56 protein-coding genes and 1 tRNA gene (2 of these 57 cut by a window edge) are annotated in these 55,412 nt (G+C 68.3%); 24 read left to right on the top strand and 33 right to left on the bottom strand.

What is annotated here, in order from left to right; genetic code table 11:
- The 3 genes from ACZ45C_RS05885 to ACZ45C_RS05875 all read left to right on the top strand — a co-directional run.
- Positions 1-210, top strand: partial view of a halocyanin domain-containing protein gene (locus ACZ45C_RS05885; protein ID WP_460560244.1) — the 3' end only. It extends 354 nt beyond the left edge of the window; only the last 210 of its 564 coding nucleotides appear in the window; the start codon falls outside the window, past its left edge; it ends in the stop codon at positions 208-210.
- A gap of 116 nt (positions 211-326) precedes the next feature.
- On the top strand, positions 327-1,082 hold the full coding sequence (locus ACZ45C_RS05880; protein WP_460560246.1) for a helix-turn-helix domain-containing protein: 756 nt from the start codon (positions 327-329) through the stop codon (positions 1,080-1,082).
- Positions 1,083-1,104: 22 nt separating this feature from the next.
- Positions 1,105-1,416, top strand: a complete 312-nt coding sequence (locus ACZ45C_RS05875; protein WP_460560248.1) for a CGCGG family putative rSAM-modified RiPP protein — start codon at positions 1,105-1,107, stop codon at positions 1,414-1,416.
- A gap of 45 nt (positions 1,417-1,461) precedes the next feature.
- Here the strand turns inward: ACZ45C_RS05875 and ACZ45C_RS05870 are convergent, their stop codons facing one another.
- Positions 1,462-2,982: an aldehyde dehydrogenase family protein gene (locus tag ACZ45C_RS05870; protein WP_460560250.1), complete on the bottom strand. Its 1,521-nt coding sequence runs from the start codon at positions 2,980-2,982 to the stop codon at positions 1,462-1,464.
- 74 nt (positions 2,983-3,056) lie between these two features.
- On the bottom strand, positions 3,057-3,893 hold the full coding sequence (locus ACZ45C_RS05865) for an RIO1 family regulatory kinase/ATPase domain-containing protein (protein ID WP_460560252.1): 837 nt from the start codon (positions 3,891-3,893) through the stop codon (positions 3,057-3,059).
- 148 nt (positions 3,894-4,041) lie between these two features.
- On the opposite strand from ACZ45C_RS05865, the gene ACZ45C_RS05860 reads away from it, so the two are divergent.
- Positions 4,042-5,190 (top strand): acyl-CoA dehydrogenase family protein, encoded by a 1,149-nt coding sequence (locus tag ACZ45C_RS05860; RefSeq protein WP_460560254.1) that lies wholly within the window; start codon positions 4,042-4,044, stop codon positions 5,188-5,190.
- 141 nt (positions 5,191-5,331) lie between these two features.
- Here ACZ45C_RS05860 and ACZ45C_RS05855 read toward each other — a convergent pair.
- Together ACZ45C_RS05855 and ACZ45C_RS05850 are read right to left on the bottom strand one after the other, a co-directional pair.
- Positions 5,332-5,404: transfer RNA gene (locus ACZ45C_RS05855), tRNA-Arg, on the bottom strand.
- Positions 5,405-5,458: 54 nt separating this feature from the next.
- Positions 5,459-5,728: a Sec-independent protein translocase subunit TatA/TatB gene (locus ACZ45C_RS05850; RefSeq protein WP_460560256.1), complete on the bottom strand. Its 270-nt coding sequence runs from the start codon at positions 5,726-5,728 to the stop codon at positions 5,459-5,461.
- Between the two features lie 164 nt (positions 5,729-5,892).
- Here ACZ45C_RS05850 and ACZ45C_RS05845 point away from each other — a divergent pair, with 164 nt between their 5' ends.
- Positions 5,893-6,360, top strand: a complete 468-nt coding sequence (locus ACZ45C_RS05845) for a redoxin domain-containing protein (protein WP_460560258.1) — start codon at positions 5,893-5,895, stop codon at positions 6,358-6,360.
- Between the two features lie 27 nt (positions 6,361-6,387).
- Here the strand turns inward: ACZ45C_RS05845 and ACZ45C_RS05840 are convergent, their stop codons facing one another.
- The 5 genes from ACZ45C_RS05840 to ACZ45C_RS05820 all read right to left on the bottom strand — a co-directional run bounded on the left by ACZ45C_RS05840 (position 6,388) and on the right by ACZ45C_RS05820 (position 15,698).
- Positions 6,388-8,472: an AMP-binding protein gene (locus tag ACZ45C_RS05840; protein ID WP_460560260.1), complete on the bottom strand. Its 2,085-nt coding sequence runs from the start codon at positions 8,470-8,472 to the stop codon at positions 6,388-6,390.
- A gap of 51 nt (positions 8,473-8,523) precedes the next feature.
- Positions 8,524-8,907 carry a hypothetical protein gene (locus tag ACZ45C_RS05835; RefSeq protein WP_460560262.1) on the bottom strand — a complete coding sequence of 128 codons (384 nt, stop codon included), beginning with the start codon at positions 8,905-8,907 and terminating at the stop codon, positions 8,524-8,526.
- A 96-nt stretch (positions 8,908-9,003) separates the two neighbouring features.
- Positions 9,004-11,511, bottom strand: a complete 2,508-nt coding sequence (gyrA, locus tag ACZ45C_RS05830) for a DNA gyrase subunit A (RefSeq protein WP_460560264.1) — start codon at positions 11,509-11,511, stop codon at positions 9,004-9,006.
- Positions 11,508-14,645 carry a DNA topoisomerase (ATP-hydrolyzing) subunit B gene (gyrB, locus tag ACZ45C_RS05825; protein ID WP_464374338.1) on the bottom strand — a complete coding sequence of 1,046 codons (3,138 nt, stop codon included), beginning with the start codon at positions 14,643-14,645 and terminating at the stop codon, positions 11,508-11,510. Before gyrB ends, gyrA begins: the two co-directional genes overlap by 4 nt.
- Positions 14,646-14,828: 183 nt before the next feature.
- Complete coding sequence (locus ACZ45C_RS05820; protein ID WP_460560268.1) at positions 14,829-15,698, bottom strand: hypothetical protein; 870 nt, start codon at positions 15,696-15,698, stop codon at positions 14,829-14,831.
- Between the two features lie 144 nt (positions 15,699-15,842).
- Here ACZ45C_RS05820 and ACZ45C_RS05815 point away from each other — a divergent pair, with 144 nt between their 5' ends.
- Positions 15,843-17,060, top strand: coding sequence for an iron-containing alcohol dehydrogenase family protein (locus ACZ45C_RS05815; RefSeq protein ID WP_460560270.1), 1,218 nt, complete (start codon positions 15,843-15,845; stop codon positions 17,058-17,060).
- Between the two features lie 40 nt (positions 17,061-17,100).
- Here ACZ45C_RS05815 and ACZ45C_RS05810 read toward each other — a convergent pair whose 3' ends face one another.
- Positions 17,101-18,603 (bottom strand): MATE family efflux transporter, encoded by a 1,503-nt coding sequence (locus ACZ45C_RS05810; protein WP_460560272.1) that lies wholly within the window; start codon positions 18,601-18,603, stop codon positions 17,101-17,103.
- A gap of 131 nt (positions 18,604-18,734) precedes the next feature.
- Positions 18,735-19,166, bottom strand: a complete 432-nt coding sequence (locus ACZ45C_RS05805; RefSeq protein ID WP_460560274.1) for an EamA family transporter — start codon at positions 19,164-19,166, stop codon at positions 18,735-18,737.
- A gap of 129 nt (positions 19,167-19,295) precedes the next feature.
- On the opposite strand from ACZ45C_RS05805, the gene ACZ45C_RS05800 reads away from it, so the two are divergent.
- Together ACZ45C_RS05800 and ACZ45C_RS05795 are read left to right on the top strand one after the other, a co-directional pair.
- Complete coding sequence (locus ACZ45C_RS05800; protein WP_460560276.1) at positions 19,296-22,268, top strand: hypothetical protein; 2,973 nt, start codon at positions 19,296-19,298, stop codon at positions 22,266-22,268.
- 77 nt (positions 22,269-22,345) lie between these two features.
- Positions 22,346-23,113 carry a VOC family protein gene (locus ACZ45C_RS05795; RefSeq protein ID WP_460560278.1) on the top strand — a complete coding sequence of 256 codons (768 nt, stop codon included), beginning with the start codon at positions 22,346-22,348 and terminating at the stop codon, positions 23,111-23,113.
- Between the two features lie 24 nt (positions 23,114-23,137).
- Here the strand turns inward: ACZ45C_RS05795 and ACZ45C_RS05790 are convergent, their stop codons facing one another.
- The 9 genes from ACZ45C_RS05790 to mce form a co-directional block, all read right to left on the bottom strand.
- Positions 23,138-23,554, bottom strand: a complete 417-nt coding sequence (locus ACZ45C_RS05790) for a Zn-ribbon domain-containing OB-fold protein (RefSeq protein ID WP_460560280.1) — start codon at positions 23,552-23,554, stop codon at positions 23,138-23,140.
- Positions 23,551-24,717, bottom strand: coding sequence for a thiolase domain-containing protein (locus ACZ45C_RS05785; protein ID WP_460560282.1), 1,167 nt, complete (start codon positions 24,715-24,717; stop codon positions 23,551-23,553). The genes ACZ45C_RS05790 and ACZ45C_RS05785 overlap by 4 nt, the downstream gene beginning before the upstream one ends.
- Positions 24,718-24,798: 81 nt before the next feature.
- Entirely contained in the window at positions 24,799-25,551 is a 753-nt protein-coding gene (locus ACZ45C_RS05780) for a proteasome assembly chaperone family protein (protein ID WP_460560284.1), read from the bottom strand.
- Positions 25,552-25,658: 107 nt separating this feature from the next.
- The gene (locus tag ACZ45C_RS05775) at positions 25,659-25,841 is read right to left on the bottom strand and encodes an RNA-protein complex protein Nop10 (RefSeq protein ID WP_460560286.1); all 183 of its coding nucleotides are present in this window, start codon (positions 25,839-25,841) and stop codon (positions 25,659-25,661) included.
- A gap of 16 nt (positions 25,842-25,857) precedes the next feature.
- On the bottom strand, positions 25,858-26,658 hold the full coding sequence (locus ACZ45C_RS05770; protein ID WP_460560288.1) for a translation initiation factor IF-2 subunit alpha: 801 nt from the start codon (positions 26,656-26,658) through the stop codon (positions 25,858-25,860).
- An 18-nt stretch (positions 26,659-26,676) separates the two neighbouring features.
- Positions 26,677-26,850, bottom strand: a complete 174-nt coding sequence (locus ACZ45C_RS05765) for a 30S ribosomal protein S27e (protein ID WP_137784620.1) — start codon at positions 26,848-26,850, stop codon at positions 26,677-26,679.
- 2 nt (positions 26,851-26,852) lie between these two features.
- On the bottom strand, positions 26,853-27,134 hold the full coding sequence (locus ACZ45C_RS05760) for a 50S ribosomal protein L44e (protein ID WP_008004085.1): 282 nt from the start codon (positions 27,132-27,134) through the stop codon (positions 26,853-26,855).
- Positions 27,135-27,251: 117 nt separating this feature from the next.
- Positions 27,252-27,941: a cyclase family protein gene (locus ACZ45C_RS05755; protein ID WP_460560291.1), complete on the bottom strand. Its 690-nt coding sequence runs from the start codon at positions 27,939-27,941 to the stop codon at positions 27,252-27,254.
- A gap of 51 nt (positions 27,942-27,992) precedes the next feature.
- A complete protein-coding gene (gene mce, locus ACZ45C_RS05750) occupies positions 27,993-28,379 on the bottom strand; it encodes a methylmalonyl-CoA epimerase (protein WP_460560293.1) in 387 nt (128 codons plus the stop codon).
- Positions 28,380-28,520: 141 nt separating this feature from the next.
- Between mce and ACZ45C_RS05745 the strand changes: the two genes are divergently transcribed.
- Positions 28,521-29,288 (top strand): formate/nitrite transporter family protein, encoded by a 768-nt coding sequence (locus ACZ45C_RS05745; protein WP_460560679.1) that lies wholly within the window; start codon positions 28,521-28,523, stop codon positions 29,286-29,288.
- Positions 29,289-29,342: 54 nt separating this feature from the next.
- On the opposite strand, the gene ACZ45C_RS05740 is transcribed toward ACZ45C_RS05745, so the two are convergent.
- Positions 29,343-31,019: an acyl-CoA mutase large subunit family protein gene (locus ACZ45C_RS05740; RefSeq protein ID WP_460560295.1), complete on the bottom strand. Its 1,677-nt coding sequence runs from the start codon at positions 31,017-31,019 to the stop codon at positions 29,343-29,345.
- Positions 31,020-31,234: 215 nt separating this feature from the next.
- On the opposite strand from ACZ45C_RS05740, the gene ACZ45C_RS05735 reads away from it, so the two are divergent.
- Together ACZ45C_RS05735 and ACZ45C_RS05730 are read left to right on the top strand one after the other, a co-directional pair.
- Positions 31,235-31,900 (top strand): O-methyltransferase, encoded by a 666-nt coding sequence (locus ACZ45C_RS05735; protein WP_460560297.1) that lies wholly within the window; start codon positions 31,235-31,237, stop codon positions 31,898-31,900.
- A 69-nt stretch (positions 31,901-31,969) separates the two neighbouring features.
- Positions 31,970-32,641: a metallophosphoesterase family protein gene (locus tag ACZ45C_RS05730; RefSeq protein WP_460560299.1), complete on the top strand. Its 672-nt coding sequence runs from the start codon at positions 31,970-31,972 to the stop codon at positions 32,639-32,641.
- 29 nt (positions 32,642-32,670) lie between these two features.
- Here the strand turns inward: ACZ45C_RS05730 and ACZ45C_RS05725 are convergent, their stop codons facing one another.
- On the bottom strand, positions 32,671-32,985 hold the full coding sequence (locus ACZ45C_RS05725) for a hypothetical protein (protein ID WP_460560301.1): 315 nt from the start codon (positions 32,983-32,985) through the stop codon (positions 32,671-32,673).
- A 263-nt stretch (positions 32,986-33,248) separates the two neighbouring features.
- Between ACZ45C_RS05725 and ACZ45C_RS05720 the strand changes: the two genes are divergently transcribed.
- From ACZ45C_RS05720 to ACZ45C_RS05705, 4 genes are all read left to right on the top strand, one after another.
- On the top strand, positions 33,249-34,328 hold the full coding sequence (locus ACZ45C_RS05720) for an NAD(P)/FAD-dependent oxidoreductase (RefSeq protein WP_460560303.1): 1,080 nt from the start codon (positions 33,249-33,251) through the stop codon (positions 34,326-34,328).
- Positions 34,329-34,392: 64 nt separating this feature from the next.
- Entirely contained in the window at positions 34,393-34,650 is a 258-nt protein-coding gene (locus tag ACZ45C_RS05715; RefSeq protein ID WP_460560304.1) for an MTH865 family protein, read from the top strand.
- Between the two features lie 168 nt (positions 34,651-34,818).
- Positions 34,819-35,565, top strand: coding sequence for a J domain-containing protein (locus ACZ45C_RS05710; RefSeq protein WP_460560306.1), 747 nt, complete (start codon positions 34,819-34,821; stop codon positions 35,563-35,565).
- Between the two features lie 79 nt (positions 35,566-35,644).
- On the top strand, positions 35,645-35,848 hold the full coding sequence (locus ACZ45C_RS05705) for a hypothetical protein (RefSeq protein ID WP_460560307.1): 204 nt from the start codon (positions 35,645-35,647) through the stop codon (positions 35,846-35,848).
- A 24-nt stretch (positions 35,849-35,872) separates the two neighbouring features.
- On the opposite strand, the gene ACZ45C_RS05700 is transcribed toward ACZ45C_RS05705, so the two are convergent.
- The gene (locus ACZ45C_RS05700) at positions 35,873-36,655 is read right to left on the bottom strand and encodes an iron-sulfur cluster assembly protein (RefSeq protein ID WP_460560309.1); all 783 of its coding nucleotides are present in this window, start codon (positions 36,653-36,655) and stop codon (positions 35,873-35,875) included.
- Positions 36,655-37,716: an amidohydrolase family protein gene (locus ACZ45C_RS05695; RefSeq protein ID WP_460560311.1), complete on the bottom strand. Its 1,062-nt coding sequence runs from the start codon at positions 37,714-37,716 to the stop codon at positions 36,655-36,657. Before ACZ45C_RS05695 ends, ACZ45C_RS05700 begins: the two co-directional genes overlap by 1 nt.
- A 105-nt stretch (positions 37,717-37,821) precedes the next feature.
- Between ACZ45C_RS05695 and ACZ45C_RS05690 the strand changes: the two genes are divergently transcribed.
- A complete protein-coding gene (locus ACZ45C_RS05690; RefSeq protein WP_460560313.1) occupies positions 37,822-38,862 on the top strand; it encodes an NAD(P)-dependent alcohol dehydrogenase in 1,041 nt (346 codons plus the stop codon).
- A gap of 62 nt (positions 38,863-38,924) precedes the next feature.
- Here the strand turns inward: ACZ45C_RS05690 and ACZ45C_RS05685 are convergent, their stop codons facing one another.
- The 4 genes from ACZ45C_RS05685 to dacZ form a co-directional block, all read right to left on the bottom strand.
- Positions 38,925-39,602, bottom strand: a complete 678-nt coding sequence (locus ACZ45C_RS05685; RefSeq protein ID WP_460560314.1) for a metal-dependent hydrolase — start codon at positions 39,600-39,602, stop codon at positions 38,925-38,927.
- Positions 39,603-40,277 carry a hypothetical protein gene (locus ACZ45C_RS05680; RefSeq protein ID WP_460560316.1) on the bottom strand — a complete coding sequence of 225 codons (675 nt, stop codon included), beginning with the start codon at positions 40,275-40,277 and terminating at the stop codon, positions 39,603-39,605.
- Positions 40,278-40,449: 172 nt separating this feature from the next.
- On the bottom strand, positions 40,450-41,238 hold the full coding sequence (locus ACZ45C_RS05675; protein WP_460560318.1) for a mechanosensitive ion channel family protein: 789 nt from the start codon (positions 41,236-41,238) through the stop codon (positions 40,450-40,452).
- A gap of 4 nt (positions 41,239-41,242) precedes the next feature.
- The gene (gene dacZ, locus ACZ45C_RS05670; protein WP_256402720.1) at positions 41,243-42,064 is read right to left on the bottom strand and encodes a diadenylate cyclase DacZ; all 822 of its coding nucleotides are present in this window, start codon (positions 42,062-42,064) and stop codon (positions 41,243-41,245) included.
- Positions 42,065-42,204: 140 nt separating this feature from the next.
- Between dacZ and ACZ45C_RS05665 the strand changes: the two genes are divergently transcribed.
- On the top strand, positions 42,205-43,317 hold the full coding sequence (locus tag ACZ45C_RS05665; RefSeq protein WP_460560320.1) for an aldo/keto reductase: 1,113 nt from the start codon (positions 42,205-42,207) through the stop codon (positions 43,315-43,317).
- 131 nt (positions 43,318-43,448) lie between these two features.
- On the opposite strand, the gene ACZ45C_RS05660 is transcribed toward ACZ45C_RS05665, so the two are convergent.
- The gene (locus ACZ45C_RS05660) at positions 43,449-43,619 is read right to left on the bottom strand and encodes an HVO_0758 family zinc finger protein (protein WP_460560322.1); all 171 of its coding nucleotides are present in this window, start codon (positions 43,617-43,619) and stop codon (positions 43,449-43,451) included.
- A 169-nt stretch (positions 43,620-43,788) separates the two neighbouring features.
- Here ACZ45C_RS05660 and ACZ45C_RS05655 point away from each other — a divergent pair, with 169 nt between their 5' ends.
- From ACZ45C_RS05655 to ACZ45C_RS05630, 6 genes are all read left to right on the top strand, one after another.
- Positions 43,789-44,970 (top strand): MFS transporter, encoded by a 1,182-nt coding sequence (locus ACZ45C_RS05655; protein WP_460560323.1) that lies wholly within the window; start codon positions 43,789-43,791, stop codon positions 44,968-44,970.
- 117 nt (positions 44,971-45,087) lie between these two features.
- Entirely contained in the window at positions 45,088-46,344 is a 1,257-nt protein-coding gene (locus ACZ45C_RS05650) for a glycosyltransferase family protein (RefSeq protein ID WP_460560325.1), read from the top strand.
- Positions 46,341-46,910: a DUF7109 family protein gene (locus ACZ45C_RS05645; RefSeq protein WP_460560327.1), complete on the top strand. Its 570-nt coding sequence runs from the start codon at positions 46,341-46,343 to the stop codon at positions 46,908-46,910. The genes ACZ45C_RS05650 and ACZ45C_RS05645 overlap by 4 nt, the downstream gene beginning before the upstream one ends.
- A 77-nt stretch (positions 46,911-46,987) precedes the next feature.
- A complete protein-coding gene (locus ACZ45C_RS05640) occupies positions 46,988-47,686 on the top strand; it encodes a hypothetical protein (protein ID WP_464374332.1) in 699 nt (232 codons plus the stop codon).
- 24 nt (positions 47,687-47,710) lie between these two features.
- A complete protein-coding gene (locus ACZ45C_RS05635) occupies positions 47,711-48,127 on the top strand; it encodes an MPN domain-containing protein (protein ID WP_460560331.1) in 417 nt (138 codons plus the stop codon).
- A 47-nt stretch (positions 48,128-48,174) separates the two neighbouring features.
- The gene (locus ACZ45C_RS05630; RefSeq protein WP_460560332.1) at positions 48,175-48,501 is read left to right on the top strand and encodes a hypothetical protein; all 327 of its coding nucleotides are present in this window, start codon (positions 48,175-48,177) and stop codon (positions 48,499-48,501) included.
- An 18-nt stretch (positions 48,502-48,519) separates the two neighbouring features.
- On the opposite strand, the gene ACZ45C_RS05625 is transcribed toward ACZ45C_RS05630, so the two are convergent.
- From ACZ45C_RS05625 to ACZ45C_RS05615, 3 genes are all read right to left on the bottom strand, one after another.
- On the bottom strand, positions 48,520-48,819 hold the full coding sequence (locus ACZ45C_RS05625; RefSeq protein WP_460560334.1) for a PRC-barrel domain-containing protein: 300 nt from the start codon (positions 48,817-48,819) through the stop codon (positions 48,520-48,522).
- Positions 48,820-48,969: 150 nt separating this feature from the next.
- Positions 48,970-51,225 (bottom strand): LUD domain-containing protein, encoded by a 2,256-nt coding sequence (locus ACZ45C_RS05620; RefSeq protein ID WP_460560336.1) that lies wholly within the window; start codon positions 51,223-51,225, stop codon positions 48,970-48,972.
- Positions 51,218-51,745 carry an LUD domain-containing protein gene (locus tag ACZ45C_RS05615; RefSeq protein WP_460560338.1) on the bottom strand — a complete coding sequence of 176 codons (528 nt, stop codon included), beginning with the start codon at positions 51,743-51,745 and terminating at the stop codon, positions 51,218-51,220. The genes ACZ45C_RS05620 and ACZ45C_RS05615 overlap by 8 nt, the downstream gene beginning before the upstream one ends.
- A 144-nt stretch (positions 51,746-51,889) precedes the next feature.
- Here ACZ45C_RS05615 and ACZ45C_RS05610 point away from each other — a divergent pair, with 144 nt between their 5' ends.
- Complete coding sequence (locus ACZ45C_RS05610; protein WP_460560340.1) at positions 51,890-54,952, top strand: FAD-binding and (Fe-S)-binding domain-containing protein; 3,063 nt, start codon at positions 51,890-51,892, stop codon at positions 54,950-54,952.
- An 11-nt stretch (positions 54,953-54,963) separates the two neighbouring features.
- Here the strand turns inward: ACZ45C_RS05610 and ACZ45C_RS05605 are convergent, their stop codons facing one another.
- Positions 54,964-55,412 carry the end of a DUF5787 family protein gene (locus tag ACZ45C_RS05605; protein ID WP_460560342.1) on the bottom strand. It continues 550 nt past the right edge of the window, so 449 of the gene's 999 nt are visible here — the last part of the coding sequence; its start codon lies off the right edge, out of view; the stop codon is at positions 54,964-54,966.

Below are 55,412 nucleotides of genomic sequence, written 5' to 3'. Positions count from 1 at the left end.
GCGATCTCGTCGGGGACGACCGTCGTCTGGGAGTGGACCGGCCAGGGCGGCGATCACAATGTCGCGGCCGACTCCGGGAACTTCGAGAGCGAGACCGTCGGGGAGGAGGGACACACCTTCGAACACACCTTCGAGGAGTCCGGGATCCACGAGTACGTTTGCACGCCGCACGAGGCGGTCGGGATGAAAGGTGCGATCTACGTCGAGTGATCGACCTCGGCGGCCGCGACAGTCGATCTGACCGTTGACCACCGGTCGTCGCCAACCGACTGCCGACCACCGGTTACCAACCACCGACTACCGACCACAGACCACTGACCCATCACATGCCACAGGCACGACTTCTCGTCCACTTGCCCGACGGACCGTGGATAGCAGACATCTCCCGTCGGTTCCCGGACACCGGATTCCGGGTTCTCACCGCGGTTCCCGACGACGACGCCGGGTTCGCGCTCCTCAGAATCACCTCGCGAACCCCCGACGACGTCATCGCGGCGATGCGATCCCACCCGGCGCTCGCGAAGGCGTCCGTGATGGCGCGAGACGGCGGTGTCGCGACAGTACGGATCGAGACCGACGCGCCGCTGCTGTTACTCGCCGCGAAGCGGTCCGGACTTCCGATGGAGATGCCCCTCGATATCGAGGACGGCGTCGCGGAGGTCGAGGTGACGGGGGAGCACGAACGCGTCGCGGAACTCGGTCGCTCGCTGAGAGAGCTCGGACTGGAGTTCGACGTCGAGCGTGTTCGCCAACACGTCACCCCGGGCCGAACGCTGACCGACCGACAGCGAGAACTCCTATTCACCGCCGTCGATCTGGGGTACTACGAGGTCCCCCGTCGCACCACGCTGACTGAGGTGGCCGACCACGTCGGAATCGCGAAGTCGACGTGCAGCGAGACGCTTCAACGCGTCGAGCGAACGGTGATCGGCGAGTTCGTCGATGGACTTCCGCGGCGACCGGAGGCGGCGGGCGACGCGGAGAGCGCTGACGCCGGGGCGAAGACGGGGCTCGATAGGGAGGCGACGACAGAGACGGAAACGACGGGTGACGCCGAGGCCGTTACCGCCCGAACACGCTAGCGACTCCAAGAGACTGATTCACATGACCGACACGCACGACACCGACCACGACACGACTGCCGAACCGATCACCGACCGAGTCCACGACAACTCGTGGTCGGCGAACCTCGAAGCGCCGCGGTACGCCGACGACCGGGAGCTCGTCGTGCGCGACGCGCTCGCCGCGATCGACCATACCGCACCCGGAAATCACGTCAACCTGGTCACCCACGGCGACCTCGGCCATCCGTCAGACTACCTCTACGACGCGATCGACCGCGAGAGAGGCCTCGAACCGGAGTACGTCGAACGCTGCGGCTGCGGCGGTCACGTCAGCCGCGTTCAGGTGGAGTGAGTCGGCGGGAGCGGACGGGCGGGGCGGGCGAGAGCCCGGAGCCGGCTACTCGTCCGTCGTCTCGATGTCCGCCGAGAGCCCCTGTGCCATCTCGATCTCAGTCGAGTTGTTCAGCGTCCAGGCCGTTCGGTCGGTGACGGCCTCGATGATCTCCCGCGCGGAGGGGTTCCCGTTACCGGATTTCTTCACGCCGCCGAACGGGAGCTGCACCTCGGCACCGATACACGGCAGATTCCCGTACGCGAGTCCCAGTTCCGCGTGGTCTCGGTAGTAGTTGATCTGCCGGTAGTCCTCCGAGATGACCGCACCGGCGAGCCCGTAGTCGGTGTCGTTCTGTATCTCGACAGCGCGATCGATTCCGCCCTCGTACTCCAAGAGCGCGACGTGGGGGCCGAACACCTCCTCGCGGGTACAGCGCAGGTCCGCGTCGGGGTCCGCCTCGTAGACGAACGGGCCGATCCAGTGTCCCGCCTCGTGCCCCTCGGGGATCTCCGCGTCGTCGAGATCGGTCCGGTCGACGAGAACGGTCACGCCTTCGTCGCTGGCGAGATCGTTGTACTCGATGACTTTCTCGCGGTGCTCCGCCTCGATGAGCGGCCCCATGAACGTTCCCTCGTCAAGGGGGTCGCCGACCGCGACCGACTCCGCGACCGCGACAAAGCGGTCTCTGAACTCCTCGTATACGTCGGTGTGGACGATCAGTCGCTCCGCGGAGACGCAGCGCTGGCCGGTCGTCTTGAAACCGGACATCACCGCCGAGTGAACCGCGATGTCGAGATCGGCCTCGTCTGTGATCACGACCGCGTTCTTTCCGCCCATCTCGCAGGCAGCGCGCTTGCCCGGGACGCCCCCGAGCGCGTCCTGAATCTGGTGACCGACCTCCGCGGAGCCGGTGAAGAGGACGGTCGAGACGCCGTCGTGTTCGACTATCGCCTCGCCGGCGTCGCCGAATCCCTGAACCATGTTGAACACGCCGTCCGGGAGTCCGGCGTCCTCGAACATCTCCGCGATGATCTGGGCACATCTGGGCGTCTGTTCGGCGGGCTTGAACACGACCGTGTTGCCCTCGACGAGCGTGACGGCCATGTGCCAGAAGGGGATCGCGACCGGGAAGTTCCACGGCGTGATACAGCCGACGACGCCGCGAGGTTTCCGCCGCATGTAGGCGTCCTTCGCGGCGATTTCGGAGGGAACCACGTCCCCGTTCGGATGGCGGGCGTCGCCCGCGGCCCACTCGACCATGTGTGCGGCCTCGACCACGTCGGCTCTCCCCTCGCTTATCTCCTTGCCGCACTCTCTGGTGACGATCTCGCCGAGCTCGTCGGTCCGCTCGCGCAGTTCGTGGTACACGTCCCAGAGGTACTCGGCGCGGTCGATGCGCGAGCGCTCGCGCCACTCCCCGAAGGCGTCGGCGGCCACCTCGACCGCGCGGTCGACGTCGGCCGGCGTCCCCCGTCGGAACTCGCCGAGCGTCTCGCCGGTCGCCGGATTCTCGCTCGTGAAGGTCCGAGAGCCCGAGCCGGCGACCCACTCGCCGTCGACGTAGTGATTGTGGACAGCTACCATGTGTGCAATATTTGCGAGCACTTGTAAAAAGTCATCTCTCGGGGTCTCTGCCAGCGGACGACCGCGATACCGGACTACTCCTCGGTAACGGCCGCGTCGCCTTTCGCGTCGGTCGCGGTCGCTCGCTTCTCCAGTTCCCCGTTCAGCGCCGCGGCGTCGAAGTCGTGATCGGGACGGATGGCGACGAAATCGAGGAACCGGCGCGCGGCGAGCAGTTCCGCGGTCGAGTAGCTCGCGAGCGCGGCGTCGACGGCCGCGGGCGCGCCGACGAGCGGTTCGAGGGCGGCCAGCGCGCTCGCCAAGTCGTACGAGCGCGCCGACTCGCGGCCGTCGCCGCTCACGTTCGTCGCGTCGATGACGTAGAGGTCACCGTCGCACACGAGCACGTTCTCGGCGCGGAGGTCCCCGTGTGCGAGTCCGGCGTCGTGAACCGTCCGGAGCGTCTCGAAAAGCGACGGCGCGAGCGCGGCGACGGCATCGCGGTCGAGATCGTCGAGGGGCCGAAAGTCGGGGAGGTACTCCAACACGAGCACGCCGAGGTCGCCGACCGAGAACGCCTCGACCGGTTCCGGCGCGTTCACGCCGAGTTCTCGCACCTTCCGAGTGGCGTCGAGTTCGTGGCGAGCCATCTCGTAGGGGGTTTCGTGGCGCTCGAAGAACCCTTCGGTCCCCGCCGAGAAGGCCCCGAGGTTCCGCCCGGTGGTAAAGAGGGTGTGGACCAGCGTGTTCTGCCGCGTGATCACCTTCACGAACAGGTCGTCGTCGACGACCATCGGCGTCGACAGCCAGTTGTCGGCGTCGAGGAAGCGCACTCGCATCTCGTCGCGGTCGTACCGGTCCGCCAACTCGCTGACGACCCGCTCGATGTCGGGCCAGTCGACGCGGCCGCGAACGAGCTGCCGGAGTTCCATACCGCAACGAAACGCGACGACGACGGATAAGTGACACCGTCACGCGACAGGGACGTTCGGTGGTCGCTGCGTGCGCAGGGTGGCAGTGTCCGTAGTATTGTTCACGGTCGTTCGTACTGTTTATGGTCCGTGCCAGCGACTCTCATGTATGGAGTTCGATCTATCCGCGGAACACCGGATGATACGAGACACGGTCCGGGAGTTCTGCGAGTCCGAGATCCGCCCTATCGCCCAAGATATCGAGGACGAACACCGCTTTCCCGCGGAGGTGTTCGACGCGCTCGCCGATCTCGATATGATGGGCATCCCCGTCTCCGAAGAGTACGGCGGACTCGGCGGCGACCAGCTCACGTACGCCGTGGTCACCGAGGAGCTGGGTCGCGTCTCCGGCGGGATCGGCCTCTCCTTTGCGGCGCACACGTCACTCGGTGCGAAGCCGATCGAGCTGTTCGGCACCGACGCCCAAAAGGAGACGTGGCTCCGTCCGCTCGCCGAGGGCGACGGGCTCGGAGCGTGGGCGCTCACCGAGCCGGGGAGCGGCTCCGACGCGTCGAACATGGAGACGAGCGCCGCCTACGACGCCGACGCGGACGAGTACGTCCTCAACGGCACCAAACAGTTCATCACGAACGCGACCGTCGCGGACTCGGTACTGGTGAAGGCGGTCACCGACCCCGATGCCGGCTACGACGGCATCTCGACGTTCATCGTCGACCCGCTCGCGGACGACGGGTTCGAGGTGACGACCGTCTGGGACAAGATGGGGCTCAACTGCTCGCCGACATGCGAGATCCGCCTCGACGACGTTCGGATTCCGGCGGATCGGCTGCTCGGCGACGAGGGCGAAGGATGGACCCAGACGATGAAGACGCTCGACGGCGGCCGGATATCCATCGCCGCGCTCTCGGTGGGACTCGCGCAGGGAGCGTACGAAGCCGCAAAGGAGTACGCCGGCGAGCGTGAGCAGTTCGGGAAACCGATCGCGAAGTTCGACGCGATCCGCGACAAGATCGTCCACATGCATCGACAGACAGAGCGCGCGCGCCTGCTCACGCACAGAGCCGCGACGCGGTACGACGCGGGCGAAAACGTGACGCGGGAGTCCGCGCTCGCGAAGCTCGACGCCAGCGAGGCCGCCCGCGAGGTGGCAGAAGAAGCGGTCCAGACGCTCGGTGGCTACGGTTACACCACCGACTTCGCGCCACAGCGGTTCTACCGCGACGCGAAGCTGATGGAGATCGGCGAGGGAACGAGCGAGATCCAGCACGTCGTGATCGGGCGCGAACTCGGTCTGTGAGCGAGCGGGGGTCAATCGTGTTCGCTCGCTAATGCTCGCTGTACGCGACCGATAGGGTTCGAATCACTCGACCCGCTACTGCTCACGTCGTTCGTAGATAGCGGGGGTCAGTCGTGCGCGCGACTGAGCGAAACGAAGGAGCGGGCACGGCGGGATTCGAACCCGCGATCGAGAGGTTAGGAACCTCTCGCCCTGTCCGCTAGGCCACGCGCCCGAATTGCGTGAGAAAACGTCGCATCCGGAAACCGGTCAGCGGCACGAAGCGGGGTTACGTGCTCGTCTCTTTGTCCGTGTCGAGATCCTCGAACTCCTCGTCGTCGTCGAGCGTCGAGTCCGTCTCGTCGTCGTCGCCTTGCATCTGACTCAGTTCGTCTTCGACCTCTTCGCGGCCCTTCTTGAACTCACCCATCGCCTGTCCGGTGGACCGTGCGAGTTTCGGAATCTTGTTCGCCCCGAACAGGAGGACCAAGACGAGCAGGATGATGAGGAGCTCCGGCCCCGCCGGAATGCCGCCGATCAGTGGAATCGCGCTTGCCATCTCTACACGGGCGTAGCTCTCTGGCGACTATAGTCTTTTTGCCTCGACGAACGCGGGACGCGCGGGAGCGGCGGACGCACAGTCGAATTGACCCTCGTGACTGACCGCCGAGTCGACGCGGTACGCGCCGAAACCGTGATACGTCCCGCGGGCGATCGGACGGTATGCCAGACATCGGTGACGACGCCCCGACGTTCGACGCTTCGATCGTAGACGGCGACATCGAATCGTTCGAGCTGTCCGATCATCTCGGTGACGAGCCGTTCGTGCTCGCCTTTTTCCCGGCCGCCTTCTCGAACACCTGCACCGACGAGATGGAGGCGTTCCGCGACGAGTTCGACCACGACGGCTGCACGCTCCTCGGCGTGAGCACCGACCTCCCGCATGCGCTCGAAGCCTACCGCGTGCAGTACGACTTGCCGTTCGCGCTCGTCGGCGACCCCGATCACCGCGCCATCGAGGCGTACGACGTGATCGAGGAGTTCGAACGCTACGGCGTCGACACGGTCGCACGGCGGGCCATCTTCGTGATCGACACCGACGGCGTCGTGACCTACCGGTGGCTCGCGGAGCACTCAGGCCAAGAGCCCGACTACGACGAGGTCGCGGAGGCGGTCGAATCGGCGTCGTAGTCGGCACGTCTCGCCGTCGAGCGTGCGTCACGCCGGGTCTCGGAGCCCCTCCAGCGCCTCCGGGTTCTCCATCGACGAGAGATCACCGGGGTCCTCACCGCGGTACACCGAGGCCATCGCCCGACGGATGATCTTCCCCGACTGCGTCTTCGGGAACGCCTCGACGAACAGTAGTTCGCGTGGCCGGAACGGCCGCCCGTGCTCGGCGGCGACGAGATCGGACAGGTCCCCGCGGAGGTCGTCCGTCGGCTCGACACCCGGTTCCAGCACGACGTAGGCGACGACGGCGGTACCGGTCGTGTCGTCGGGGACGCCCACGGCGGCCGCCTGGTTCACCGCGTCGTGGTCGATGAGCACCCCTTCGATCTCGGCAGGTCCGACCTTCCGACCGGCGACGTTCAGGGCGTCGTCGGCGCGGCCGTGGAGGAACCAGAACCCGTCCGCGTCTTTCTGCGCGAAGTCGCCGTGGTCCCATAGGTCCGGCCACGTCGACCAGTACTCCGCCACGTAGCGCTCGTCGCCCGACCAGAGAGACTTCGTCATCGACGGACAGGAGTCGCGAGCGACGAGGAACCCCCGCTCGTGGTCCTCGCGGACCGACTCGCCGGCCTCGTCGACGATGTCGACGTCCATCCCGAGCCCCGGCCCGCCGAGCGTGCAGGGTTTGAGCGGCTGGTTCGGCATCGGCATCAGGAAACAGCCGCAGATCTCCGTGCCACCGGAGATGTTGATAATCGGACACTCGCCGCCACCAACCGCGTCGTAGAACCAGCGCCACGACTCCGGGTCCCACGGCTCGCCGGTCGAGCCGAGGATGCGGAGGCTAGAGAGGTCGTGGTCCGCGACCCAGTCGTCGTCTCCGACTCCATCGGAGTCGGATGTCTCGTCAGACGCCGGCTGACGGCTGCCCTGTTTGCGGAGCGAGCGGATCGCGGTCGGAGAGATGCCGAACTGCGTGACGCCGTGGCGGTCGATCAGTTCCCAGAGGCGGTCAGGCTCCGGGTAGTCGGGCGCGCCCTCGTACATCACCACCGTCCCGCCGAAGGCGTGGTTGCCGATCAGCGTCCACGGCCCCATCATCCAGCCGATGTCGGACACCCAGAAGAACCGGTCCGCGGGCTGCTGGTCGAACCCGAAGTGGATCTCCTTGGCACACTGGGTCAGGACGCCGGCGTGAGTGTGGACGATTCCCTTCGGCTCGCCGGTGGTCCCCGAGGAGTACAGCAGCATGGACTCCTGATCGCTCGGGAGCCGCTTCGTTTCGTAGGTGGTCGGCTGTGCGGCGATCGCATCGGACCACGCCACGTCGCGGTCGGGGATCCATGAGACCGGATCCGTGGCGTTGCCGGGCGGAGAGTCCGGATCACCGACCGGCGTCGCGCCTAGCCGGTCGTACACCACCGCGTGTTCGACGTGGCCCGCCGCGTCGATCGCCTCGTCGGCGGTCGCCTTCAGCCGCACCTCGCTCCCTCGGCGGTAGAAGCCGTCGGCCGTGAACAGAACGGACGGCTCCGCGTCGGCGATCCGGGTCGCCGTCGCCTCCGTGCCGAACCCGGAGAATATCGGCACCGCGATCGCACCGACTTTCAGACAGCCGTAGAGGATCGCGACGACCTCGGGCACCATCGGCATGTAGAGTCCGACCGTGTCGCCGGTCTCGACCCCGACCGACTCCAAGTAGTTGGCGACGCGGTCGGTCTGCCGGCCCAGCTCGTAAAAGGTGATCTCTCGGACATCCCCGGGCTCTCCCTCCCAGATCAGCGCAATTTTATTGCGAGCCGGCGAGTCGACCGCGGCGTAGCGGTCGACGACGTTGTGCGCGACGTTGATCTCACCGCCGGGGTACCAGTCGGTGAACTGCGGGCCGTCGGCGTCATCTCGGACCGCGTCGTACTCCGTATAAAAATCGATGTTGAGGTACTCAGTGATCTCGTCCCAGAACCAGTCGACGCCGGAGGCCGGTTCACCCTCGACTGAGGAGGTGGTCCGAGCGATCAGCTCCTCGTAGTCGTCGATACCGTACTCGCGCATGAACGCGGCGACGTTCGTCGACTCGGCGAACGCCTCGGTCGGTCGGTGGACGACCTCGTCTGTCCCCGCGTACTCGTCCATCTCGTCCGGCCGTTTTCGCGGTGACTATAAGTAACTTTCCTGAAGGTTCAGCTACCTCGGATCGACGCACTCGCCGGCGACCGAGACGGTTCCGGCGTCGACGGCGACGGTTCCGTCGTACAGGGCACAGCGGTCGGCGTCCCACGCGAGTCGCCCCTCCCAGTCGTCGCCCGTCACGACGACCTCGTGGCGGCCCGTGGCTCCGACCGTCGTCTCGAACGCGCGGGCGACGCCGGGGTCGACCCGCTCCGTCTCCTCGGCGTGCGTCGTCCCGTCGTCGCCGCGCACCGCGACCGTAACGTCGAGCGCCTCGTCGCCGTCGTTTTGCACCGTCAGGTCGAGCCGTCCGGAGTCGTCTCTCCCCGATCCGAGACAACCCGCCGTCGCGACGAGGAGGGCTGTGCCACCGGCGACGAGGAGTCGGCGTCGGTTCATACGGCCTGCTCGTCGCCACGGAACTTTAACTTGCACCCGCTGTGCCGGTGCATCGAGGCGGAGAGAAATTCGGTCAGAAAGCGGCGTCGGGCGGGACTACTCGGAGTCGCCGTCGACGATCCCAGCGTCGTCCGCGACGGGCTCCGCGTCGGAGTACGCCGATTCGGGCACGATGTCGACGGAGGCGACCTCGTCGTCCGGATCGAGGTTCATCACGATGACGCCCTTCGTGTTGCGGCTCACCGTCGAGATCTCCTCGACGCGGGTCCGCATGATCTGGCCCTCGCCGCTCATCGCGATCAGGTGGTCGCCGTGGGTGACCGCCTCGATCGCGACGACCTCGCCATTGCGGTCGCCGGTCTTGATGTCGATCAGTCCCTTCCCGTTGCGGGACTGGAGGCGATACTCGTCGAGGTCGGAGCGCTTCCCGTACCCGTTCTCGGTGACGGTGAGAACCCAGTTGTGATACGCCTCGTCGATGGCCGCGACGCCCGCCACCGCGTCGCCCTCGCGGAGGTCGATGCCGATCACGCCGCGAGCGGTGCGGCCCATCGCGCGCGCCTCCGACTCGTCGAACCGGATCGCCATCCCGTGCCGGCTCCCGATGACGATGTCGGTGTCGCCGCCGGTCACCTCGACGTCGACCAACTCGTCGCCGTCCTCCAGTCGGATCGCGCGGATACCCGTCGACATGATGTTGCCGAACTCGGTGACTGCGGTCCGCTTGATGTAGCCGTCGCGGGTGACCATCGTGAGGAACTCGTCGTCATCGAGATCCTCCGTGTTGACGACCGCTTCGATCTCCTCGCCGTCGCCGAGATCGAGGAGGTTCACCGCGGACTTCCCGCGCGCGGTCCGAGACATCTCCGGGATCTCGTACGTCTTCAGCTCGTAGATCTGTCCGCGGTTGGTGAAGACGAGGAGGTAATCGTGGGAGTTGGCGGCGAATACGGAGGAGACGCGGTCGCCCTCCTTGAGGCCGGTGCCGATGATCCCCTTCCCGCCGCGGTTCTGTGCTCGGAACGTGTCGAGCGGCATCCGCTTGATGTAGTCGTCTTCGCTCATCACGACGACGCACTCCTCCTCGGGGATAAGGTCCTCGTGAGTCACGTCGCCCACGTCCTCGATGAAGCTGGTGCGACGCTCGTCGTCGTACTCGTCTTTGATCTCCGCCAGCTCGTCGACGATCACCTGATCGAGTTCGTCGGGGTCAGCGAGAATCGACTCCAGCCGCTCGATCCGAGCGACGACGTCCTCGTACTCCGATTCGATCTCCTGGGTCTCCATCGAGGTGAGCGACCCGAGCTGCATCCGGACGATGTGTTCGGCCTGCGCCTCAGAGAACTCGTAGTCGGCCTCAAGGGCCGCCTTCGCGGCGTCACGGTCGTCGGAGTCCTGAATGGTCTCGACCACGCTGTCGACGTTGTCGAGCGCCTTCAGCCGCCCTTCGAGGATGTGTGCGCGGTCCTCGCGCTCCGCGAGTTCGTGCTCCGAGCGCCGCCGTATCACGTCACGGCGGTGCTCGACGTAGTGTTCGAGCGTCTCCTTGAGATCTAAGACCTGCGGCGAGCCGTCGACCAAGGCGAGGTTGATGACGCCGAACGTCCGTTCGAGGTGACTCTCCAGCAGCTGGTTTTTGACGACCTCGGCCATCGCGTCGCGCTTGAGGTCGACCACGACGCGGATCCCGTCGCGGTCGGACTCGTCGCGGAGATCGCGGATCCCCTCTATCGCGCCCTCGTTGACATCCTCGGCGATGCGCTCGACGAGCCGCGACTTGTTCTGCTGGAAGGGGAGCTCCGAGATGACGATCCGCCCCTCCTCCTCGTCGACCTCGAACTCGGCGCGGACGCGGACGCGACCGCGACCCGTCTTGTACGCTTCGTGGACCGCGTTCCGGCCGACGATGTTCGCGCCGGTCGGGAAGTCCGGTCCCTTGACGTGTTCCATCAGGTCCTCGACGGTGCAGTCGGGGTTCTCGATGAGCGCGACCGTGGCGTCGATCACCTCGCCGAGGTTGTGCGGCGGGATGTTCGTCGACATCCCCACCGCGATCCCTGACGAGCCGTTGACGAGCAGGTTCGGGAACGCCGACGGTAACACCTCCGGCTCCTCGAGACGGTCGTCGTAGTTGGCGGAGAAATCCACCGTGTCGCGCTCTATGTCGGCCAGAAGCTCCTCCGCGATCGGCGACATCCGCGCCTCCGTGTACCGCATCGCGGCCGGCGGGTCGCCGTCGACGGAGCCGAAGTTACCCTGCCCGTCGACGAGTGGGTACCGCATCGAGAAGTCCTGTGCCATCCGCGCGAGCGTGTCGTAGATGGCGCTGTCGCCGTGCGGGTGGTAATCGCCCATCGTCTCGCCGACGACGGAGGAGGACTTGCGGTGTGCGGAGTTGCTCGTGACGCCCGCCTCGTGCATCGCGTAGAGGATGCGGCGGTGAACCGGCTTGAGCCCGTCGCGGACGTCCGGGAGCGCCCGGCCCGCGATCACCGACATCGCGTAGTCGATGTACGACTGCTCCATCTCGTCTTCGATGCGTGCGTTCGTCACCTGCGCGGCGCGAACGTCGGCGGCGTCGACGTCGGGGGCGTCGGAGCTCATATGTCCACCCACTCCGCCTCAGTCGCGTGCTCTTTGATGAACTGTTTTCGCGGCTCGACCGCGTCACCCATCAGGATGTTGAACATGCGGTCCGCCGCGGCGGCGTCGTCGATGTTGATCCGCTTGAGCCGGCGGTTCTCCGGATCCATCGTTGTGTCCCACAGCTGGTCGGGGTTCATCTCGCCGAGCCCCTTGAACCGCTGGACCTGCGTCGGGTTTCCGTCGCACTCCTCTGCGACGATCCGGTCGCGCTCCGCCTCCGTCATCGCGTCGTACGTCTCGCCGCGGTAGCGGACGCGGTACAGCGGGGGTTGAGCCGCGTACACGTAGCCCGCCTCCAAGAGGGGCTTCATGTGACGGTACAGGAGGGTGAGGAGGAGCGTTCTGATGTGCGCCCCGTCGACGTCGGCATCCGTCATGATGATTATCTTGTTGTACCGCACGTCCTCGATGTCGAACTCCTCGCCGATCCCCGCGCCGATCGCGGTGATCAGCGCGCGGATCTCGTCGTTCTCTAAGATGCGGTCGAGGCGGTGTTTCTCGACGTTGAGGATCTTGCCCTTGAGCGGGAGGATCGCCTGATTCTCGCGGTTTCGGCCCTGCTTGGCACTATTGTGAACGAACATCCCTGATTCGAGCGCGAAGTTGTGGGTTCCGGGAACTTCGAGATCGTACACGTCTTCGGTCTCGTCGAGTGGTTCCACAGACGCGACCGAGTGGTTGTGTGTCTCTACGGCCTCGATCAGTGCCGTTTCGTCCTCGAAGAACTTCTCTATCGTTGTTGATTTCGTGAGGGTGTTCGGTCCGCCCTCTGCCTGTCTCCGCTCGTCGTAGTTCTCTAGGTCCCCCTCGTCTTCGAGAACCTCCTTCATGAACGGAATCGTGTGCTCGAAGTAGGTCTGGTTGTACGCCTCCATACGCTGTTCTCTGAACTCCTCGTCCCACTGCTCTTCCGTCTTCTTGCTCCGCCACTCGCGTAGCTCCTCGTCTACCCACTGTTTATTCGCCTCTTCCCGGCGCTTTTCGACTGCTTCCGGGTTGTTTTTGTAATACTCCTCGACCCGCTGGGACTGCTCCTCGCGGTGTGACTCGTCTGCCCAGTACTTCCGGGCTTCCTCGGTGAGACGCTCACGCACACGCTCTCTGTACTCAGGATGCGTATCGTAGTACTCTCGCCACGCGTCTCGCATCTCCTCACGGTACTCTTCGTCTTCCCACTGCTCTTTCGCCTGCTCGCGGAGGATTTCCGCGGTCTCCTCTCGCTGCATGCGCTCGCTCATCTTCTCGCGGAATTCCTCGCTCTGTTTGAGTTCCCGAAGCTTCGCAAAGACCTCCTCTGTGTGCAACGTTCGCTCCGCATGCTCGCGGTGTATCTGCAGATGCTCGTCTTGTGGAAGACGCTGGATATTGTCTGGACGGTTGTTTCGCTTGTCGAAGTCGATATGATGTTTGTGCTCTCCGTCACCCTCGTCGTACCGACCGCGTTCCAGATTGTGCCGATCCGCGAGGAGGTGGGTGAATTCCCAGAAGTCCCGCATTATCGGCTGTTTCACCATCTCATAGCCGTCAATGGTGATATTCTCGTCGTCGGTATCCGACGTCTTGCGGTACAGCGGCATGAGTGACTGTCCGTCTTCGAGCTGTTGTGCTTCACAGTAGCTCCCATCTCTGAGCATGAACTCGTGATCAGGTGTACACCGTATCGTCTCGCCGTTATCGAGGGTGACCCGAACGAGGTTCGCGTCGCGTTTCGTGACCCGAGGATTCGTCACCTGCTGGATCTCTATCTTGCCGTCTGGTCCAACCGTGTAACAGTAGTGCGTCTCTCCGTCTTCGTGCTCCTGAACCAGATTTTCGAATGTGATCGATCGACCGGAGGCGAGTGCAACTTCCGTGTCGCCAGTAAAGCAGCCTCCCGCACTGTCGCCCTCGACGACGAACAGCTCCGCCTCCTCCGGGTCTCGGGTCTGACAGTCGGCGAGTTTGCCGGGCAGCGCCGTCGATTCCAGCGCGGACTTCCGCCGGGTCAGCTCTTCTGCCTTCTTCGCGGCTTTCCGGGCGCGCGCGGCCTCCGCGGCCTTGTGGACGACCTTCTCTGCGGTGTCGGGGTTCTCCTCGAAGAAGGTGCCGAGCTTCTCGTGGGTCGCGGACTCGACGACGCCGCGGACCTCGCTGTTGCCGAGCTTCGTCTTCGTCTGCCCCTCGAACTGCGGGTCGGGGTGTTTGATCGAAATGACCGCGGTGAGCCCCTCGCGGACGTCCTCGCCCTTGAGGTTCGCGTCGAGGTCGTCGACGAGGCCGTGCTCGTTGGCGTAGTCGTTTACGGTCCGCGTGAGGGCGGTCTTAAAGCCGGTGAGGTGGGTGCCGCCCTCGCGGGTGTTGATGTTGTTCGCGAACGCGTGGACGGAGCCCTGAAGCTCCTCGGTCGCCTGCATCGCGACCTCGACGTGGACGCCGTCGCTCTCGTCTGCGAAGTAGATGACCTCCTCGTGGATCGGCGAGCGCGTCTCGTTGAGGTACGCGACGAACTCGCGGATACCGCCGTCGTACTTGAACGTCTCCGCGGTGTCGTCGCGGTCGTCGACGAGGCGGATCTTGACGCCGGAGTTGAGAAAGGCGAGCTCGCGCAGCCGGTTCTCGAGCGTCGAGGTCTGGAACTCGGTCGTCTCGAAGATCTCCTCGTCGGGCCAGAAGCGGATCTGCGTGCCGGTCGACTCGTCGGCGTCCATGTCGCGGACGCGTTCGAAGCCGTCCTCGGCGGGCTCGCCCCCCGCGAACCGGTGGCGGAAGACGCCGCCGTCGCGTTTGACTTCCACTTCGAGCCGCTCAGAGAGGGCGTTGACGACGCTGACGCCGACACCGTGGAGGCCGCCGGAGACTTGGTACGACTTGGAGTCGAACTTCCCGCCGGCGTGGAGGACGGTCAGGATGACCTCCAGCGCCGGCCGGTCGTACTCCTCGTGGGTGTCGACGGGGATACCGCGCCCGTCGTCGGTGACGGAGACGGAGCCGTCGTCGTGGATCCGGACCGCTATCTCCTCGCAGTGACCCGCGAGCGCCTCGTCGATGGAGTTGTCGACGACCTCGTAGACGAGATGGTGTAGCCCGCGGTCGTCCGTGGATCCGATGTACATCGCCGGACGCTTACGGACGGCCTCTAGGCCTTCGAGGACCTGGATCTGGCCGGCTCCGTACTCACTCTGCTCTGACATAGAACTTACCCGAGCTAGTCAGTGGCGGGTTATAAAGCCGGCGCACGCGCGCGGGCGTGTGAGCGAGGCGGTCGAGCCGGTCGATCCACAGTCACCCGCCGCCGCTCACCATCCGTCGGTCCGGTCGTCGAGGTGGGCTCGCGCAGGCTCGACGACCGCCGCGCGAAGCGCCACCGGATCGACGCCGCCCTCCGCGCCGATGCCCTCCGCGCCGACGCCGGCGGCGGTCTCGCGAGCGATCGACTCGACGGTTCGGTCCGCGAGCGCGTCCACAGTCACCGGATCGCCGCGCCGTTCGAGTGCGGCGACGACCCTCGCGAACCGCTCCCGAGTCGCGTGGGCGTCGGCGAGCGCGTCGGCGTCGGGAGCGTCGGCGGGGGACTCCTCGGATGAAGGATCGCGGTCGGATCTGACGATCTTCCCGCGCCCGCCGCGCTTGTTTCGGACCACGACGCCGGCCGCGGGGCCGTCGCGCCACGCCGATTCCGGGATCGCGTAGCTTTCGGGGTCGAAATCGCGGGCGTTCACCTCGCGCTCGACGGCGTCGACGGCGACGAGTCCGACGCCGTCGAAGATCGCCTCGACGGCGTCCGGTGGGCGGAAGGCATCGGCGTCCGCCGCGTACACGTCGGTTCCGAGGAACGCCGGGAGGCGGTCCCAGTCGTAGTCGGTTCCGCAGTGGTGGGTCGCGACGCCGAGGAACGTGACCCCGGCGGGCTCGTCGACCGCGGCCCGGAGCGCCTGCCGGTCGAACGCCTCGCGGACCCGGCGGACCGCGGGTCGGAGGGAAAGCGGCACCGCCGCGTCGTCGGCGTACGTCGTCTCCGGGCCGCCGAACCGGAGCAGCCCGGACTCATCCATCTGGAAGCGGAGCCCCGTCCCGTCGATCAGTTCGAGGATCCAGAGGTGACCGTCGAGGAGGTCGTTTGGCGCGTTCGGATCGGTGACGTCCGGGAGCGAGGGGAACGAGCGCATGCGAGAGCGTGATCCTCGAAGCGTGTGGCCCCGAGCGGGTTGGGTCTTTGGGACGCGTCGGGCGCGACCGGCGCGTTCATTCGGAGCCGAGGCTACGCGCGACCCCCCACAGCTACAAGCCGGCCCCCGACGTACTCCCCGGCGATGCTACCGATCGCGGACTCGTTCGAACACGACTATCGGGGCTGTGAGATACTGTACGGACGGGGGCGTGCCGCGGACCTCGACGCGTTCCTCGGCGACCGCGGACTCGACGACGCGCTCGTCGTCTGCGGTGCGAACGTCGGCGCGAACGACGACCTGATGGACCCGATCCGCGAGGGGCTCGACGACCGGCTCGCCGGCGTCTTCGACGGAACGACGCCCGATAAGCGCATCGAGGACGCGTACGCGCTCCTCGACGAACGGGCGGCCGTGGGCGCGGACGTCCTCGTCGCCGTCGGCGGCGGGAGCAGCCTCGACACGGCCCGTCAGGCACCGATGCTCGCCGCGGACGGACGCGACCTCGACCGGCTCCGAGCGGCTGCCGAGGAGTCCCCGGACGAGGTCGGGCCCCTCGCGCCCGGTGCGGACGCGACCCTGCCGGTCGTCGTGATCCCGACGACGTTCGCGGGGGCTGACCTCTCGACTGGCGGGTCGCTTGAGGTGTGCTCCGCCGACGCCTCGCCGACCGGGCAGCCGGTGACAGTCAGCGGCGACGCGCCGATGCCGATCGCGGATCTGGCGGACCCGGCGCTGTTCGAGACGAGCCCCGAGTCGGTGCTCGCGGGGTCGGCGATGAACGGCTTCGACAAGGGAGTCGAGACGCCTTACGCCGCCGACGCGACGCCCATGAGCGACGCGGCCGCAGTTCACGGGCTGCGCCTGCTCGCCGACTCGCTGCCGGTCGTCGCCGGCGACCGCGGCCACCCCGACCCGGAAGCCGCCATGGACCGGGCGGTTGTCGGCGCGCTGCTCGTCCAGATCGACCGCAAGATAAGCGTGATCCACGCGGTCGGCCACGGCTTTGCCCGCCGGTACGACGTCCAGCAGGGGGCCGTCCACGCCGTCGTCGCGCCCCACGTCCTCGCGTACCTCTTCGAGGAGGTCGACGCGAGCAGGCGCGCGCTCGCGGCCGGATTTGGCGTCGACGCCGAGAGGCGGTCCGACGAGACGGTCGCCGAGGGCGTCGTGGAGGCAGTCGCCGCGGTCCGCGACGACCTGACGATCCCCTCGCGGCTACGCGACCTACCGGAGACCGACGCGGACGACTTGCCCGCCGTCGCCGAGTACGTCGTCGACGACTGGTGTATGGACCGCGCCCCCGAAGGCCTCGACGCCACCCCCGAAGAGATCGAGGGCGTGTTGCGCGCCGCGTGGTGAGGTGTCGAGAGGGAGTCGGAGTGGGGGAGGGCCGTTCGAGTCAGTCGTCCGCGGTCGCCTCCGGCCGATACGCCTCGCTTATCTTCTTCCACTTGCCGGAGCGGAACCGCCAGTAGTTGATCGCGGCGGGGATCGTCGTCTCGGCGAGGAACGCCAGGTAGAGCCCCCACAGCCCGATCGCGGGCAGCGCGATTTCGGGGATCGTCGCGCCGACGAGCGGTACGTCGATCGCGGGTGTGGCGTCGTTCGCCCCGACGTACGCGAGCGGGATCGACACGCAGAACATCCCGAGGAACTGACTCGCGAAGGGTATCTTCGTGTCGCCGGCGGCGTCGAGCGGCCCCGCGGCCCCGCCCGAAACGCCTTGGAAGACGACGGCGACGCAGGCCGCGTACACGAGGTTCACGGCGATCGGTATCTCGGGACTCTCCGGCGTCTCGGCGAACAGCGTGACGATGTCGGTCGCGAAGACGGCCATCAGCGCCGCGAAGACGACGTACGTCGCCACGGAGAATCGGATGATGTCGCGGGCGTACGCCTCCGCCTCTGCGACGCGCTCGACGCCCAGTTCCTGCCCGACCAGACTGGAGGAGGCGAGCCCGAAGCCCCAGCCGGGCGTGTTCATGATCCCCCAGATGCGCCGCGCGATGACGAACGCCGCGACGGTGTTCTCGCCGAACACGTCGAGGATGGCTAACATCGGGAACTCCGCGACGGTCCACACGAGGTTGCGCGCGCCGACGGGGAGCCCGATTTCGACGAGGTCGCGGAGCATGTCCGGCGACACGTACGACCCGAACGGGTCGATCGACACCGGGAACGCCCCGATCCCCGGCACGCCGCCGCGAACGAGGCCGACGGCGAACGCGCTCGCCGCGACGACGTTCGAGAGCACCGTCCCGACCGCCGCCCCCTCGACCCCCCAGCCGAGGCCGAAGATGAACAGCGCGCTGAGGACGATGTTCGCGACCGCGCCGCCGGCGCGGACCTGCATCGCGGTGTAGGCGTCGTCACAGCCGACGAGCGCGCGGCTCCCGACGAGGTTCAACGCGGCGAAGGGAACACCGAGCCCGACGATTCGAAGGTACGCGGAGCCGTACGCGATCGCCGCCTCGTTGCTGCTCAACACGTCGAGGAGGGCTGCCGACTGCGTCCAGAAGACGACGGAGACGGGGACTGTGACGGCCACGACGAGGAGGACGCTCGCCCGGACGGCGTCACCGAGTTCAGCGAACGCCTCGGCACCGTACCGCTGGGAGACCAAGGCGATGGTGCCGCCCGCGACGCCGCCGCCGATCGCGAACGCGAGCCCCCAGTAGGGGCCGGCGAAGCCGACGCCGGCGACCGCGCTAGTACCGACGGCGACGCCGACCATCGCCACGTCGACCGCGTTCTTCGACATTCGAGCGATCCCCGTGACGATCCGCGGCCACGCGAGGTCGGCCGTCCGGACCACTCGGTGGCGGTCGATCAGCCCGACGCGCGCCAGCGCGAAGCCGATGTAGCAGATTGCGGCACGAAAGGGGTTCGGAAGGCGGGCCACTGCGGGTCTAACGCTACCACCGTGTGGAGTATAGGGATTTCGTCACGCGTCCGATACGGGGTGTCGTCACGTCCCGAACGTCAGGAGTCGTCACGTCCCGAACGTGCGGTGGCGTTTCGACCCGGCGCCGGTCACGCCCCGGAGACGAGGTACACCGATACCACCGCGAAGACGATCCCGAGCGCCTTGCGGGCGGTGAACGATTCCCCCAAGACGAGGAATCCGATCACGGACGAGAAGACGAGGAACATCGCGAAGACCGGCGTCACGACGCTCACCGGACCGAGCGCGAGCGAACGGTACAGCGCCAGGATTCCGATGCCGAGGAACAGCCCGGCTGCGAGGACGTAGGGTATCTTCGGCGATCCGAGGTGTGCCGTGAACCCCTGATCGGTGTACGCCAGCACGCCGAGAGCCATCGCGACGAGCAGCGTGTTCGAGACGACGACGGCAACGTCGCTCGGAACCGCGTCGGGACCCGTCGTTGCGACGCGCATGAGCGGCGAGACGAACGCGTACGCCCCCATCGCGATCAGGGCGTACGGCAGGTACGTCGGTTGCATACCCGAATCGTTGGTCTCCCGCGCGAAGTGCCTGCCGAAAGCGGACGGAGAGGAGAGGCGTTCGCGATAACTACGACGACGGTTTGTCTCTCCCGTGCCCTTTTGGGTTACGCGTCTGTACCGCCGGCCATGGTACGCCCCTCCCGTCGGGACTTCCTCGGTGGAAGCGCCCTGACGCTCGCCGCGCTGACAGGCTTCGTCGATCCGGACGCCGACGGAGACGGACGCTCGCGCTCGGACAGCACGCCGACCGACCTCGACGTCGACGTTCCAGCGCCGCTCTCCGACGCGTTCGCTCCCGTGCCCGCGGCGGACGCGCTGTCGACGACGTACGCCACCGTCATCGCCGAGCGCGTCGACGCGAATTCGACCGAGGACCTGTCGTATCGGGCCCAGTCCGCGACAGAGACGCTCGGCGTGGACGCGGACGCGCTGTCGGCGACGGTCTCGGTCACGCCGACCGACCGCGGCGTGCGCCTGCTCACCGCCGCGGGATCGTTCGACCGAGTCGACATCGGAGAGACGATCGCGGTCGGCGAGAGCGGTGACGCTGGCGGCGACGCCGACGGTGGGAGCGACTGGAGTTCCGCTCTTCCGGCTGACGCCGAGACGACGGACGATCTCCCGGCCGGCTGGCACCTCGCCGACGACGGGGACACCGCCGTCGTCGCCGGTGAGGGCGTGGCGGCGGCCACCGACGGCGCTGTTCCAGCCACCACCGGCGCGGCGGGGTCGGGCGGGGACGAGACCGATCGGCGGATCGAGATCGCCCGAATCGCCGGCCGCGCGGCCGCCGGGAAGGCCGACCGGCTCGCGGAGTCGGCGATCGGCGAGGCGGCGCTCCCGCGGCTCGGCGGGTTCGCGACGGTGCTCCTCGTCCCCGACGCCGCAGAGGGGCCGTTCCCCTCGGAAGTTTCCGGTCGCGTCGGCGCGTTCGCCGTCGGCTTCGAGACGGCTCCGGAGGACCTTCGCGAGCTGGACGGGACCGCAGAGAACGCCTACGTCATCCGCCCCGCGGGCGACGCGTCTGGCACCGGATCCGGGGCGAAATCGATCGACGATGACGCGGTCGAGCGGCTCGTGCGCGCGGTCGACCCCGCCGTTCCGGTCGAGACCGACGTCTCGCGGACGGACGGGCTGATCCTCGTCGATGTCACGGTCGAGGCACCGCCCGATCTGGACAGCGAGGCTGCTCCGGACGCGGAGGTGCGGTCGCGGTTCGACCGGGAGGCCGGCACGGTGACGTTCGAACACCGCGCGGGCGAGGCGGTGCCCGCCGACGATCTCGAGGTGTGGCACGGCGGGGAGGAGGTGAGCGACGCGGTCCTCGGCGGCGGAGCGTTCGAGGCGGGTGACGCGATCACCGTCGACACCGGTCAGATCGGGACCGTCACGCTTCGGTGGTTCGATGCCGACGAGAACGCCTACTACACGTACGCTCGCGAGCGCGTCGACCGCGAGGCGTTCACGTTCTCGTATGACATGGACGCCGAGACGCTGGATCTGACCTACGAGGGCGATCGGGCGGCCGACCCGGACGCCCTCCGGCTGGTCCACCGCGGCGAGGACGGGGCTCGAACGGTCGGCGGGGAGTTCACCGACGCCACGCTCGAACCGGGTGACGCGGTCACCGTCGACGGCGTGGGTATCGGCGACAGCGTGCGACTGGAGTTCGACGTGGAGACGCCGCCGGGCGTCGGGGCGGGCTCGCTCGCGCAGTACCGCGCGTCGCCGCCGCAGGTCTGGATCCACTCGCGCGCCGAGGAGGGGACGACCGTCCGGTACGCGGGCGATGAGTCCCGCCCCGCGGACGCGTTCGTGACGCTGGTCGACGGGGGGCCGACCGACGCGCAGTTCGCCGACGAGTACGACACGCTGTCGGATGGGGACGAACTGGTCCTCGGCGAGCTTCCGCTCGGGAGCGCGGTCGCGGTCGAGTGGCGCGAGCCAGACGAGCCGATCGTCATCGCCGAGCAGGAGGTCGTCCCGAGCACGCACGCGGGGATCGAGTACGACCCGGACGCCGGCGAGGTCACGGTGCGCCACCGCGGCGGGCGAGCGCTCCCCGCGTCGGAACTGGAGCTACGGGCCGGCCGGGAGCCGACCGAGGTACAGCCCGCGGACGAGCTCGACGAGTTCGGACGCGACGACGCGTTTTCCGCCCCCGTTCCGCCGCTCTCGCGGGTTCGGCTCGTGTGGATCGGCGGCGAGCGCGAGCATCACCTCGGCGGGACGACCACGGCCCGCGACGCCGTGGTCGCGCGCTACGACGCCGCCGCAGAAGAGATGACCGTGGAGTACGTCGGCGAGCGTCCGGTCGATCCGAGTCGGCTGCGTCTCTCGGTGAACAGCTCGGACGCGCCGCGCGAGCGCGAGTCGCGGTTCGCGGCCGAGCACGACGAGCTGACGGCCGGCGACACGGTCGCCGTCGAGGGCGTCGGCGGCGACGACACCGTGGTCGTCAGCGTCCACACCGAGTTCGAGAACGGCGCGGCGACCAGTTCGGTGGCACACTTCCCGGCGACGCCCCGCCGCGGATTCGTCGTCGGCGACGGTGCGGACGGAGCGGGCGGTGAGAACGCCGGGAGAGAGAGGGACGCGTCGGGAACGACCCTGCGCTACGTCGGCGAGGTCCACCGCGATCCAGACGCGTTTCGGGTCCTCGTCGACGGCGAGCCCGCGGACGCGCAGCCGTCCGACGAGACGGATCGGTTGACGGGAGGCGAAACGCTCGCGCTCGGCGAGCTACCGGCCGGGACGACGGTCGTCGTGGAGTGGACCGCCGGCGATCGCACCCGGAACGTGACCGAGCACGTGATTCCGCCGCGAGCGGCGTTCGAAGTGGCGTTCGACCCGGCCGAAGAGGGCGACGGAGGGGACGTGACGTTCACCCACGCCGGCGGCGACGCCCTCGACGCCGAGCGCGTCGACGTGGTCGTCGAGCCCGGGAGCGACGGGCTACAGCCGTGGGACGCCGACGGCGGAGAGGTGACGGCCGGCGACGAGACGACCGTCGCGGTCGACGAAGAGCCGCACATGGCCGTCGTCGTCTTCGACGAGCGCGAGTCACTCCACCGGGAGCGGTTCGACCGGGAAGGGTAGTCCGGGCGGCGCGCACACCGACCGCGATCCGCGGCCTTCAGTACGCTTTTGAGGCGAGCGACCGATCGATCGGGTGTATGGACGGAACCTTCGACCACGTGATGATCCGCGTCGAGGACTTAGAGGAGAGCCTCGACTGGTACCGGACGCACCTGAACTACGAGGAGAAGGGCCGCTGGGAGGCCGACACGTTCACCAACGTCTACCTCGGTCCCGAGGACATGCACGAGGAGGGCGCGCGCCTCGAACTCACCTACAACCACGGCGACCACACCTACGAGAACGGCGACGCGTGGGGGCACATCGCCGTGCGCGTGCCCGAAGACGCGCTTCAGGAGTCGTACGACCAGCTGATGGACGAGGGCGTCGACGACTACCGCGACCCCGAGTCCTGCGGGAACCGCTACGCGTTCGTGAAAGACCCCGACGGCCACGAGATCGAGATCGTCAAGCGCGACCACGGCGCGAAGTGGAGCATCGACCACACGATGATCCGCGTCGAGGACGCCGACGAGGCGCTCGGCTACTGGACCCGCAAATTCGAGCACACCGAGGTCCCCGGCCGCTGGGAGGCCGACTCCTTCTCGAACTACTTCGTGGCCCCCGACGACGCCCCGCAGGAGGCGATGAAGCTGGAACTCACCTACAATTACGACGGCCGCGAGTACACGATGGCTGACGGCTGGGGCCACGTCTGCGTCCGCGTCGACGACCTCGACGAGGCGTGGGAGACGCTCATGCGACGGGAAGCGCCGGACTACCGCGACCCGGAGTCGTGTGACCACCGGTACGCGTTCACCAAGGACCAAGACGGCCACGAGATCGAACTGCTCGTCACCGAGTAGCGCCGCCGCAGCCGGGACCGCGTCTCACTCCTCGTCCGCCGGCCGGAACACCACGAGCCGTTCCCCGTCCGTCTCCCGCGTTCCGACCGACGCCTCGACCTCGTCGCCGGTGTCGATCGCGGTCGGATCGGGGTCGATCCCGCGCACGACTCCCGTGACCCGCGCCGGACCGAGATCGACGATCGCGGTCACGTACGGCGCGTCGTCGGCGAAGCGCGGGGACGGCACGTGAACGACGCTGTGCGTCTCGACCGTCCCCGTCGAGTCGAACGGTTCGCGCGAGAGTTCGGTCGACCCGCACTCGGGACACACCCGACGCGGCGGGAGCGATCCGTGTCCGTTCGGACAGACGAGCGCGTACCCCTCGCCGTCGGCGAGCGCGTCGACCCACTCGTCGTAGCCAGCGTTCGCCGCTGGCACGGGACCCGCGTCGTCGCTCATTCCGCCACCTCCAGCACGTGGACGACGGCGCTGGCGACGGTTCCGCCGGCGTTGTGAGCGACGCCGACCTCCGCGTCGGCGACGTGGTCGCTGTTCGGGTGGTCTCCGCGGAGCAGCCGGGTCAGCTCCGCGATCTGCGATCCGCCGGTCGCGCCGACCGGGTGGCCCTTCGCCTTCAGCCCGCCGGAGAGGTTCACCGGCACGTCGCCGTCGGCGGTGGTGCGTCCGTCGCGGGCGGCCGTGATCCCCTCGCCGCGCGGTGCGATTCCGAGCGACTCGATCGCGAGCACCTCCGCGATGGTGAAGCAGTCGTGGACCTCGGCCACGTCGACGTCGTCGGGACGCACGCCGGCAGCCGCGTACGCCGTCTCGGCCGCGTCGTCGGCGGCGGGCGTCCGCGCGACGTGCTCGCGGTCCGCGAGCGCCAGCCGGTCCGTCCCCTGTCCGACGCCGGTCACCGCCACCGGGGCGTCCACGTCGTGGTCGGCGGCGTACTCCTCGGAGACGATCACCAGCGCGCTCGCGCCGTCGGTGATCGGACAGGCGTCGTAGAGGTGTAACGGCTCGGCGACCGGCGGGGCGTCCATCGCCTCCTCGACCGACACCTCAGAGCGGAACTGGGCGTACTCGTTCGGGACCGCGTTCGCGTGGTTCTTCGACGCGACGTGCGCGAGGTCCTCGCGTCCGCCGCCGTACGCGTCGAAGTACGCCGTCGCCATCAGCGCGTACGCGCCGGGGAACGTCACGCCCTCGCGGACCTCGAAGAGGTCGTCGGCCGCGATGGCGAGCCCCTCTGTCACCTCGGCGGTCGGGAGGTTCGTCATGCGCTCCATCCCGCCGGCCAGCACCACGTCGGCGTCGCCGGCGCGGACGGTTCGAACCGCCTCGCGGACGGCGACGCCCGCGGAGGCGCACGCCGACTCGTAGCGCGTCGCGGGACAGCGCACACCCGCCGCCTCGGCCATCAGCGGGGCCTGATGACCCTGATGCTCGGCGAGTGATCCCATGAAGTTGCCGTAGTTCAGTTCCTCGACGTCCTCGCGGGGAACCCCGGCGTCCTCGAACGCGCGGAGCGCGGCGGTCGCGAAGAGGTCGCGCCCCGTCCGCTCCGGGTGGTCACCGAAGCGCGTGAGCCCGACACCCGCGACGCGTACGTCTGTCATACACGAACGATGATCCGGATCGGGTTTATCCCTGCCGGAATCGGTGAGAATCGATACGCGCGGGCCAGAACGGCCGGCCGATCATCCGATGTACCGAAGGTCGTCGTCGGGCACCGCCGGCCCGTCCTGCATCTCGCGGATCTTGCCGACGACTTCCTCCATCTCCTCGGCGCGCTCTTCGAGGCTCTCGTAGTCGACGGCGAAGTCGAGCAGGGCTTCGAGCGTCTCCAAGACGGTTCGCGCGCTCTTGGGGTCGACGAGGTAGCCGCTCGTCTCGCCCATCAGACAGGCGGCGTCGAAGCCGCGACGCCCGCCGAGTCCGAGCACGAGCCCCGAGACGCCGACGATGCCGCCCGCCGGCTCGTCGGGCCGGAACTCGACGTCCGCGTCTTCGAGCACGTCGATGAGGCCGCCGTTAGAGACCGCACCGAGCACGGTGTACTCCTCGACGAGCTCGCCGGTGGGCACGCCGCCGAGCGCGTACGCGCGCTGCGCTCCGAATTCCTCTGCGACGTCGAGGAACGTCGTGGTGAGCCGGTAGTGGCCCGCGTTGGAACCGGCCTGGTGATCGCCGGTCAACACCAGCAGATCAGCGCCGTCGGTCTCGATCGCGTGGAATTCCGCGCAGGTCAACTCGGCGACGCCGTCGCCGTCGATGTTCACCTGCGGCGGGAACTCGGTGGTGTACACGCGCCGGACGAGCTCGCCATCGAACTCCTCTAACAGGTGCTCGGCCGCGAGCTTTCCCACGTGGCCGACGCCCGGCAGTCCCTCGATGAGCACCGGATCGTCGAGCTCCGGCGTCGCGACCGTGTCGATCTCGATATCGTCCATGTCCTGTCTTACGGGACGGCGTTCACAAGAGGGTGGCTATTCGGGCAGCGGTCGGACCGACCGCGTCCGACAGCGGTCCGGCCGGGGACGGTCTTCCGTCTCCGCGGCTACTCCGTCACCCGTCGCCGGACTCGTCGGCGATACTCGCCGTACGGGTCCTCGGGGCTGAACGGGGCGGGCGCGCTGTTCTCTGTCGGCCCGTCGCACTCCGGACAGCGGTCGCCGAGCGCGTACACCGGCCGGTCGTGGGCGGTCTCCCAACTCGCACAGACGCGGATATCGGATTTCACGGGGAGAAATAGGGGGTTACTCGTCGTCTTCGCGGCGCTCGCGGTGGTACGCGCCGGTTCCGCCCGCGGCCTCGATCGCCTCGCGGGCGCGGTCAGCCGCGGCTTCGAGCTGGTCCTCGGCCGTCTTGTAGTCCGGCGCGCGGACCTTGATCCGGTACTCAGGCGACCCGACGTAGCCGACCTCGAGGTCGACGCCGTCGGGAACCTCGCCGTTGCCTTCGGCGGCTTCGAGCGCTGCCTTCACGTCGTCGACGCCGTCGGACGCCGCGGATTCGAGGTCGACGTATCCGGTCACGTCGACGTAGGGGACGGAGACGTTGTCGCGGGCCGCCTCGACTATCGACTCCGCGGCCGCCTCGTCGACGTCGACCGTGTCGAGTGCCTCGCTGCCGCTGATCGCAGCCGCCTCAAAGGCGTCGTAGAGGCTCTCGTACTCCTCTAAGAGCGAGTTTGCGACCTCGGTGTACCGGTCGTCGTCGACGTCCTCGCCGAGGGCGATGAGCATCCAGTTGTCGGCCTTCTGTGCGTTCTTCCAGGCCTGTATCTTGTCTTTCCGCTGGTGCTCGTTGACGTCTTTGATCGACAGATCGATCTGGTTCGCCGACTCGTCGACCTCGAGCACCTTCGCGACCACCGTCTGTCCCTCGCGGACGTGGTCGCGGACGTTCTTGATCCAGCCGGAGGCGACCTCGCTGATGTGACAGAGGCCGCGTTTGTCCTCGTACTCGTCGAGGTCGACGAAGACGCCGAAGTCGGCGATCTCGTCGACGTCGCCGACAACCAACTCGCCGGGTTCGGGCCAGCCGCTGTACTTCATACGGGGGTGATGAGGCGGTTACCGCGCCTCAACGGTTTCGACGATCTCGCCGTGGAACTCGGCCTCCCCGCCGGTGGGGGTCGCGAGCGTCGTGCCGCAGACTGCACACGACACCGTCGAGGAGGCTTTGCCGAAGACGACCTGTTCGTTCTCGCAGTCGCCGCAGGCGACGCGGTGGAAGCTTCCCGCCATGCTTACTCCTGGAACGTGAGCCGGCCGGCGCGCCAGCCCTCGCGCATGTGCGCCTTGCCGCAGTCGCCGCAGCGGTACTTCAGGTGAGTCTTCTTCGTCGGCTTGTCGCCACCGGGCACCTTCGAGTACCCGCCGGCGTTGCCGATCGTCGCGAGCGCGCGGCGTCGCTGGCGCGCGTCGCGTTTCATTCCGGTCGCCCGACCCGATCGAACCTTCTCCACTTCGTGCTCCTGGTGGGAGTCACAGTTGGGACAGTACGTGTTGAAACGACGTGGCATTTCCATGGATATCGACCTTGAAACGCGGTTCGTCACCGACGCTTAAAACGGGTTTGGTCTGTCTCGCGACCGTGCGAGACGGTCGCGCTCCGTCTTCGAGCGAGCCACGCCGCGCGCTTCGGGTCACGCCTCCCACTCCGCGACCGCCCGCACCGGCGATCCGTCTCCGTCGCGAAGGCGGAGGGGAAACGCGTACAGCCGGAACCGCTCCGGTGGCCCGTCGAGCCCACGGAGGTTCTCGACGATCGGGAGGCCGGCCCCCAACAGCACGTCGTGGGCTGGCGTACCGTCCGTCGTTTCGTCGTCCGTCGTGAGGCCCTCGGTTTCGCCGTCGGTGTCCACCCCGGCCGGCGTCGGGTCCGGGCCGAAGGTGTCGAGCCCGACGCCGACGCCGGCCGCGCGGCACCGCTCCGCAGCCGCTTCGGTCAGGTACGGGTGGTCGCGGTACCGCCCGGTCCCCCACCGCATCTCCCACCCCGTACGGACGACGAGGAGGTCACACGACTCGCGCACGTCGCTCGGGTCCGGCAGCGCGGCGGCGCGGATCGGCTCGCGAGCGTCGAGCGCGCCCGCGAGGTCGACGAGACGGGCGTCGAGCGCGAACGCTCCCACGTCGACCACGTCGATCGGCTCCCCGTCGGCCAGCGTGTGCCGGGGGGCGTCGACGTGGGTGCCGGCGTGGCTCCCGGTTCGGAGTTCGCTCGTCGCGTAGCCGTCCTCCGCGTGCGTCGCGTCGGGCGACAGCGTCACGTCGGGATCGCCGGGGTAGGTCGGCATCCCCGTCTCGATCGGCCGCGAGAGGTCGCAGAACATGGTCGGAGATGGCGCTACATCCGATAAAAGCCGTCGTCCGCTGCGGCGCGGTCAGTGTTCGACGAACTCCACGAGCACCCCGCCCGTCGACCGTGGGTGCAAAAAGGCCACCTCGTGGCCCCACGCGCCCGGCCGCGGCTCCTCGTCGATGCGATCGACGCCGAGGTCGCGGGCGCGGTCGAGCGCCGCCGGGAGGTCGTCCGTCGCGAGCGCGACGTGGTGAATTCCCGGCCCCTCGCGATCGAGGAAGTCGGCGATTGCGCCGTCTTCGGCCGGCTCCAACAGCTCAAAATATCCGCCATCGTCGAGTTCGAGGAAGACGACGGACATCCCGTCGAACGTTTCCTCGTGAGCGATCGGCGCGTCGAGCAGTCCGTCGAACAGGTCGGCGAGGGCTGTCGCGTCACGCGTCGCGACGCCCACGTGGTCGAAGTGCATGCGTTCCGGATCGACCGTCTATACCTTATAACGACCGAGGAGTCGGATCCGTCCCGCCGGGATCCAAAGATTTGGGTGCGAGCCGGGAGTAGCGAGGACGGACCACCAGTGAGCGATTCACAATCCGAGACGTCGGAGCAGATGACGTCGCGGAACATCCTCGGCTCGCTGCTCGACAGCGGACTCCACGAGATGAATCGAGAGCGGTCCGGACTGCTGCTCTCGGGGCTGTCGGCCGGCCTCGACATCGGGTTCGGCCCGCTGATGATGGCGGTTGTTCTGACGCTGTCGCCCGGCGGATTCGGCGATCTGACGACCGAGCTCCTGCTCGCCAGCGTCTACTCGATCGGCTTCATGTTCGTCATCATCGGCCGCTCGGAGCTGTTCACCGAGCACACGACGCTGGCCGTGATCCCGGTCCTCGACGGCCAAGCCTCTCTCCGGCAGTTGGGGCGGCTCTGGGGTCTGGTGTACGTCGGGAACCTCGTCGGCGGGTTCCTGTTCACGCTGCTCGTGACCCTGTTGATGCCGGAGCTCGGCGTCGTCGCGCCAGAGTCCTTCGAGACGATCGCGTTGAAGCTCGTCGACCACGACCTCCCGTGGCTGTTCGTCGGCGGCGTCTTCGCCGGGTGGCTGATGGGATTGCTGGCGTGGCTCGTCGCGGCCGCACAGGAGACGACGAGCCGCATTCTCCTCGTGTTGATCGTCACCGGAACGATCGGTCTCCTCCACCTTCCCCACTCGATCGCGGGCAACGTCGAGGTGCTGTTCGGGCTGCTCGTCTCGCCCGCGATCACGCTCGCGGACTACGCGTCGTTCCTCGTGTTGGCGACGATCGGTAACGCCTTCGGCGGGACGGTGTTCGTCGCGCTGCTGAAGTACGGTCACGTCGTTCGCGGCGCGAACTGACCACCCCGACACGAGCGTTCCCGGGACCGCGGTGCGGCTGCGGTAGGACCGCCCCTACCGACCCGGCTTGTATTCCCCGAACTCCTCGCGGAGCACGTCTGAGATCTCTTGGACGGTCGCGTACGCCTTCACCGCATCGACGATGTGAGGCATCACATTCTCGGAGCCCCGCGCTGCCTCGCGCAGCGACGAGAGCGCGTCGTCGACGGCGTCGCCGTCGCGGTCGGCTTTGACCTCTTGGAGCCGGTCGCGCTGGTTCTGCTCCTGTTCCGGATCGACCTCCTCTAAGTCCATCTCGGGTTCCTCATCGACCTCGTACTCGTTGACGCCGACGATGATCCGGTCGCCCTCCTCGATCTCCTCCTGGCGGTCGAAGGCGACGTCTTGGATCTGCCGTTGGACCCACTGGCTCTTGACCGCCTCCAGCATGCCGCCGCGGCGGTCGACCTCCTCCAGTAGCTCGAAGGCGTCCTCCTCGATCCCGTCGGTCAGGCTCTCGACGTAGTAAGAGCCGGCCAGCGGGTCGATCGTGTCCGCAGCGCCCGACTCGTGGGCGAGTATCTGCTGGGTCCGGAGCGCGGTGCGGACCGACTGCTCGGTGGGGAGCGCGAGCGCCTCGTCTTTGCCGTTCGTGTGGAGGCTCTGGGTGCCCCCGAGCACCGCCGCGAGCGCCTGATACGCGACGCGAACGACGTTGTTCTCGATCTGCTGGGCGGTCAGCGTGGAGCCGCCGGTCTGCGTGTGGAACTTGAGCTGCTTGGACTTGGGGTTCTCGGCACCGAACCGATCCTCCATGATCTGCGCCCACATCCGACGCGCGGCGCGGAACTTCGCGGCCTCCTCGAAGATGTTGTTGTGCGCGTTGAAGAAGAAGGAGAGCTGCGGGGCGAAGTCGTCGACATCGAGTCCAGCGTCGATCGCTGCCTGCACGTACTCGATGCCGTTTCCGAGCGTGAACGCGACCTCTTGAGCCGCCGTCGAGCCGGCCTCGCGGATGTGGTATCCCGAGATCGAGATGGTGTTGAAACTCGGCGTCTCGGACGCACAGAACTCGAAGATATCAGTGATGAGCCGCATCGAGTGCTCGGGCGGGTAGATGTAGAGGTTCCGCGCGATGTACTCTTTCATGATGTCGTTTTGGATCGTTCCGCGGAGCTGTTCGCGCGGGACGCCCTGCTTGTCCCCCATCGCGACGTACATCGCGAGCAGGACCCCGGCCGGAGCGTTGATCGTCATCGACGTCGACACCTCGTCGAGAGGGATCCCGTCGAAGACGGTCTCGAAGTCGTCGAGGGTGTCGATGGCAACCCCCGACCGGCCGACCTCGCCCTCGGCCATCGCGGCATCGGAGTCGTACCCCATCTGCGTCGGGAGATCGAACGCCATCGAGAGCCCCGAAGAGCCCTGATCGATGAGGTAGTTGAACCGCTCGTTCGTCTCCGCGGCGGTTCCCATCCCGGCGTACTGGCGCATCGTCCAGAGCCGTCCGCGGTGCATCGTCGAGTAGACCCCGCGCGTGTACGGCTCCTCGCCGGGATTCCCCAGATCCTCGCGGTAATCGTGACCGGGCACGTCAGCGGGGGTGTACAGCGGATCGACCTCCTGACCTCCCGTGTCGGTGGTAAACGTCTCCTTGCGCTCGCCGAACCGGTCGACGGTCTCGCCGTAGGTTCCGTCCTCCCACGACGCTTTGGCCTCTCGGATGGCGTCCAATTCGTCAGGATCGTACATTAGTGAGATCAAGTGTCGAACACGACTTAACAGTTTTCAGAATCTCGTTCATCGACGGACGGCATCTCTTCAGACGCCACGGGACCCTGCGAACATCACGCGCCGCTCGCTCGCACGCGGCCGCGGGTCACACGTGAGGACGAGCAGTCGCCCGGTTTTAACTGTGAGGATGAGCGGTCGCCCGGTTTCAAGTGCCGTGCGGCCGATCCGCACACATGGACGCACGATCCGACGCCGTCGAGCGCTTCCTCGCCGCGACCGCGCCCGACCACACGTCGACACAGGACGAGATGGCCGACCTCGCCGACGACTGGGGGTTCCCCATCATCGGGCCGGAGGCAGGTGCGGTGCTCCGGCTTCTCGCCCGCCTGACCGACGCCGGGCGCGTCTTCGAGTTCGGCTCCGGATTCGGCTACTCCGCGACGTGGTTCCTCCGCGGGGGCGCGGACGCCGTGATCTGCACCGAGTTCGACGAGGAAGAGGCCAAACGCGGCGTCCAGTTCGCGGCCGACGGCGGGTACGCCGACCGGGTCACATTCGAGGTGGGCGACGCGATGGAGACGATAGCGCGCTACGACGGCCCCTTCGACGTCGCCCTCATCGACCACCAGAAACACCGATACGCGGACGCCTATCGAACCGTCCTTCCGAAGGTGCGGACCGGGGGCGTGATCGTCGCAGACAACGTCACGCGCGGCCCCATAGAGTTCGCCAATCTCGTGGCTCACTTCGAGGAGGGCGCGCCGCTCCCGGACGCCGAAATCGACGCCGAGACGCGCGGCATCGGCGAGTACGTCGGCACGGTCCGCTCCGACGACGCCGTGGAGACGGCCGTCCTCCCGGTCGGCTCCGGGATCGCGGTGTCGACGAAGGTGATCTGACGCTCGACGCCGCGGTCCCGTCTCGCGCGACCCGAACTTCTTCGGGCCTCGACGGCGAACCCCGACTCGATGAAGGTGGGGCTCATCTCGGACGTCCACGCGAATCTGCCGGCTCTCGACGCCGTCCTCGACGACATGCCGGCCGTCGACCGGATCGTCTGTGCCGGCGACGTGATCGGCTACAACCCGTGGCCGGCCGAGTGCGTCGAGCGCGTGCGTGACGTCGCCGCGGCGACCGTTCGCGGCAATCACGATCGAACGGTTGAGACGCCCGAGCGCTACCGGGCGAACCGGATGGCCGAGGCGGGACTCGAACACGCGAAGGCGTCGCTGTCCGACGACCAGCTCGCGTGGCTCCGCGGGCTCCCGCGGACCGCCGAGATCGCGGGCGGGCGGTACCTCCTCGTTCACTCGCACCCCGCGGCGGAGCGCGAGGACGCCTACGTCTACCCGGAGGAGTTCGGGTCGCTCGACCGCCACATGGGCGAGTACGACGGGATCGTGCTCGGGCACACCCACGTGCAGGGCGCGCGCTCGGTGGCCGGCGGGCTCGCGGTCAATCCGGGCAGCGTCGGCCAGCCCCGCGACGGCGACCCCGACGCCGCCTACGCCGTGCTCGACGCCGCGACCGACGAAGTCGACCTCCGCCGCGTCGGCTACGACGTCGACCGCGTCCGCGACCGCGTCGCGGACGCCGGACTTCCGGAGCGGACCGCAGACCGGCTGTACCAAGGAAGATAAAACGACTCGAACGGTCGACGCCGACGCGCTCACCAGATCCCGGCGAGGAGCAGGACGTTCCGTACCGCCGCGAGAACCGAGAGCAGGCCGACGACGGCGCACATCAGGGTCGCGACGAGCCGGCGGGACCCGCCCGCGAGAGCGACCGGAACGCCGATGATCGCCATGCCGACGGCCTTGGTGAGAACCATGCCGCGGAGCGGGCCGAATCGCGTGATGAACGCGCCGCCGACCGGCGATCCCTCGACGTACTCGCCACCGGTGATGGCGAGGTACGTGGACCCGACGTCGGCGACGGTGCCGACGGCGAAGAGGACCGCGGCGAGAGCGAGACGAGAGGGCACTGACCGAGCGAACGCGGTGCGAGCAGATAAGTTTCCGGGGGTGGAGAGTCCGTGACGGGCGGTCCCCAGTCGGCCCGGGCGAGACGCCGCCGCCACTTCACACGTCGGCGCGTCGCCGCCGTCGCCTCACACTTCAGTGCGTCGCCACCGTCGTCCCGTCGAGACCAAACGCGGACGGCCCACCTCCGGATCCGACGGTGGGTGGTCACGGCGCGCGCACAGCACGAGGCCATTTAAACCGGAGGACGCCATACCCTCCGGTAATGAGTTCGTCCGACGACGAGTACGACATCGCGGTGGTCGGCGGCGGTCCCGCCGGGCTGACGACCGCGCTGTACGGCGCTCGACTGGGTCACGACACGGTGCTCGTCGACCGCGGCGGGGGCCGAGCGGCGATGATGGCAGACACTCACAACGTGATCGGCGTCACCGAGGAGACCTCCGGCAACGAGTTCCTCGCGACCGGTCGCGAGCAGGTGGAGTCGTACGGCGGCACGTTTGAGCGCGGGTTCGTCACCGACGTTGAACGCGCCGCCGACGAGCGCTTCCGACTCTCGCTCGGCGACGACGAGCTGCTCGCCGACCGCGTCGTGCTCGCGACCGGCTTCTCCGACAAGCGCCCCGACCCGCCGCTCCCGCGGACCGGCAAGGGCCTGCACTACTGTCTCCACTGTGACGCCTACATGTTCGTCGACGAGCCGGTGTACGTGATGGGCCACGGCGAGGCGGCCGCCCACGTCGCGATGATCATGCTCAACGTCACCGACGAGGTGGATCTTCTGACTCGCGGCGCGGAACCGACGTGGAGCGACGAGACCGACGCACAGCTGGAGGCACATCCGATCGACGTGATCTCCGAGGACGTGGTCGGCGTCGAGAACGACCCCGACTCCGGCTGGCTCGACGCCCTGGAGTTCGAAGACGGCACCACCCGCGAGTACCGCGGCGGCTTCCCGATGTACGGCTCCGAGTACAACACCGGGCTCGCGAAGGGGCTCGGATGCGACCTCACCGACGACGGAACGATCGACGTCGACGACCACGGCCGCACCAGCGAGGACGGCGTGTACGCCGTCGGCGACGTGACGCCCGGCCACAATCAGGTGCCCGTCGCGATGGGACAGGGAGCGAAAGCCGGGCTCGCGATCCACAAGGAGATCCGAGAGTTCCCCCGCTCGAAGGAGGCCGTCGCCCGCGACGGCCCCGTCGCGGAAGACGAGGTCCCCGCCATCTCACCCGAACTCATGGCGACCGCCGTCGCCCACGAGGGACACGCGGGCGGCCCGCGCGAGGAGACGGACGCCGAGGCGACCGCCGAGACGCCGCGGGCCGACGACGACTGATCGTCCGCAGACGCGCGCTCTGCGTGTCGCAACGCTTTTGCGGCCACTCTCGGGACAGGGGTGTATGAGCGACGTGAGAGCCGAACTCCGCGAACAGTTTTTGGACGCCTTCGACGGCGCGGACTACCCGGTCGAGTCCCAGATGGATCTCGTCCCAGTGCTTCCCGACGGGCCGACGACGACGTTCGAGGCCGGCGACGTGCGCGTCACCGCGATGGAACTGGCCTCGAAGCTCGGCGGAGAACAGGAGTTCCCGTACGAGTCGGCAGACGAACTCGTCGACGACATCCTCGACGGGCTCGAAGCGAAGGGACTGATCTGACCGGCGCGGCCTCGCCCTCTCGACGCGTTCCGGGTCTTTTCCGTCCTCACGCCTCGTTTGGTCTCGACGTCGTCCGTTCCGCCTTCCCGCGCGCGTTCCCGCCGCCCGCGATCCCGCTGGATCCGTTCTGAGCGAGGGGTTGATACGCGCGCGGCCGCAACCGTGAGCGTGGCCGTCGAACCCGTCACCGCGCTGCCGACGTGGGTCATCCTCGGAGTCGCGGCCGGCGTCGTCGCCTCCGTCGTCGTCGCGCTCGTCTTCTACCTCGGCTCTCGGTTTATCGCACCGGGCGGCGCGGCCGACGACGCCGGGCGATCCCGCACGGGCGACGAGCGCCGCCGCCGCGAGATCCGAGAGTACCTGACCGCGACGGACGTGCGGTTCACCGAGAACCACGCGCTCGGTGACGTGAGCGTCCCCTTCTACCTCCCCGATCGCGACGTTGCCATCACGTTCGACGCGCACGACTACTTCAGGCTGGAGGGCGAGGGCGTGTACACCGTCCTCTGTGAACACGAGATGCCCGGCCGCGGGCTCGGCCGTCGGCTCCCCTTCGAGGTGACCGAGCCCGACTGGGGGACTCGAGGGGGACGCGTCGGGACGGCGACTCCCGATCCGGTCGCAGCCGCGTTCGACGAACTCGACGTCCCTCGCGACGCCGACGCCGACGAGGTGAAACGCGCGTACCGGGAGCGCGTCAAGGAGACCCATCCCGATCAGGGCGGCGATGAGGAGTCGTTTCGGCGCGTCCGCGAGGCGTACGCGACCGCCCGAAACCACGCCGGCGGCCTCGGCCGGCGGGGAGACGAGGCCTCCGAGCGAGGCGGCGACACCTCCGGCCAGGGAGACGCGGCGACCCGCCGAGACCGGGGCCGCCGCCGTCACGCCGACTCGCCGACCGGATTCGGCCGGTGACCGTCACCCGGCGCTCCTGTGAGACGAGCGGATCGAACGCCTCGCGAACGTTTTTGTCGACTCCCGCACAGTGTGACGTGTGAACACAGACACCGCCTGTCTCGGCTGCGGCGAACCCTTCGACTGGGAGGACGGCGACTGTCCGACGTGCGGCTGGAGCCGCGACGAGTGGGCCGACAGCGGTCGGCACGGACTGGAGAAGGACGGCCACGGCGAGCCCGAGGAGGACGAGCGGTCCGGCGGGGCCGGCGGCGGGCTCGGCGGACTCGGACCGGTCCGGTGAGACCGGGAGTCGCCCGCGACGCCGTTAGCTGCTCGCGCCGTCCGCGCCGTGACGGGCCCTGTGGAGCGCGTCGCACACCGCGCCTTGGCCGCTCATGTTGACGTCGGCGAGTCGGGACCGCTTCTGGACCCGATCGAGCCGATCGGCCGCGATCGGATCTCCCTCGGGCGTCAGAAACAGCGTGTCGCCGGCGGCGGTGACGTGGCCGCTGGCCGACGCCCGCTCGACGTACGCCTCGATCGGTTCCCGGTCGACGACGACCGAAAGGCCGTCGAGTTCGACGTGTGCATCCTCGCCGGCGAGCGTCACGTCGTCGCGGTCGAGCGCGACGATCTGTGTCGGGTCGACGCTGGCGTCGAGGAGAGTCGCAATCGCCTCGCGTTGGCGCGAGACCCGCGCCTTGTCGGCGATAGACGCCCTGACCTCTGCGACGCCGCCGTCGGCGTCCGGGAACGTCTCGCCGAAGGTGTCCCGGGCGTTGACGCCGGTCGTGATCTCCTCGTCGTGCATGTGGTCGCACAGTTCGATCCGGGCCGTCGTGACCCATCCGAGCGACTCGATCTCGTCGCGGGCGTCGACCGCCATCATCCACGCGAACGCCGGCGAGCACCAAGCGGTCGGGAGGGTGAACTGCACGAGCACGCGTCCGTCGTCGATCTCGATCGCGTCGACGTAGTCGAGTTCGACGATCGATCGGGCCAGTTCGGGGTCCTCGACGCGGTCGAGTCTGCCTCTGACCGCCGCGACGCCCGGGCCGTCGGTCGGCTCCGTGAGTTCGCCTGTCGGGTCCGCGCTGCTCCCCGACATCAGTCCGCCGCGGCCCCCGCGTCGCCGCCGTAGTGGTCGGCCAAGTCGAACCGCTCGGTCATCGGATCATCGCGGAACTGACGTTTCTTCTCTTCGATATCGATGTCGTACAGCCGGGCGGCGTTCTCGCCCATGACCTTCTTCATCGTGTCGACGTCGAGCTCGACGCCGTACTCGTCGCGCTGCTCGTCGGTGAGTTCGGCGTTCATCACCTGATCGACGAGCCAGTCGGGGTTCCACAGCGCGTAGTCGGAGCCGAACAGGATCCGGTCTTCGCCGAGCCAGTAGAGCAGTTCGCCCATGATCTCGCCGAACTTCCGCTTCCGGTTGGTCGACATCGCCGACGCGACCGCGAGCCCGCCGTAGACGTTCGGTTCTTGGGCCGCGATCCAACAGAAGTCGTCGAGCCGCGGGAGGCCGACGTGGTTGACGATGAAGTTGAGTTCGGGGAACGACGACGCGGCGTCGTCGATGTCTTTCACGTCGAACGCGTCGCGGTTGAGCGGTCGGATCGTCGGCCCCTTGTGCGCGTTGATGTTCTCGATGCCGAGTTCCGAGCACTTCTCTAAGAACTCGAAGGCGTCGTCGCTATCGAGCCGCCAGCCCTTCGAATCGCCGCGCCACGCGGCCGTGTACAGCTTCACGCCGGGGATGTCGTACTCCTCTTTGAGGTGTTCGAGATACCGGAGCCCTTCCTCGCCGTCACGGGGATCGAAACTCCCGTTCAAGACGAACCGCTCCGGGTACTCCTCGGCGAACTCGGCGTTCTGCTCCGTCGTGTTGAACCCCTCGTCGTAGAACTCCGTGAGATACGTTGGCTGGAAGATCGCCATATCGGCCGCCGCGTTCCCGAACAGGTCGTTCGCCATTCGGTCGGCACCGTAGTGACGGTACTCGTCCATATCCCACTGTTCCTCCTCCGGCGTGAACCCGGTGTGATAATCGTAGAAACACTGGATGAACTGCTCTCCCCCCTCGTGCGTGATGTTCTCCGTGCGAGCGTCCCACAGGTGGACGTGCCCGTCGATGACAAAAATCTCCTCGCCGTCCTTCTCGTACATGCGTCCTCTTGTGAGGGGTGGCCACACATAACAATAAGGATCGTTCGGGATGGTTATGGGTTCATAACGAACGTTTATGCGAGAGGGGCCACGACTGTGAGTCACATGCAAGCTGCGCGACTCCACGAGTACACAGACGACATGACAGAGGGGCTGCAGATCGACGAGGTCGACCGACCACACGCGACCGGGGCCAGCGACGTGATCGTCGAAGTCGAAGGTGCGGGATGGTGTCAGACGGACAACCACATCATCGAGGGAATGTGGGAGGAGTACGTCCCGCAGGATCTGCCGATGACCCTCGGTCACGAGAACGCGGGCACCGTCGTCGAGACGGGCGACGACGTCGAGATCGTCACCGAGGGCGACGCGGTGATCTGTCACCCGGTACAGACCTGTGGCACCTGTCGGCCCTGCCGGCTCGGCGAGACGATGTACTGCGAGAACGACGCGTTCAACGGACTGACGACCGACGGCGGCTTCGCCGACTACCTCCACACTAGCGAACGCTCCGTGATCCCGTTACCGGGGGGAGTCGACCCGATCGACATCGCGCCGCACGCCGACGCCGGCATCACGGCGTACCACGCGGCGAAGAAGGCGGTCGACGAACTGAACCCCGGCGACCACGCGGTCGTCATCGGCATCGGCGGGCTCGGCCACATCGGCCTCCAGTGTCTCAATGCGATGAGCGCGGCGCGGATCACAGCCGTGGACGTGAAAGACACCGCACTCGATCTGGCGGACCGGTACGGTGCCGACCACCTCGTCAACCCGACCGAGGCCGACGTGCCGGCCGAGGTCGAGTCGATCACCGACGGGACGGGCGCCGCGCAGGTGCTCGACTTCGTCGGCGCGGACCAGACGACCGCTTACGCGCCTGATGTCACCGCCGCCGGCGGCGACCACCACATCATCGGCTACGGCGGCCACATTCACGAACCGGCACAGGCGCTCGTGAACGGCGAGTTCTCGTTCGTCGGCAACATCGTCGGCCGATACGCCGAGCTACAGGAACTCGTCGCGCTCGTCGAGCAGGGCGACGTCGATCTGCACACCAGCCGGTACGACATCGGCGACGTGAACAAAGTGGCCGAAAAGCTCGAACACGGCGAGATCGACGGCCGTGCCGTGATCACGCCGTAGGCGACGCCGCTGCGCCGCGAGCACACGACATCCAACGTCGATTTTTCATAGCCGCCCCGTTGTCACACGTTGCCCTGGAGTCGTCGCGCCGCGAGCGTGAACAGTCCGAGCCCGATCAAGTAGAGCCGCCAGCCCGCGTTCGCGATCGGGAACCGTCGGTCGACCGGCTCCTCGGTGATATCGTCCGGGTCGCGGGGCTCGACGGGGTTGTTCACGTGAACCGTTTCGGTGGTGCCGGTCGCGCCGGCGTCGACCGCGCGCCGTCCCGTCTCGGGATCCACTCGGACGTCCACGAACGTCTGAACGAACCCCTCGGCGGTCGAGAAGACTATCTCGCCGTCGAGTCGGACGAACCGGTCGACGAGCGGCCAGGCGACGTTGACGCCGTCGAGGTGCGTCCAGTCGAGTCCGACGTGCGCGAACGCGTGGACGAACAACGCGACCCACGCGACGGCGATCCACCGGTCCGCACGCTCGCGTTCGTCGAGTCGGGTCCGGACGAGCGAGCGCTCCCGAACTCGGGTGTCGTAGTAGAGGAGCACCGCGGCGACGGCGGGGAACACGAGGGTGTGACCGACCGTCCGGTGTGCGCCGGGCATGATAGGGCCGAGGAAGCTGTCGACCTCGGGGAGCACGACGATCACGAGCAGCGCCGCGAGCGCCCGTCGGTCGTAGTAGTCGCCGAGGAGTCCGGCGGAAAGCAGGAGCGCGAAGCCGGCGTGGACGACCGTAGAGGGCATTCAGCGCGCCACCTCCGCGTCCGCCCGCCGGAACCGAACCGCAAGCGTCGCGACTGCGCTCGCGACGACGACGAGCTGCCAGCCGGTCCGGACGAGAGCGAACTCCCGCTCGGCGTCGAGCGAGAGCCCGGGCCGGCCGTCCGGATTCACCCACGTCGGAACGGCGTATGTCTCGCTCGTGCCGAGCCGTTCGATCGGGAACACGCCCGGCCCCTCCCTCCCGAGCGTCACGAACGTCTGGACTATCCCCTCCTGTGTCGAGAGCACGAGCCGACCCGACACGAGGTAGTAGGCGTCGTGAACCGGGTAGAGGAGGTTCACCCCCGCACGCCAGAACAGGTCGGGTCCGATCCCCGCGACGGCGAACGAGGCGAGCGCCACCCACGCGACCCGGACGGCGCGGTCGCCGGTCGTCTGGCCCGCGCGCTCGCGGAGCCACGACCGGTCTCGGTGTACCGTGTCCCACCGGAGCGCGAACCCCGCGACGAGCGGCAGCCAGAGGGTGTGAAAGAGCGCGTTCGCCGCGCCCGGAACGACGAGGCTCGCGACCGCGTCGAGGTCGGAAGCCACCGCGGCGGCGACGACGACCGCGACGGATCGCCGGTCGAACGCGCGTCCGAGCAGGGCCGCCGCGAGCAGCGCGCCGACGGCCGCGCTCACGAGCGTCGGGGCCATACTCGTCCTGACGGTCGCACGGCGATAAGCGCACCGGGGATCGGAGGTGTCGGTGTCGCCTCTGTCCCCGTCTACAGATGAGCAGAGCGAGTGTCTCGGGGTCGCTCGGAAGGCCATATCTCCCGTGATGGCGAGACGCTCCGCGTCTCGAACCACTTGACCCCGAGGCGGTTCACTCCCGGATCAGCACGATCCCGTCGCGGAACACCGAGTGGTTCGGGAGGACGTGTTCCTCGCCGTCGGCCTCGATGCGCGTGACGAACAGGTCGACCTCTTGGACGATCCCGCGTTCGCCAGCGACGCGGACCTCGTCGCCGATGCCGTACGGCTGTCGCAACAGGAGGAAGACGCCCGCCGCGGCCGAGGCGACGAGATCCTTCGTCGCCAGCGCGGCGAACAACACGATCGCCAGCGCGAACGCCGCCAGCAGCACGATGAGCGCGATCGTCTGGACGCCGATCTGTCCCAAGGCGACCAGCGCGGCGACGTACACCACGCTGTACTTGACGAGCGGCGGGAACACGCCGAGTTCGGGCAGCTTGATTCCCCGAAGCCGCTCGGCGACGAGGAGTTCCGCCTTGTCGCCGACGACGACGCCCACGATGAGAACAATGATGGCGACGAACACGCGGGGGAGGAAGGCCGCGACGCCCGACCAGAACTGTTCGAGGTAGTTCACGTCGGCGACCGTGAGCGCGACGATAACGGTGACGGCGACGATGAAGTAACTCGACAGTTGGGCGAGGATGTGGACCGTCGAGGTGTCGAACTCGCGGGCGGTCCGTTCGAAGGCGGTCCCCTCGATCACGTCGGGGACTCCGGCCCTCGTCAGCAGCCGGCGGTTGATCACGCCGACGACGTAGGCCGCGACGAGTCCAAACGCGAGCACGAACAGGGCGAGCCAGAGCCGGTCGGGGACGGCCGCGACCGCCCCCGCGAGCGCGCTCGTGACCGTGGACATCGTTTCAGTACTCCTCCGGGTCGATCTCCAAGACGAGTTCGCCGGCTTTGAACGCCCGGACGAGCCCGTCGGACTCCGAGAGCACGATCGCGGTCGCGTTCGTGTCCCGAGTGATCGCGCCGCCGGCCATGTGGCGCGCGCCGAGGCCCTTCGGGATGTCGACACCCTCCGCGCCCGGTTCGAGGTAGCGGTACGCCGAGACGATCTTGCCGGAGTCGGAGACGACGAACGCGCCGTCGAGCCGCGAGAACTCTTTCAGCATCACGTTGACGATGGGGTCGCCGACGTGGACGTGCGACTTCTCGAAGGGATTGTACGACAGCGGCCGAGACTTGTTCATCACCTTCCCGGCGTCGCCGACGACGAAGAGCGCGCCGACCGGCTTGCCTTTCTGTCCCTTCTTGCCGAGTTCGATGGCGACCTCGAAGACGTCGCGGATGACGCTCGGTTCGGCCCGGGAGTTGACGAACAGGTCGTAGATGCCGGTGTGGATCGTCTCGTCGGCGGTGACGCGAACCACGGCGTCGGAGCCGCCGTCGAACACCGACGCGATACAGACGACCGCGTCACCCTCGGCCACGAGGTCGGCGTCCATCGCGCCCTCGATGCCGAACCGGATCCGGTCTTTGACGTTGTCGAAGGGGAGGGGGAGTTCGACGAACACCTCGGCGTCGACGTCGTTGTCCGGCGCGACGACGACGACGTCGGGGTCGTCGCCCCCGCCGTCGTCGACGAACCGGTCGTGGAAGGAACTGGTCGGCGAGAACAACAGCGCGGCGTCCGCGTCCTCGACGAGATCGGACAGGTGGTCGGTGAGCGAGGCCATTGTTACACGAACTCTCGGATACCGTATAATCGTTGTGTCACCGTCTTGCAGGCGTCTGACGCCGAATATCGGGATCGAGTGCCTACCGTCGTCCGACACCGTGCGCGCGACTTATCCCCTCGACGACCGATACACCGCCCATGGCGACTCGCGAAGCCCTCTGGGACTACCGCGACGCGTTCGGCGACGCCTTCGGACGGACGTACTTCAGGCGGTTCGGACCGGGCGTGGCTTCGAGCGTGGGGATCGGGACGTACCTCGGCGAGCCCACGGCCGCGGTCGACGACGCGTCCCGGGCGGCGATCGGGCTCGCGCTCCGATCCGGGGTGAACCACGTCGACACCGCGAGTAACTACCGGGCAGGGCGCGCGGAGCGCGTCGTCGGTGAGGCGGTCCGCCGGTCGCCGATAGACCGCGAGGCGGTCGTCGTGGCGACGAAGGGCGGGTTCCTCCCGTTCGACGGCGAGCGTCCGGACGACCCGGGAGCGTACGTCCGCGAGCGGTTCTTGGAGCCGGGGATCGTCGACCGCGCTCACCTCGCGAACGGCGCGCACGCGATCTCGCCGGCGTATCTGTCGTGGTCGCTCGACCGGTCGCTGCAGCGACTCGGGCTCGACGCGGTCGACTGTTTTTACGTGCACAACCCGGAGACGCAGCTCGCGGTCCGTTCCCGAGACGAGGTGTACGACCAGCTGGAGGCCGCATTCGAGCTGTTAGAGCGGCGGCGAGCCGCGGGCGACATCGGCGCGTACGGCGTCGCGACGTGGGACGCCTTCCGCGTGCCTACCGACGCGGACGGGTACCTCTCTCTCGCCGAGGTGCTTTCGCGGGCCGAGGCGGCCGGCGCGGCCGTCGGCCCGGACGGCGATCACGGGTTCGAGGTGATCCAACTCCCGTTCAACGTCGTGATGGCCGACGCGTTCACCCGAGCCAACCAGCCGGCGCCGCCCGATAGCGACGTCGACGGTCCCATCTCGGCGCTCGAATTCGCCCACGAAGCCGGCCTATCGGTGGTGACGAGCGCGAGCATCGCACAGGGCGATCTCGCGCTCGAGGGCGCGATACCGGACGACGTCGACGCGACGATCGCGGGCGAGACGCCGGCCCAGCGGGCGATCAACTTCGCGCGGAGCGCGCCGGGAGTCACCTCGTCGCTCGTCGGGACGACGGACCCCGATCACGTCCGCGAGAACGTCGCGGCGGGGACGTTCGACCCCCTCGGCGCGGCGGCGTTCGACGCGGTGTTCGAGTAGCTCGCGGCGGTGCACGCGGAACGCGCTCCGCACTCGGGAGACGTAGGGACGACGACGGCTGGAGGGAGAGATCGGTCCGGGCGGGGATCGTCGGCGATTCGGTCAGTGGGCGTGGACTTCGATCCGAGGGTTCAGCGCAGTTCCTTGTACGTGGCTTCGCACTCCGGACAGACGCGGACCGCGAACACCTCGTCGGGGTCGTTCTGCTTTTTCAAGACCATCTCGCATTCGGCGCAGTTGAGCCGCTCGTAGGTGTCTTTGAACAGGTCGCCGTCCCGCAGTCCCTTCCGTGTCGATTTCATGAATCGTGGTTACTCGCGTGGCGGTATAAAAACCCCGTACGACGCCAGTCGGACGGTGCGGTCGTTCAGAGTCGGCGACCGTCACCGTAGATACCTATCCGCATGCCGCGGCGGCCCGCGCACTGCGGCCTTTCGCAACGTTTGTCTCCCACCGCCGGAAAGCTCGCTCGTGTCACGGACTCGGCTGTTCGGTTCGCTCTGCGCTCTCGTCTTCCTCGTGAACTTCGCGCGGGTCGTGTTCGCACCGCTCGTGGGCGAGTTCATCGGCGAGTTCGGGATCGGCGAGGGGACCGCCGGACTCATCGTCACGCTCGCGTGGCTCGGATCGGCCGCACCGCGGATCCCTGCCGGGTGGGCGCTCACCCGATTCTCCCGACAGTTCGTCGTCCTCGCGTCCGGTGCGGTGGTGACGCTCGGCGCGCTCGGCGTCGCGCTTGCCCCCGGCGTGCCGACGCTGATGCTCGCCGCGTTCGCCGTCGGGTGCGCCTCGGGCGTCTACTTCGTGGCCGCGAACCCGCTCGTCGCGGAGCTGTTTCCCACCCGCGTCGGCCGAGTGATGGGCGTCCACGGCATGGCGAGCCAGCTGGCGGCCGTCGCCGCCGCGCCCGTCGTCACCGTCGCGCTGTGGTACGACTGGCGGGTCGCCTTCTACGGACTCGCCGCCGTCGCCGCCGCGACCACGCTCGTCTTCGTCGCGCTCGCGAACCGGACCGACCTCCCGGACGCCGGCGCGAGCGACACCGACTTCGCCGGGGGCGCGCGGGGAGAGTGGAAGATCATCCTCGCTGGCGTCGTGTTGATGGGGCTCACGAGCTTCGTCTGGCAGGGGCTGTTCAACTTCTACGAGCTGTACATGATCGACAAAGGGCTTCCGACGGCGACCGCGCGCAACCTGCTCACGGTGATCTTCGCCGCCGGCGTCCCCGCGTTCCTCGTCTCGGGTGATCTCGCCGATCGGCTCCCCCACGTGCCGTACCTCCTCGGGATCGTCTCGACGTTCGTCGTCGGAGTGGTGTTCGTCGTCTTCTCGTCGGGACTCGTTGTCGTCGTCGCCGCGAGCGTCGTCGTCGGATTCGCGATTCACATGCTGTTTCCCGCGGGCGACACCTACCTCCTGGCGTCGCTGCCCGACGAGTCGCGCGCCTCGGCGTACGCCGTGTTCTCGGCGGGAATGATGTCGGCGCAGGCGGCCGGCTCGTGGGTCGTCGGCGAAGCCGTCGAGGCCGGCGTGAGCTACGACGCCGTCTTCCTCGCGCTCGCCGGCGGCCTCACAGTCCTCGTCGCCGCCTACGCAGTCCTCGATCGGGCGGGCCGGGTGCCGGGCGGCGCGGCCGGCGGGCCGACGACGTGACGCCGTGGGCGGGGAGTCGGCGGCGCGCTTCGGAGGCGCGAGAGCCACGGCGCGGGCGAGCCGGAACCCCCACGGGTATCGCACCTATTTAGGGCATCGCGCCCCTGTAAACCTTCAATGGAGTACGTACAAGAACGCGTGACGACCCTTCACGCGTTGACCGATCACCGGCCGGACGCTCCCACCGGCCGGGCGGCGGTCGTGGTGCCGATGACCGAACGCGAGTACGGCACGCTCGCGGCCGAGCGCGTCCTGACCGCGCTCGAAACCGTCGCGCCGGCCCGCGTGATCGTTCCGCTCCGCGCCCCCGCCGAGCGCGTCGGGCCGTTCGTCCGCTGGCTCGACGGGTTCGACGTCGAGGTGGAGACGCTCTGGTGTGGCGGTCCCCGGCTCACGGATCTCCTCCGCGACCACGGGCTCGACGGCGCTCGCGGCAAGGGACGGGACGTGTGGCTCGGGCTCGGCCGCGCGCTCGACGCGGAGTACGTCGTCGTCCACGACGCCGACACGAAGACGTACTCGCCCGCGTTCGTCAATCGACTGGTGTTTCCGCTCGCCCGCGGCCACGACTTCTCGAAGGGGTACTACGCCCGCGTCGAGGACGGGTCGCTGTACGGGCGGCTGTTCCGGCTGTTCTTCCGCCCGCTCGTGCGAGCGATCGCCGCCGACGCCGAGAACACCGGGGACCGCGAGGCGGCGATCGTGGAGTACCTCGACGCGTTCCGCTACGCGCTCGCGGGCGAGTTCGCGGCGACGAGCGACCTCGTCTCGCGGCTCCGACTCCAGCGCGGTTGGGGGCTGGAGGTCGGGACCCTCGGCGAGGCGTTCGAACACGCCGGATTCGCGGACAGCGCGCAGGTCGACCTGGGACGGTACGAACACGACCACCGCTCCGTCGACGGTCCGACCGGACTCGCGGACATGAGTCGGTCGGTCGGGGCGGCGACCCTCCGCGCGGTCGAGAACGCGGGCGTCTCCGTCGATTACGCCACGCTCGCGAGTCGCTACCGCGAGGCGGCGGCCGACCTGATCCACGGGTACGAGACCGACGCCGCGTTCAACGGACTCGCGTACGACCGCGAGGACGAGCGCGCGCAAGTCGAGACGTACGCCGACGCGCTCGCTCGACCGGGGTCGGACACGCGGCTCCCGGCGTGGCGAGACGCGCCGATATCGCCCGCCGACGTCGCCGAGGCGGCCCGAGCCGATATCGCGGCCGTCACCGACACACCACCGATCGCGGCCGTCGCCGAACCCGCGACTGAAGACGGCAGACGCGCGGCGAGAGACTCCGACGGCGTCCACGAACGCCGGAACGGTCACCGACCGTCGGAGAGTCGAGAATCGGACGCCACACCGGGTGAAGAGACGTGACGGCGGAGGACGCGCCGAGCGTGGCGGCCCGCGACGATCTCGCCGGAGTCGTCGACCTCTTCGGCTGGCTCACCCGCGCCGAGCTGTCCCGGGCGCTCTCGGAACTCGCGTTCAAACAGCGCGCGGCGGCAGACGACGAGGCCATCGCCGCCGCCGTCGACGTCGCCGTCGCGGAGTACGCGCTGGTTCCCGCGCCGCCGGCCGCGCTCGCAGAGTCGGGGTCGACGCCGGACGCGGTCGAGCCTCCGGAGCCCGTCGACGGCTCTGCGACGGCCGATCCGTCGGACCGCGTCGCGCTCGCGGTCGGTCCCGCCGCGTTCCCGTCGCTCCCGCCCGACGCCGAGGACCTCCCGCACATCCTCGACGTGCCAGAGCGGGGCGTCGACCGCGAGGCACTCTCCGCGGCGGTGCTCGACCGACTCTCCGCCGACGCGATCGAGGCCATCAGGACGAGCGACGCCGACCGGCTGGAGACGCTCGCGGACGTGACGTACGACATCGAGGCGTGGGCTCCGGTCGACGCGAGCGACATCCGCGAGCGGATCGTCGCCGCGGCGGACTCGTAGGATACGACCCGTCTCGGCGACGCCTCGACCGCGGCTGCCGGAGACGGGTTGAAAGGGACTCGGCCCGAATGACGGGTTTGGGAACGAACGCTGACGGCGACGCCGACCTCCACGAGATCGACCGGTACGATCGCGGCGTCGGCTGGATCGCCTATCCGAACGAGACGATGGAGCGCGCGAGCCACGCGGTCGCGGTCCCGAACGACGAGACCGGTGCGGCGGACGTGTGGGTGTTCGACCCGGTCGACGCGCCGGGCGTCGACGACCTCCTCGACGACCTCGGCACCGTCGCCGGCGTCGTCGTCGGGCTCGATCGCCACGAGCGCGACGCGGCCGCGATCGCGAACCGCCACGGCGTCCCCGTCTACCTCGCCGACTGGATGACCGGGATCGCTGACGGCCTCGACGCGCAGGTCGAGCGGTTCGGCTCCCGGCTGGCGGACACCGGCTTCGAGACGTTCCGGATCCGCGACTCCACCGTCCCGCCGTGGCAGGAGGTCGGCTTCTTCGACGGCGAGACGCTCATCGTCCCCGAGTCGCTCGGGTCGTCGTCGTACTTCCGGGGCGACCGCGAGCGGCTCGGCGTCCACCCGATGCTCCGTCTCACGCCCCCGACGGCCGCGCTCTCCGGACGCGACCCGGATCGCGTGCTGGTCGGTCACGGCGTCGGCGTCCACGAGCGGGCCGCGATCGCGGTCGAGGACGCGCTCTCCGGGTCCAGATGCAAGGCGCCGGGGCTGTACGCGAAGACGCTGCGCGACGCGCTCGGTATCTGAGCCGATGACCGGAGTTCGATCACTGTGATCCACGTCACGCGCGACCTGTTGACGGTCCTGCTCGATCACGCCGACGACCGCGACCCGACGGCGACGAACCTCCGGCTCTCGTCGACCCCGGCCGGCGACTTCGAGGAACCGACCGGACTCGACCCGAAGACGCCCGTGCTGACACACTTCACGCCCGAAGGCGTCGGCGGCGCGGTGAACGCCGTGTTCGGCGTCGACCTCGGGACGCCCGTCGGACGAGGCGGAGCGCGGTTCCTCTCGCACCCGGACGGGTTCCTCGGCGTCTCAAAGACGGACGACCTCGCCGCGGTCGTGATCGTCGCCGTCCCGCCGTACGACGACGACGCGGTCGCCGCGTTCGACCGCGCCGGCGACGGGATCGAACTCGCCGTGCTCGACGCCGCGCCGCCGGAGGAGTCTCTGCCCGAGTGACCGGGAGAGCATGGGTTTCAAGCGTTCGGGGCGAGTAAGTCGCATCGATGGCAGCACGCCCACCCGGAGGCGGCGGATCCTCGGAACCGGAGGCGATCGAGTTCGGAATCGCCGTGCTCGACGCCCGGATCGAGGAGGCCGACGTGTCGTTCCCCGCGACGAGCGAGGAGATCCTCGGCGCGATCGACGACCCCGAGATCCCGTACGACGCCGCCGGGCGAACGGTCGCGCTCTCAGCCGTGTTCGACGAGCTTCCTCAGAGCCGATTTCAAAACGAGACGGAGCTCCTCGACGCGATGTATCCCGTGTTCGACGAGAAGCGACGGACGAGCGGCGGCGTGTTGTCGACGCTGCGCGACGCGTTACCGTTCTGAGACTGTCCCGGCTGGCGGCTACCGCGGCGGTTGGTCGGACTCCTCTTCGTCGGATCCCGTGTCGAACCGCTCGATGACGTCGTTGACCAACACCACGTCGCCGACCGCGCGAACCCAGCGGTACGGGACGATGACGCCCGTGTTCCGCTCGACGCGGCCCGCGAACAGCTCGTGGTTGAGTTCGGCGAGCGCGAGTCCAGTCACTGCCCGCGCGTCCAGATCGAGGCGCACGTCCTCGATTTCACCGACGAAAACCCCGTTGTTCGAGTACACCTCACGACCGACGAGCGACGTGATCTCCTGTGGAGCCGCGTTCATATCCGATACGGTCACGAGCGCGCCTAATAAGCGTTCGTTGTCGAACGACGCCCGTCAGACGGAGCCGGACGCGGTCTGCCCGCGTGCGTCGCCGATCCGGTCGCTCGGGCGGTGAAATCACGCTCGGGGTAGCTCACGGCTGCCGTGCGGTCACTCCCGCGGGGCGACCAGCTGGACCGGGTGCATCGGCGCGTCCCCGAGCAGCGCGTCGATCTGTTCGGTACAGGACGTGCCGGCGGCGACGACCGTTCGGTCGGTGTCGCCGAACTGCTCTCGGATGGGCTCGCCCACGTCCATGCTCAGCTCGTAGTAGTCGCGTTTGTAGCCGAACGATCCGGCCATCCCGCAGCACTCGGTGTCGGAGACCCGCACGTCGTAGCCGAGCCGCTCCATCACGGCGGTGGCGTGCTCGCCGACGCCGATCGTCCGGGCCTGACAGTGCGGGTGGTACGCGATACGCGTCCCGGACGCGACGGGGCCGGTCCCCGCCGCGGGCGCGCGGAGCGCGGCCGGGTCGCCGCCGTTTTCGAGCAGTCCGAACAGGTACTCCATCACGTCGTAGCTGGCCTCGGCGAGCCGCTCGTGAGACGCCTCGGGGAGGAACTTCTCGTACTCGCGGCGGAACATCCCGAGGTCGCTCGGCTCGATGACGACCACGTCGCGGCCGGCGTCGACGTGGGTCGCGAGCCCGGCGTACACGTCCTCGGCCTTCGCTTCGGCCGTCGAGACCATTCCCTGCGAGAGCGGCGGCCGGCCGCTGCCCGGGAGGTCGGGAATCCGAACGTGCACGTCGAGCGCCTCCAGCGCGCGCACGGCCGCCTTGCCGCGGTCGACGTCGACGTAGTTGGTCGCGGTGTCCGGGTAGAGGACGGCCTCGCGGTCGGCCTCGTCGCGCGGGACGCCCGCCCCGCCGCGCGCCTCGAACCAGTCGACGAGCGATCGGCTCGCGAAGTCGGGGAGGTCGCGCCGGCGGTCGATCCCGGCGACGCGCTCGCCGAGCGCGCGGAGCGGCCCGACGTCCGCGAGCCGGTTCGCTATCGGCGCGGTCCGGCTTCCCCACTTCGCGAGCGTCTCGTAGTTGCCGACGATCCGAGTGCCGATATCGAGCCCGGCCGGCTCCTCGTCGGGGACCAGCTCCTCGAACATCCAGTCGACCTGACTCCGGTCGGCCTCGCCGCGGTTGATCCGGTCGCGCACGACCGTGTTGATCCACGGGATGTCGATCTCGACCGGACACGCGGGAACGCAGCGCGAGCAGCCGGTACACAGGTCGTTGAACTCGGCCGCGGTGTCGAGCCCCTCGATACCGGCCTCCCAGCCGGTGGCGATGCCGCCGGAGTACGTCTCGCCGCCGAACGCGTGGCCGCCGACGCTCTGGAAGTTCCCGCAGGAGTTCGAGCAGGCCGAACATCGGATGCAGTACAGCGTCTCCTTCAGTTCCTCGTCCTCGCGCATCTCCATCCGGCCGTTGTCGATGAGTACGAGATGGAAGTCGCGGTCGGACGCGCCGTCGGCGGAGTCGTCGCCCGCGGCGCCCGCCAGCGGCTCGTCGTCGGTCTGGAAGTCCGGCACCGGCGAGTCGACCGGGGGCGTGAGCGTCGAGATGTAGGAGGTCACGTCCTGTCCGGTCCCCGACCGACCGATCAGCTCGACGAAGGGGGCGAACTCCTCGACGCTCGGGACGATCTTCTCGACGCCGGCGACCGCGACGTGGGTGTCGGTCGCGGTCACCGTCTTCCGGGCGTTCCCCTCGCTCGTGACGAGCATCATGGTGCCCGAGTCGGCCGCGATGAAGTTCGCGCCCGTCATCCCCACGTCGGCGTCCTCGATCAGCTCGCCGAGCCGCTCGCGGGCGAACATCGTCAGTTCCTCCGCGGTCTCCAGCGGCTCCTCCGGGTCGAACCGCTCGTTGAACAGCTCCGCGATCCCCTCGCGGGACTTGTGGATCGCCGGCGCGACGATGTGCGACGGGGCCTCGTCTGCCACTTGAAGCACCCACTCGCCGAGGTCGGTCTCGACGACCTCGACGCCCTCGGCTTCGAGCGCTTCGTTCACCTCGATCTCCTCGGAGGTCATCGACTTCGATTTCACGAGGCGATCGGCGTCGCGCTCGTCGGCAGTCAGCTCCGTGATGTACCGGTTCGCGTCCGCGGCGTCGTCGGCGACGTAGACGGTGCCGCCGTTGGCCTCCACCGTCTCTGTCACCTCCTCGATGAGTTCCGGGAGTCGGGCGATCGCGTCCTCCTTTATCGAGCGCGCCTCGCCTTTCAGGTCCTCGTAGTCGTCGAGCCGCGCCGTCGACTCGTACCGGCCGTGGTTGAACCCGCGGGTGTTCTCGGCGACCGCGTCGCCCTCGGTCGCCATCAGTTCGCGGATCCGGTCGGCCTTCGAGGCGTCGCTACTCATCGGCCGACTCCGGTTCGGTCCCCTCCCCGTCCTCGCGAAGCAACACGACGTGGACCTCCTTCGGGCCGTGCGCGCCGTGGACGAGCCCCCCCATGTCGGCGGTCGCGCTCGGCCCGGTCGCGAACACGACGTCGGCCGACTCCTCGCGGGCCTTCGGCCCGAGCCAGTCGAACGCGTCGGGCATGTCGGGAACGAGATCGCGCTCGCGGAGGACGACCACGTGGCGGTCGACGAAGAGGCTCACCGGCTCCGTGCCGGCCGCGTCGGACTCGATCGCGACGCTACCGTACGTCGCGACACCGATTTCGGCGTCGGTGACGCCGGTGTGTGCCGCCCGTAGGTCGGCGGTCGTCGGGTCCGTCTCGACTCGGTCCGGAAGCGGCGCGTCCGAGACGCCAACGGCCGGAGCGCCCGCGGCCTCGGCTATCAGATCGCGGCACGCGCTCTCGGAGCCCTCGCTCACGGCGACTCCGAGATCGTCGAGCCGACGTTTGAACGTCGATCGGTCGGCGAGTGACATACCGGACGATTCGGGGGGGACGCATATGGGTGTTATGCCGATCGTTCGTGATGGTTCCGGCGAGACCGTGCGACCGCCGCGGTCGGGACCGCCATCCTCGCCGACGTCAGGAGGTTTTTGACCGTTCGACCGTGACAGTCCCTCATGGCAACCAACACGCCGGACCCGCGGGACGGGGGAGACTTCGATTACACCGGGGGGTCGGTCGACCGACCGGACCTCGTCGACGCGCTTGACCGCCGGGTCGACGGCGACGTGCGGTTCGACGAGTACTCGAAACGAATGTACGCGACGGACGCCTCGGCGTACGAGGTCACACCTATCGGAGTGGTGATCCCCGAATCGACCGCGGACGTCGCCGCGGTCCACGAGTACTGCTTCGAGGAGGGAATACCGGTGCTCCCGCGCGGCGGCGGAACGTCGCTCGCCGGCCAGACCGTCAACGAGGCGGTCGTCCTCGACATCACCGGCGAGATGGACGCGGTTCTCTCGGCCGATCCAGACGCGGCGACGGCGCGGGTGCAGGCCGGCGCGTACGTCGGCGACCTCAACGCCGCCGTCGAGGAGTACGGGCTGAAGTTCGCGCCCGACCCGGCGTGGCGAGACAAGTCCGCCGTCGGCGGCGCGATCGGAAACAACTCCACCGGGTCGCACTCGCTGAAGTACGGAAAGACGGACCACTACGTCGAGGAACTCGAGGTCGTGCTGGCGGACGGCACCGTGACGACGTTCGGCGAGGTCGCAGTCGAGGAGCTTCGCGAGTCCGCGGACGCCGAGAGCGACGAACTCCTCGACCGGATCCACGCCGAGATCGTGCGGATCCTCGACGAGGAGGCCGACGAGATCGACGAGCGGTTCCCGGAGATGAAACGGAACGTCTCCGGGTACAACCTCGACCGGCTGCTCGCCGAGTACCGCGGCGAGTACGGCGAGGAGGGCGTCGTCAACCTCGGCCGGCTCGTGGCCGGGAGCGAGGGGACGCTCGCGACGGTGACGGAGGCGACCGTCTCGCTCGTCGAGATCCCCGAGACCAAGGCGGTCGCGCTTCTCACCTATGACGACCTGTTGGACGCGATGGAGGACGTGGCCCCGATCCTCGAACACGACCCGGCCGCAGTCGAGGTGATGGACGACGTGCTGCTCGGGCTCGCCGCCGACACGCCGGAGTTCGCGGACGTGGTCGGTATGTTACCCGACGGGACAAACTCCGTGCTCCTGGTCGAGTTCTACGCCGAGAGCGACGAAGAGGGGCGACAGAAGGTCGCCGATCTCGTCGCCGACCGCGTCGGGACGGCCGACGATGGCGGCCCGGAGACGGTCGAAACGCCGCGATCGGGAGCCGCCGAGACGACGAGCCAGCCGCGCCGCGCCGTCGATGCGATGGAGGCTCACGACCCGGACGACCGCGAGCGCTTCTGGAAGATGCGCAAGTCGGGGCTCCCGATCCTGCTTTCGCGCACCACGGACGAGAAGCACATCTCCTTTATCGAGGACTGCGCGATCCCGCCGGAGCACCTCCCCGAGTACACCCGCGAGTTCCAGGAGATCCTCGAAGACAACGACACCTTCGCGACGTTCTACGCGCACGCCGGTCCCGGCGTGCTCCACATCCGTCCGCTGATCAACACGAAGAACGTCGAGGACGTGGACGCGATGGTCGACATCGCGGACCGCGTCACGGACGCCGTCGTCCGGCTCGGCGGGTCCGTCTCGGGCGAGCACGGCGACGGGCACGCGCGGACGCAGTGGAATCGGAAGCTCTACGGCGACGACCTGTGGGCCGCCTTCCGCGAACTGAAGACCGCGTTCGACCCCGACTGGCTGCTCAACCCCGGGAACGTCTGCGGCGACCACGACATGAGCGCGGACCTGCGGTTCGACTCGGAGTACGAGTACGACGCCGAGTTCGATCCCGCCCTGGAGTGGGCCGTCGACAACGGCATGCAGGGCATGGTCGAACTCTGTCACGGCTGCGGGGGGTGTCGCGGCCGACAGGAGACGACCGGCGGCGTGATGTGCCCGACCTACCGCGCCTCCGAAGAGGAGATCCAGGCGACACGGGGTCGCGCGAACATGCTCCGCGGGGCGATGAGCGGAGAACTCCCGGAGGACCCCACGAACGACGAGTTCGTCACCGAGGTGATGGACCTGTGTGTCGGCTGTAAGGGATGCACGGTCGATTGTCCGAGCGGCGTCGACATGGCGAAGCTGAAAGCCGAGGTCGAACACGCCCACCACGAGGAGCACGGAGCCGACCTCCGCACCCGACTGCTCGGCAGCTTCGAGTCGCTCGCGCCGATCGGGTCGGCGCTCGCGCCGCTGTCGAACCTCCCGGGGAAGATCCCGGGTGCGGGCGTCGTCATGGAGAAGACGCTCGGGATCGCCAAGGAGCGAGACCTCCCGACTTTCCGATCCGAGAGCCTCACCGACTGGTTCGAGGCACGCGGCGGGGCGGGCGTCCCGCGCGACGAGGCCGACCGCGAGGTGTTGCTGTTCCCGGACGTGTACACGACCTACACGAACCCCGGAGCCGGAAAGGCGGCGGTTCGGGTGTTGGAGGCCGCGAACTGCCACGTGTGGATACCGGACGTCGACGGCAGCGGTCGGCCGCCGCACTCGAAGGGGCTGCTGGAGAAGTCGCGGGCGACCGCGGCGGACGCGGTCGAGACGCTTGCGCCCGAAGTCCGAGACGGGAAAGACGTGGTCGTCGTCGAACCGACGGACGCCGTGATGCTGCAGTCCGATTACCACGACCTGCTCGACGGCGACGCCAGTTCGGTCCCCGACGCCGACGTGGCGACCGTCTCCGAGAACACCTACGGGATCATGGAGTACGTCGACGCCCACCGACTGGACGAGACGATGGGGCTCAACGCGCCCACGGAGTCTCTCACGTACCACGGCCACTGTCACCAGAAGGCGACCAAGAAAGACCACCACGCGGTCGGCGTCCTCCGGCGCGCCGGCTACGGCGTCGACCCGCTCGACTCCACCTGTTGCGGGATGGCCGGCTCGTTCGGCTACGAGGCGGAACACTACTCCATGAGCAAGGCGATCGGCCGTATCCTCTTCGATCAGGTCGACGCGAGCGACGGCGACGAGGTCGTCGCGCCCGGCGCGTCCTGTCGGACGCAACTGAAGGAGCGCGACGCGAACGCGCCGGAGCCGCCGCATCCGATCGAGAAGCTGGCGGCGGCGTTGGCGTAAGGCCGACTCCCTCAGGGCTCTCCGTCGCCCTCGACTCCGTCGCGTTCGCGCTCGCGGCGACGGGCAAGCAATCGCCGAATTCCCTTTCCGGGGCCGCCATCGATCGGCCAGCCGTTCGTTCGCCACTGGGGCGGTTCGGGGGAGAACTGCGGGCACGACCCCGAACACTCCCGCGCGGTCGGGAGCGTCGACTTCGCCGCGCAGTGCGGGACGAGCGCCCGTCCCGCTCGCCGGAGTTCGAAGTGTCGGCAGTCGGGCCGCATCGTGTCGTGAAACGACCGCCACCCCTTCCCGTACGCCCGCTCTGCGATCTCCAGCCGGCGGGTAGTCGCCTCGGTGTTCCGATCGCTGCCGGTCGGAGACAGATCGCTCGGGTGCCACGCCACGTCTCCGCTCCCGCTATCGACGCCCTCCGAGAAGTCGGTCGCGAGGACGCCCGCTTCGACGGGCATCTCGCGCA

Source organism: Halorubrum pallidum (assembly GCF_055380345.1).
Note: the sequence above shows the minus strand (reverse complement) of the source record. Positions and strands in the feature narration are given on the sequence as shown.

Excerpts from the sequence above, each read along its gene's own strand:
- ACZ45C_RS05880 (WP_460560246.1), top strand. The coding sequence starts at position 327 with ATGCCACAGGCACGACTTCTCGTCCACTTGCCCGACGGACCGTGGATA.
- ACZ45C_RS05875 (WP_460560248.1), top strand. The coding sequence starts at position 1,105 with ATGACCGACACGCACGACACCGACCACGACACGACTGCCGAACCGATC.
- ACZ45C_RS05870 (WP_460560250.1), bottom strand. The coding sequence starts at position 2,982 with ATGGTAGCTGTCCACAATCACTACGTCGACGGCGAGTGGGTCGCCGGC.
- ACZ45C_RS05865 (WP_460560252.1), bottom strand. The coding sequence starts at position 3,893 with ATGGAACTCCGGCAGCTCGTTCGCGGCCGCGTCGACTGGCCCGACATC.
- ACZ45C_RS05860 (WP_460560254.1), top strand. The coding sequence starts at position 4,042 with ATGGAGTTCGATCTATCCGCGGAACACCGGATGATACGAGACACGGTC.
- ACZ45C_RS05850 (WP_460560256.1), bottom strand. The coding sequence starts at position 5,728 with ATGGCAAGCGCGATTCCACTGATCGGCGGCATTCCGGCGGGGCCGGAG.
- ACZ45C_RS05845 (WP_460560258.1), top strand. The coding sequence starts at position 5,893 with ATGCCAGACATCGGTGACGACGCCCCGACGTTCGACGCTTCGATCGTA.
- ACZ45C_RS05840 (WP_460560260.1), bottom strand. The coding sequence starts at position 8,472 with ATGGACGAGTACGCGGGGACAGACGAGGTCGTCCACCGACCGACCGAG.
- ACZ45C_RS05835 (WP_460560262.1), bottom strand. The coding sequence starts at position 8,907 with ATGAACCGACGCCGACTCCTCGTCGCCGGTGGCACAGCCCTCCTCGTC.
- gyrA (WP_460560264.1), bottom strand. The coding sequence starts at position 11,511 with ATGAGCTCCGACGCCCCCGACGTCGACGCCGCCGACGTTCGCGCCGCG.
- gyrB (WP_464374338.1), bottom strand. The coding sequence starts at position 14,645 with ATGTACATCGGATCCACGGACGACCGCGGGCTACACCATCTCGTCTAC.
- ACZ45C_RS05820 (WP_460560268.1), bottom strand. The coding sequence starts at position 15,698 with ATGCGCTCGTTCCCCTCGCTCCCGGACGTCACCGATCCGAACGCGCCA.
- ACZ45C_RS05815 (WP_460560270.1), top strand. The coding sequence starts at position 15,843 with ATGCTACCGATCGCGGACTCGTTCGAACACGACTATCGGGGCTGTGAG.
- ACZ45C_RS05805 (WP_460560274.1), bottom strand. The coding sequence starts at position 19,166 with ATGCAACCGACGTACCTGCCGTACGCCCTGATCGCGATGGGGGCGTAC.
- ACZ45C_RS05800 (WP_460560276.1), top strand. The coding sequence starts at position 19,296 with ATGGTACGCCCCTCCCGTCGGGACTTCCTCGGTGGAAGCGCCCTGACG.
- ACZ45C_RS05795 (WP_460560278.1), top strand. The coding sequence starts at position 22,346 with ATGGACGGAACCTTCGACCACGTGATGATCCGCGTCGAGGACTTAGAG.
- ACZ45C_RS05790 (WP_460560280.1), bottom strand. The coding sequence starts at position 23,554 with ATGAGCGACGACGCGGGTCCCGTGCCAGCGGCGAACGCTGGCTACGAC.
- ACZ45C_RS05785 (WP_460560282.1), bottom strand. The coding sequence starts at position 24,717 with ATGACAGACGTACGCGTCGCGGGTGTCGGGCTCACGCGCTTCGGTGAC.
- ACZ45C_RS05780 (WP_460560284.1), bottom strand. The coding sequence starts at position 25,551 with ATGGACGATATCGAGATCGACACGGTCGCGACGCCGGAGCTCGACGAT.
- ACZ45C_RS05770 (WP_460560288.1), bottom strand. The coding sequence starts at position 26,658 with ATGAAGTACAGCGGCTGGCCCGAACCCGGCGAGTTGGTTGTCGGCGAC.
- ACZ45C_RS05765 (WP_137784620.1), bottom strand. The coding sequence starts at position 26,850 with ATGGCGGGAAGCTTCCACCGCGTCGCCTGCGGCGACTGCGAGAACGAA.
- ACZ45C_RS05760 (WP_008004085.1), bottom strand. The coding sequence starts at position 27,134 with ATGGAAATGCCACGTCGTTTCAACACGTACTGTCCCAACTGTGACTCC.
- ACZ45C_RS05755 (WP_460560291.1), bottom strand. The coding sequence starts at position 27,941 with ATGTTCTGCGACCTCTCGCGGCCGATCGAGACGGGGATGCCGACCTAC.
- mce (WP_460560293.1), bottom strand. The coding sequence starts at position 28,379 with ATGCACTTCGACCACGTGGGCGTCGCGACGCGTGACGCGACAGCCCTC.
- ACZ45C_RS05745 (WP_460560679.1), top strand. The coding sequence starts at position 28,521 with ATGACGTCGCGGAACATCCTCGGCTCGCTGCTCGACAGCGGACTCCAC.
- ACZ45C_RS05740 (WP_460560295.1), bottom strand. The coding sequence starts at position 31,019 with ATGTACGATCCTGACGAATTGGACGCCATCCGAGAGGCCAAAGCGTCG.
- ACZ45C_RS05735 (WP_460560297.1), top strand. The coding sequence starts at position 31,235 with ATGGACGCACGATCCGACGCCGTCGAGCGCTTCCTCGCCGCGACCGCG.
- ACZ45C_RS05730 (WP_460560299.1), top strand. The coding sequence starts at position 31,970 with ATGAAGGTGGGGCTCATCTCGGACGTCCACGCGAATCTGCCGGCTCTC.
- ACZ45C_RS05720 (WP_460560303.1), top strand. The coding sequence starts at position 33,249 with ATGAGTTCGTCCGACGACGAGTACGACATCGCGGTGGTCGGCGGCGGT.
- ACZ45C_RS05715 (WP_460560304.1), top strand. The coding sequence starts at position 34,393 with ATGAGCGACGTGAGAGCCGAACTCCGCGAACAGTTTTTGGACGCCTTC.
- ACZ45C_RS05700 (WP_460560309.1), bottom strand. The coding sequence starts at position 36,655 with ATGTCGGGGAGCAGCGCGGACCCGACAGGCGAACTCACGGAGCCGACC.
- ACZ45C_RS05695 (WP_460560311.1), bottom strand. The coding sequence starts at position 37,716 with ATGTACGAGAAGGACGGCGAGGAGATTTTTGTCATCGACGGGCACGTC.
- ACZ45C_RS05690 (WP_460560313.1), top strand. The coding sequence starts at position 37,822 with ATGCAAGCTGCGCGACTCCACGAGTACACAGACGACATGACAGAGGGG.
- ACZ45C_RS05685 (WP_460560314.1), bottom strand. The coding sequence starts at position 39,602 with ATGCCCTCTACGGTCGTCCACGCCGGCTTCGCGCTCCTGCTTTCCGCC.
- ACZ45C_RS05680 (WP_460560316.1), bottom strand. The coding sequence starts at position 40,277 with ATGGCCCCGACGCTCGTGAGCGCGGCCGTCGGCGCGCTGCTCGCGGCG.
- ACZ45C_RS05675 (WP_460560318.1), bottom strand. The coding sequence starts at position 41,238 with ATGTCCACGGTCACGAGCGCGCTCGCGGGGGCGGTCGCGGCCGTCCCC.
- dacZ (WP_256402720.1), bottom strand. The coding sequence starts at position 42,064 with ATGGCCTCGCTCACCGACCACCTGTCCGATCTCGTCGAGGACGCGGAC.
- ACZ45C_RS05665 (WP_460560320.1), top strand. The coding sequence starts at position 42,205 with ATGGCGACTCGCGAAGCCCTCTGGGACTACCGCGACGCGTTCGGCGAC.
- ACZ45C_RS05660 (WP_460560322.1), bottom strand. The coding sequence starts at position 43,619 with ATGAAATCGACACGGAAGGGACTGCGGGACGGCGACCTGTTCAAAGAC.
- ACZ45C_RS05650 (WP_460560325.1), top strand. The coding sequence starts at position 45,088 with ATGGAGTACGTACAAGAACGCGTGACGACCCTTCACGCGTTGACCGAT.
- ACZ45C_RS05630 (WP_460560332.1), top strand. The coding sequence starts at position 48,175 with ATGGCAGCACGCCCACCCGGAGGCGGCGGATCCTCGGAACCGGAGGCG.
- ACZ45C_RS05625 (WP_460560334.1), bottom strand. The coding sequence starts at position 48,819 with ATGAACGCGGCTCCACAGGAGATCACGTCGCTCGTCGGTCGTGAGGTG.
- ACZ45C_RS05620 (WP_460560336.1), bottom strand. The coding sequence starts at position 51,225 with ATGAGTAGCGACGCCTCGAAGGCCGACCGGATCCGCGAACTGATGGCG.
- ACZ45C_RS05615 (WP_460560338.1), bottom strand. The coding sequence starts at position 51,745 with ATGTCACTCGCCGACCGATCGACGTTCAAACGTCGGCTCGACGATCTC.
- ACZ45C_RS05610 (WP_460560340.1), top strand. The coding sequence starts at position 51,890 with ATGGCAACCAACACGCCGGACCCGCGGGACGGGGGAGACTTCGATTAC.